Raw genomic sequence first — 57,671 nt, 5'->3', positions numbered from 1 at the left:
GATGAAGAAAAATACGTGATGGACCAATTCATGGTACAAGGCGGGAAATCGATATGGATGATCGATCAAGTGGCCATGGAAATGGACAGCATTTATACCGGTGGCGGAAGTGCTTTTGCCTTACCACGGGAACTGAATTTGAAAGATCTATTCTTCAAGTACGGGGTGAGGATCAATCCCGTTTTGGTGAACGACCTGTATTTTACCCAAATTGTTTTGGCTACCGGAGAAGGCAACGATTCCCAATACAACCCTCTGCCTTGGTATTATTATCCAATGGTATTTTCACGGAACAACCATCCCATCAATACCAATATTGAAGCGGTGCGACTCCAATTCACCAGCCCAATGGACATTTTGGAAAACGATTACCAAAAGACGATTCTGCTGCAAAGTTCACCATTGTCCAAAACGGACGGGGTTCCAAGACAGATCAGTTTGGATATGATCACATCCCAACCTGACCAAGCCACCTATAACAACGGAAATCTTCCGTTGGCAGTGTTGATCGAGGGAAATTTCACATCCATGTACAAGAATCGAGTCAGACCCCTAAAATTGGCCAATGCAGTGGAAGAAGGCCCTGCCAACAAAATGATTGTGATCGCAGATGGGGATATCATTAAAAATCAATTGCGGAACAACCGTCCTTTGGAATTGGGGTATGATAAATGGACGAGCAACTTTTATGGCAACAAGGAATTTTTGGTGAACAGCACCAATTACCTCCTTGAAAACAACGGGCTTATCAACATAAGGAATAAAAAAGTGGCCATTCCGTTGCTTGATGTGAAGAAAATTGCCGAGCAAAAATCGAAGTGGCAGATCATAAACATTGGGCTTCCAGTACTTTTGACCCTGGCCTTCGGCCTTTTCTTCGGTTTTTATCGAAAGCGGAAATTTAGCACCTAAGTGTTGATAATTTTGTTTCTTTGCTAATACCATTTAAGATATATTTGCTTTTATCGATTTTAACAGTCCCGTTCACGGTTGAATATACTTGGAACAGGCAAAAATGCTAAAGAATTTCTTTGATGAAGTTTATCGTATCCAGTACATATCTATTGAAACAATTGCAGGTTTTGGGAGGAGTTATCAACAACAGTAACACCCTTCCGATTTTGGACAATTTTTTGTTCGATCTTAAAAAGAATCAACTAACGGTTTCCGCATCCGATCTTGAAACCACCATGAGTTCTGTCTTGGAGGTGGATTCCGATTCTGAAGGTGCCATTGCCGTTCCTGCACGTTTGTTATTGGATACCTTGAAAACGTTTCCGGAACAACCCCTCACCTTTGTAGTTGAGGATAACAATACAGTGGAAATCAGCTCCAACCATGGCAAATATGCCTTGGCCTATGCCGATGGGGCCGAGTTCCCAAAAGCGGTGGAAGTTTCCAACCCAAGCTCTACCACCCTGTTGGGCGATATTTTGGCAACTGCCATCAACAAGACCATTTTTGCCGCCGGTAACGACGACCTTCGCCCGGTGATGAGCGGGGTGTTCTTCCAATTCTCACCGGAGAATTTGACCTTCGTGGCCACGGATGCGCACAAATTGGTAAAATATCAAAGACAGGACGTAAGTGCTTCACAGGTTGCAGAATTCATCATGCCCAAAAAACCCTTGAACTTATTGAAAGGTATTTTGGCTGGCTCTGAATCCGAAGTGACCATTGAGTACAATGATAGCAATGCCAAATTCATTTTTGACAATACCGAATTGATCTGTCGTTTGATCGATGGCAAATATCCCAACTACGAAGCCGTAATCCCAAAGGAAAACCCGAACAAACTGACCATTTCAAGGAACCAGTTCTTGAGTTCTGTTCGCAGGGTTTCCATATTCTCTAATAAGACTACCCACCAGATCCGATTGAAGATTGCCGGTGCCGAATTGAATATCTCCGCAGAAGATGTGGATTACAGCAACAAGGCCGAGGAAAGGCTTTCCTGTTCCTACCAAGGGGATGATATGCAAATCGGGTTCAACTCCAGGTTTTTAGTGGAAATGCTCAACAACCTTTCTTCTGACGATGTCTCTTTGGAAATGAGTTTGCCCAACAGAGCGGGAATCCTTACTCCTATCGATGGATTAGATGAGGGAGAGCACGTAACCATGCTTGTAATGCCCGTAATGTTAAACAATTAGGAGACTTCTTACAAGGTGTTCATTGCCATTTTCTTAGGTTTCTGCTATTAGGTAGTTTATCGATCTATCCTCTTCATTCATCGTGGATGAAGGTTTATGCGATTCTCTTTTGCATACTTTTAACAGATTAAAAATGTAAACCTTAAACCATTGAACATGAAAAAAATTACAATAGCTTTAATTGCCATATTCGCAATAGGCTTTACTTCTTGCGAGGTTGAACCGGTTGACAACTCCATAGATGGTGTTGCTGGTAAAGCCAAGGTTGAAAAAACAAAACCTGAAACTGAGGAAACTCCCGATTGTACAGTAAGCCTTTTGCCTACCCTTCCTTCCATGGTAAGTGCCTGTACAACATCTAAAGGCGAAGGAAGCTTGTTAGGAGCGTATTTTGACCTAACCATCAATGATACTGAACTTGCAGGAAATTACGCTGCTTGGTGTGTGGATGTGGACCTTTCCCTTGGTGCTGATGAATGTTATGATTACAACGTATATTCCAGCTACGCGGAGCTTCCTGCAGGAGCGTTTGAACAACCAGGAAACTTCGATTTGATCAACTGGATCGTAAACCAAAATTTCGTTGGGCAAGCTAGCCCAAGTGGAGGCGCTTATACCTTTGGAGATGTTCAATGGGCCATTTGGGAATTGATTGATGATAAAAATTGTGTGACCTGCGCTTACTTGGGCAGTGATTGGAGTAGAACCAAAGGACAGGAAATTGTGGATGCTGCCATTGCCAATGGCGAAGGATATGAACCAGGGGCAGGAGAAGTTATGGCCGTAGTTTTGATTCCAACAGGAAGAACCCAAAGTGTGATTGTTACCATTCCACTTGGTTGCGAACCTGAACCCTCCTGCGAAACAGCTTTCGCTCGTGGTACCGACGGTAACACTTGCTTTATCGGTGAGGGATTCAGCCGTTGGGGCTGGAGCATTGGCCCATTGGCAGAAGGAACCCAAGCTACTTACGATGTGTATGCCGGTGCAGGTCAGTGTGACATTTCTAAAGGAGAATTGGTTGGTACTGTAGACGTAAGCTATATTGATGGCAATGTTACTGTTACCTATAACATTGATGCAGCCTATAATGTTTCCGACACGCATACTTACGCTGGTAGCGCTATGTTCCCTACCAAAAATGGAGAGCCTACCGTAGCACCTGGTCAATACTATATCGAAGAAAACCTTTCCGGAGATATTTATGTGATTGCCCATGCCGATGTTTGCAAGGATTAATCCAAACAAGAAACCTTAAATAAAAAAGCTAGAGTTAACGCTCTAGCTTTTTTTATGCTCATTTACTATTTTCTTTCGTTTTCCTGATGCCAGTAAAGGAATCTCATCTACATATTCAAATGAAATATGGGCATTGGTTCCCAATCGGCTTTTACAGTAAGATGAGATTTTTTCCTCATTTACCTGTTGTTTCTTGGCATTGAGTTTTACCAGATATTCCTTCTCCCCTTTTTGAACAAATTGAAATTGCCTGATAGCGCCAAACTCCAAAATCAAATATAGAAAGTGGGAAGAAATTGGATTTCCTTGTATATCGAATATCTGGTCGATTCTTCGTCCTTCAATGGAGGTCAGATAAACTGTTCCCTCTTCATTAACCTCATATACGGCAAGATCGCCTGTGTCATATCTGATCATAGGCATGGCGTAATTGAAGAAATCGGTCACCACGACACGGCCCAATTCGCCATTTCTTGCGGGAAGATCATTATCCAACTGTAAAAACTCAAAGTGATAACTTCCCCAATTCAACACATACTGTTCGGGAGAAATAAAAGTTTGCTGGGCCAAAATGCCATTTTCCTGATTTGAATAGCGCTCAAAAACGGGAACACCAAAATAGTTGACCATTCGCGACTTTTCAGAATTCTTCAATTTTTCTGCAAACGATATAATGGAACTGACATTTTTAAAATTCGGCTTGGTTGTCTGTCCATCCAAAAATTGGCACAATTCTTCAAAGAAGGACGGGTACCCCAAAATATTCTTGGGTTGATTGTCTTTTTCAATAAGGGACACTAGCTTTTTCAAAGATCCTGAATCCGCATCCATAACACTATGGGCATGGATGTTCTGCATTTTGGACACCCATTTGTTCTTTCGATTCTTAAAATCCCATAATTTGAAGAAATAAAGCCTATTACCCAAGATTGTTCCAGCAGATTCTGAAAAGTAAAGTACATCTGCCGTATTTCTCAGCCGTTTATTCCCATTTTGATAGATTTTAAAAGGAATACCGGTAGATCCACTACTAGAAACTTTGGTCAATTTACTCTTTACAAAAACATCAGATTTGAACCTTTCATAGTTATCCAGAATGATATTCTTATTGATGACAGGGAAATCTTGAAGGGACTTTAAACCCTTATATTCTTTATAAAAATTGGTGGTACTAATCGCATGTTCAAGTAGCAGGGTCAAGTTCTGATTTCTTTTTTCCAGGGATTCTGAACTTTCCGGATTTCCAACAATACCGGCAATTTCATTGAGATGATTTTTAATAGGCGACCCCTTAATCATATCCAAAAACCAGAAGGCTTCACGCCGAAATACGTTCAATAAGCTCATCAAGGAAAATGTTGGTAATCCTGCTAAATCTATTATTAAAGTTTAAAACATACCAGCAAGGATCAAAGTATTTACAAATATTTGTCACCTTCATTCCTAGACCGAATAAAAACGGCCGGGATTCCATAATAAACTGCATGGTCCTTTACATCCTTGGTAACTAGAGAGCCTGCTCCAACAACGGTATGTTCGCCAATCTTTCTTCTGTTTAAAATGGTTGTGCTCATGGAAATTGCCGAGAAAGCTCCTATTTCCACATTACCCGCAAGTGTTGTATTTGGTGCAAGACTACTGAATTCCATAAGACAGGATTCATGCCCTACACTAGATCTGGTATTCACAATAGTGAAGTTACCAATACTACTATCAGTGTTAACAATGGAGCCTGCCATAATCATAATTCCAGTGCCAAGTTTTACCCCTTTCCCTATGATGGCATTTGGATGTATGGCATTCACAAAGCTAACATTGGAATTGATGTTTTTTAATTGTTGGATCACGTTATATCTAGCCCAGTTATCGCCAATCGCCACAAAAAACTTAAGGTCAGGCTTTTTCTGGAGCAATTCGGGAACTTGTTCCATACCTCCAAAGACAGGGTAGCCCAAAACTTGGGTGCCCTGCTGTTTATTTGCATCCAGAAAACCTATGATTTCATGGTTTCCCATACATTCCAGAATATCAATGGTGACCTTGCCATGGCCTGAGGCACCAAAAATCACAACTTCTTCCAACTTATTGGTTTAAGCAAATTTACAGGTGAAAATTACATATTTGTTTTGCTTAAATGAAATAAATTGATCTATCTGCAAAAAAGATCTATGACAAGAATTTAATGGTAAGAAAATACGACGGAGATTCCCCATTAGAAGCTCTTACAGCATTTACAATGGGCAAGACAAACCCAAGAATACCCGTTGCGATCAAACCCAATATTCCCAACCCTAATAATAAAATGGAGGGAATGCTGATAATGATATAAAGGAAAAGGCTCAACTGTAAATTGATGATGGCCTTTCCGTGCTCATCCATTCCTTCTACACTGTTTCTTGAGGACAACCATATGATCAGAGGAGTGATGAATCCCCCAAAACCAATGGCATAGGACAATAATTGCGTAAGATGGGTAATGGCCAACATAGTATTGTCCCTTCTAATAACTTTTTCATTGATGACTTCCATTTTTGATTGATTTTGATGATTATAACCAATTAGTATCCTTTTTTGTCTAAATGTTACAGCAGCCAGCTAATTTGTATTTTTGCCAACATGTTGTACACAGATAACATTATTGCCCTAGCCACCCCTTCGGGAACCGGTGCCATTGCAGTCATCCGGGTATCCGGACCAGATGCCGTCTCCTTGGTTGATAGCATTTTTCAATCGGTCAAAAGCAAGAAACTGACCGGACAAAAAAGTCACACCATCCATTTGGGACATATTGTGGATGATTCTAAAATCTTGGACGAGGTATTGGTATCGCTCTTTAAAGGACCACATTCCTACACTGGGGAAAATGTGGTGGAAATATCCTGCCATGGTTCTCCCTACATTCAACAACAGGTCATTCAACTTTTGTTGAGAAAAGGGTGCCGTACCGCTTCGGCCGGGGAATTCACGCTTCGGGCCTTTCTCAATGGCAAAATGGATTTAAGCCAAGCGGAGGCCGTTGCTGATCTTATAGCAAGCGATAGCGAAGCTGCACACGACATCGCCATGCAGCAGATGAGGGGAGGGTTCAGCAATGAAATCCAAAAGTTACGTGAAGAACTGCTCAATTTTGCCTCCTTGATAGAACTGGAACTGGACTTTTCACAGGAAGATGTAGAGTTCGCCGACCGTACACAATTCAATCAACTATTGGGAAAAATCAGTGACGTATTAAAAAAACTCATTGATTCCTTTGCCTTGGGCAACGTAATCAAACACGGCATTCCCGTGGCCATTGTGGGGCAACCCAATGTAGGAAAGTCTACCCTTCTCAATGTACTGTTGAACGAGGAGCGTGCTATAGTGAGCGACATTGCCGGGACAACAAGGGATACCGTGGAGGACCATATCAGCATCAAGGGCATCAATTTTAGGTTTATCGATACCGCTGGCATCCGTGAGACGCAGGATGTGGTTGAAAAAATTGGGATTGAACGTACCTTCGGTAAAATTGAACAGGCCAGACTTATTATCTATCTTTTTGAAGGAGAACATTTTGAATCTTCAGTGTTGGAACAACTCCAAAAAAAATACCCCAACAAACAAATCCTGCCCATCTGCAATAAAATGGATCTTTTGAGCGACGCCCAAATGGAAAACATCAAATTGGACGTACCCAATGTGCTGTTCCTATCGGCCAAGCACAAAATCGGTATTTCGGACCTGGAAAGTCAATTGCTTTCATTGGTAGATTCCGGTGCTTTGAGCGGCGATACGACCATCATCTCTAACAGCAGGCATTACGATGCCCTTTTAAAAGCTTTGGAGGAAATCCAAAAAGTGAAGGAAGGATTGGATATGGACCTATCCAGTGATTTGATGGCCATCGACATTCGTCAAGCCCTATTCCATCTGGGAGAAATCACGGGTAGCGTTACCACAGATGATCTTTTGGGCAACATTTTCTCTAATTTTTGCATAGGGAAGTAATTTGATTTTTCCAATATTTTCATTTATTTATATATAGTTGATTATCAATGTTTTGTTAATAACTTCTCTATCTAATTTTATCTTTTATTTGTTCACCTTGCTACTTTTATTACACCTTTTTTACACCTCGAAGTGTAAAAAAGGTGAAAAGGTGTAAAAAATTACACCTCGTAAAATTGAAATACTATGAAAATCAATTTGAAAAGTAAACGGTTAAGGAATGATAAATTGAGTCTGTATATTGAATATTATGACGGCTATATCATTGACAGGAATGGGACAAAAAAGCATCGAAGAAGATTCGAATATTTGAAATTATATCCTTTAGAAAAACCTAGCACATCCGAGGAGAAGAGAAAGAACAAAGAAATTTATGAGCTGGCAGACAATATTCTTGCTATACGAAAAGCAGAATATGTTCAAGGTAAATATAAAATTAGGGATGGTAAAAAGGGTGAAATTGCCTTTTTGGACTATTTTGATAAACTAAAAGAAGACCGCTTTGAAACGAAAGCAAATTATGGCAATTGGGATGCCGCCCAAAAACATATCGAAAAATACTGTCCGCCACACAAACAGCTAAAGGATATAGATACGGATTTCGTAAAAGGTTTTAAACGGTATTTAGATACCAAAGCCAAAACCAAGAGCAATACTCCCCTGTCCCAAAATTCTAAGTACACCTATTTCAATAAATTTAAGGCCGCTTTACGGGAAGCTTATACGGAGAATTATCTTGATGAAAATGTACTTAAATCTGTCAAAGGCTTTGAACAAGCCGAATCGAAACGCGAATACCTTACCTATTCCGAATTACAGGCACTGTCCAACACCAAGTGTAAGTATCCAGTTCTAAAGAATGCCTTTATTTTTAGTTGCCTAACAGGGTTACGGTGGAGCGATATCAATAAACTGATTTGGGCAGAAGTCCGTGATGAGGATAATGGTGCAAGAATCATCTTTAGACAAAAGAAAACGGATAGTCTAGAATACTTATATATTTCCGAGCAGGCCAGGGAATTTTTGGGCAAAAGGACGCATAATAATGAGCGAGCATTTAAAGGATTGAAATATGGAGCCATTTATAATACTGAAATATTGCGATGGTGCATGCGTGCGGGAATTACTAAACATATTACTTTTCACAGTGCCAGACACACCAACGCAGTTCTCTTGCTTGAGAACGGAGCGGATATTTACACTGTTTCAAAAAGATTAGGTCATCGTGAAATTCGCACTACCGAAATCTATACCAAAATCATTGATGAGAAAATGAAAGAAGCAGCTAATATGATTCCTGAATTAAATTTTAGGTAAATTTATTCCGTTCGCAAACTTTTTACAGGGTTAATAGTTGCCGCCCGGATTGCTTGATAGCTTACAGTAAAAAGGGCAACCAACAATACACCCAAAATGGTGGCCACAAAAACCCACCATGGAACCCCTATACGGTAGGTGTAATTTTCCAACCATTGCTGCATAAAATAATAGGATACAGGAATCGCAATTAGGCCCGAAACAATTATCAATAATGCAAAATCCTTGGAAAGCATTTTGAAAAGGCTCAGTATAGATGCCCCCAATACTTTTCGGACACCGATTTCCTTGGTGCGCTGTTCCGCCATAAAGGTAGCTAGACCAAAGAGTCCTAGACAGCTTATAAAAATGGCGAGTAAAGAGAAGATTCCAGATAATTTTCGCATACGCTCCTCTGCTTTGAATTTGTTTCCGAAGGCAGCATCAACAAATTGGTATTCGAATGGAACACCGGGGGCGAACTTCTGAAAGACCGTTTCAATTTGGGCGAGCGATTCTGCAAGGCTTTTCTCAGGTGCCAGTTTTAGGTTAATCCAATTTGTTTGATTGTAATTTATTGCATAAATAGCCTGTTTTATAGGCTCAAATGGTGATTCGGTCAATAGATTTTTAACCACCCCTATGACTTTATGTTCCCCATCGTACCATCGGATTGTTTTCCCGATCGGGTCTTGCAGCCCCATATATCTTACGGCAGCTTCGTTCAGGATATAGGCAGTGGAGTCTGAGGCAAAATCCCTTGAAAAATCCCGTCCTTGGGCCATATCCCAACCCACGGTCTTTCCATAATCATGCGATACGTAAAAGGTTACCATATTGGTCATAAAATCGGGATCCTTGCCTTCCCAATCATAGCCTGAGTTACTGTTCCATACCTCGGTCAACGGACTTGAAGATTCCGCCATTTCGACTACTGCCCCACTCTTTTTCAAGGCTTCACGAAAGGCATTGTACTTACCCTCATAATCCTCAGTGTATTTTTCAACCATGATAAGTCCGTTTTTATCATAACCTATAGGCCGGTCTTTGGAATGCTGGATTTGCCGATTGACCACCACCGTACCGACCACCAAAATGATGGAAACCGTAAATTGGACCACGACCAAAGCTTTACGGAAGGACATTGCCGTTTTACCGGTGCGGATGGTTCCTTTCAACACTTTTACCGGACGGAAGGAAGAGAGGTACAGTGCCGGATAACTTCCGGCCAAAAGGCTGGTGACCAATACCAACCCCAAGCCAATGGACCAAAAGATTGGGTTGACAAGGGGAAAAATAATCTGTTTGTCCGCCAAATTGTTGAACAATGGCAGAAGAATACCAACAAGTATACAGGCCAATACAAAGGCACAAAGGGTAACCAGCAATGATTCGAGCATAAACTGCCCTATCAATTGGTTTTTGTTCGATCCAACCGTTTTTCGAATGCCTACTTCCTTGGCACGTTTTAGGGCGCGGGCCGTGGCCAAATTCATAAAATTGATACATGCTAACAACAGTACAAAAAATCCAATGATACCGAACATGCGCACATACTGGATTGCCCCACCGATAGATACGCCATTCTTAAAATTGGACCTCAAATGCCAATCCTTCATGGGATGGAGAAAGATTTGGGGATTGCTCCGTTTGGTTGGATCTGGAACGTGGTCGCTAAGCGTATTCTTGATCTTATCACTCACGCCAAACATTGCAGGCCCATTGGCTATTTGTACATATAATTGGTAAGAATTATTGTCCCATAGTTTTTGGTCACGTGCCGCTTTTACCCAATCGTTCATGGATACGTAGAGGTCCCATGGGGCAATAAATTGGAGTTCTTTGGATTCCGAAAAGGCCGAGAGGGCTTCAAAGACGTTTGAATTCTGGGGCAAATCTTCAAAAACGCCTTCAACGGTAACATATCTGTCATTGTTAAGCTTCATGGTTTTACCCATGGGTTCTTCGGAGCCGAAAAACGCTTTGGCCATAGATTCTGAAATTACAATGGAACTGGGGTCATCGAGCGCATTTTGATTACCCTTCAACATGTGGAACGAGAACATACGAAGGACATCTTTTTCCATAAAAGCGCCATATCCATTCAGGCTTTTTTCTTTGACGGATAGTACATTGTCCCCTGGGAAGGAACTCATGACAACATATTTGAAATCGTCGGAATAGACGCTCCGCAGTTCATCGGCCAAAGGATAGGGATGGTTGTACCGGGTAAGGGTCTCACCATTGTCAGTTTTGTTCACAAGCACCTGTGCAATGCTCCCATAGTTTTTGAAATTGGTATTAAAGGTAAGTTCATCATGAATCCACAGTCCTATGAGCATTGTAACAACCAATCCCAGGGCCAATCCACCCACATTAATAAAGGTATATCCCTTGTTTTTGGAAAGGTTCCGCCAGGCGATTTTCAGATAGTTTTTAAACATGATTGTCCGTTTTTTGGTCTTTATTATTGATAGATAAATGGCAAACTTTACAAACGATTAGGCAATTCGCATTTGTAGTTAAGACATACTAATTTACTATACCTATTTTTATGCCACAATCATAGTGGGTTAATAATCAATCATATACAATATTTCCATTCAACTTAAGTTATCTTCTTGTGTAAAAAAAATTGACGGTATTTGTCAAAAGTATTTACATTGAAATTGGGATACAGTTCCAACTAAAGTAGAATATTCTTTGCTACAGAGAATAAAACACGACCATCTTAAACATCTGAAATCCGCTAAAATGTTAACTTGGGGAAATGCAAGTCAATTCTTATCAAATAGTTTTATGGTTATGCTTTGCTTACGTTTATATACGTCTGCTTATTCCCTATATCGTCTTCTTTGCTCGTTATATGTTTAATGAACCCGTAGGATGGGACAAATACGTAGAACGGCCACGATTGGTATTCTACGGGATAGGCCTATTATTGATGCACGGTAGTTATACATCACTATTGAAATATTCTGACAATCCGAAATCCTTCTTTTTTTACGCTAATGTCTTCATTTTCTTTGGTGGGATTCTACTATCCCAAATAACATGGTCTAAAAGATTTAAAAATGTATTTATTCCAAAAATCAAGGAAAAGCTAAAGAAGCAGGATAATTTCAATATTTCCATTACCAAAAATCAATTACAAAAGTTATACAATGGTTTTGTCCAATACGATATGATTCATTCGGAACAAACAAATCTGGATGATTTTATTGAAGTCTTTTTAAAAGATTGGCATACTCACAATTCTAAAATATTTTTTAAACTGGATGCCCCAAGCTGTCGGGAATTCTATGAACTTTTTAAATTGAAGTTCCCTACAAACTCATTGAGCCTTATTGACTTTTTCAAAAGATCGGATACTATACGGAGAAAAGATGGCAAACCCTATAAGTATTCTACCATCAAAGATGCTAAATCCAGAACCCCCGTTTCCAACCGAAGCGAAGACCTAAAGGCCATTTTTGAAAGTTTATAACATTCTTTGCTTGCCTTTCTTCCGAATATGTATGCATTGCTGATAAGGCGTACTTTTCTTTTCCCTTCCCATACTAGCTTAGCATCAGAATTCTAATAAAAAGAACAAAGGCCTTTGTCTATTGTCAAACTATAATTTTTATGATAATGGATAATATCGAACTAGAACAACGACTCGACAGAATCGAGCGATTACTAATTGCAAATAAAGAAGTACTGACCTTTGAAGAAGCCTGTGAATACATGGGAATCTCCAGAAGTTTTCTTTATAAACTGACTTCTACAAGAAAGATTCCACACTCCAAACCCAACGGTAAAATGATATTCTTTGAGAAGAAAAAGCTTAATGTCTGGTTGTTGCAGAATGGGAGAAAATCAAAAGAAGAAATAGAATCCGAAGCTCTTAAGTACAGTCTAAACAATAACACAAAATAGTAATGGGGAGGGAGAAAAAATTGATTCAGGTATGGAAAAGTTTTACCCGTTTGAGTGAGAATTCAAGATGTGTCATTGTCATGACAAATCTTGCTTTTGCTCCCGAAGGTCGCAAAAGGGAAAAAGATGTATGAAAAGAGAATTCGTACAATTCAGGTGCTCTGTCTATGAGAAAAAACTGTTGAAGGTTAAGGCCAAAAAATCGGGTTTGTCAATTAGCGAATATTGTCGCCGAGCCGCCTTTGATGACAGAATCATTGAACGTCTTACCGAAGATCAAATTGAAGCCTATAAGCTGTTGGTCAATTATCAAAACAATTTCAAACGGATCGGAAATATGTTCAGAAAGCGGAACCCTCGACTTTCTGAAGAAGTCACCCAATTAGCAAAAGAGATCAGGGAACACCTTTTAAAATTCAAAAGATGATTGGCATGGGGAAATCCATATCGCACACATCGGCATCAATGACCTATGGGCTTCGAGAAGAAAAGAAGCCTGAAATTATTCACAGCCAATATTTGGCCGGGGAAACTCCCAAAGAAATCACTGAGGAGTTCAAAATAATCCAACAGCAAAACGAACTGTGTAAAAAGAATACACTCAGCTTTGTGCTAAGCCCTACTATTAAGGATGGCAAGAAAATGGAAAACAAAGAATTGAGGGAAATAACTGAACGCTTTTTAAAACAGATGAAATTACAGGAGAACCAAGCTATTGCCTTTGTCCACAGAAACAGGCAACATGTACATATCCATCTCTATACAAACCGTATCAATTTTCAAGGTCAGGCCTACAAGGATAATTTCATTGGAAAACGAAGTCAATTGGCTGCCGAAAGAGTTGCAAAAGAAATGGGATTGACTACAGTACGTGATGTTCAACAACAGAAAATGGAACAGGCCAGGGATGCAAGGATCATTCTCAAAAGAATCCATGAAAAAGTGATTAGCGAGGTCAGGCCAAGGGACTTTGACCAGTACATAAAGGCTATGGAAGGTCATCCCGTAAAGGTCATCCCTTCTATCAACAAACAGAACCAATTGCAGGGTTTTCGGTTCGAATTCGCCGGGCAAAACCTAAAAGGTAGTGAGGTACACCGTTCCATGTCAATGAATAAAATAGCGGAACGAATCGGATTCAACCAAAATGCCATTGAAAAGGCTAGAACAGAAAAGGCAATGCATCTATTGGGGAAAACAGTGTCTGTCACCCCAAACCTTGCAACCAAAATAGCGGCAAAGGTTATCAAACAAACCATTAAAAGAACCATAGGTAAAGGAGTTGGAATAGAAATATAGAATTATGGCAAAACTGGACGAAATAGCAGAACTGTTGACCGAGGAAATAAGAAGTTTTGAAACCTCCGTTAACCGATTGGAAAAATTGCAACAAGAAATAAAAACTCTTAAAATTCAACCAGACTCTTCGGGAATCGACCATATCCTCAAAGGATACAACGATTCCCAAAAAAAGGTGATGGAAGAACAAAATAAGCTGTTGGCAAACGTAATCTATCATACTAAAAGGTCAATGGCCTTGCCTAAGTGGTCAGTAAAACTGTTTTGGGCATTATCGGTAATCATATTATTGATTTTAGTGTATGCCCTATTTCAGGTTTCGCGAATATCCGAAAAAGAGGAAGCTGCCTTTTCTGAAGGTGAAAGCAATGCTGTTCGGCACTATGAGCGATTTATGGAGGAAAACGCAGAGGCAGGTGTCCTTTATGAAGAATGGCGCAACGCCAAGGGCAAAAAGTAGTTTGCGCCCTATAGAATTTCTTCTTCTCGCTTATCTTCCCGAACACGGAAGAAATTCCACAGGATCCACGCGCAAAGTTTGGGGTAAGATTTGGGGTTAGATAATATTTAAGTTAAATTCAATACGATAAGTTATTTAGGATATGTTTTTATTGCCAAGTGAAGAAAACTCATTTCCTCCACTATACAGATACAAAAAAAATCTCGACTCATTGCTAGGCTCAGATTTTTCAGATAAATCATTTAAAGAGATTAACAATTTTTACTATGATAATGCCCTAATACTCCCTAGTGCAAAAGAAAAGTTACATCCTGAAGCATTTGAAAACTTTTATTTCTATAGAGTAAGAATGAATATTGATTTTAAATCCACTGATACAAATCTAGTAAACACTTATTCCTATCCTTCTCCAAGCCTATGTAGAAAAAATGGACGATCAAATGTTGCCGGAACTTCTGTTTTTTATTGTTCTGATAGTGCAAATTCTGCTATACACGAAATGAAACCAAAAATTGAAGATGTCGGTTTCTTAAGTGTTTGGAAAATTAAGGTAAATAGACCGATTAAGCTTGCATGCTTGCTTCCTGTTTCCTTGAAACGCCACAACCCATGGTGGGAATTCACTCAGAATGTCCATAACGACCAACTTAAACTATGGAATAAAAACTATCCAAAACTTAATGACCACTATATGGCTCTCACAAACTTCATTGGTAACGCATATAGATTAAAAGACCCTAGATATTCTCTTTCATCTTTTATTTCAAAGAAGCTAATGTTTGAAGATATTTACAATGACTTTATTCTGTATCCTAGTTTTTCAACAGAAGAGACCTATGCTAATATGGCTTTTCACCCAAACTTTGTAGACAATCATATGGTTCTGCATAAAGTATTTCAATTTAAAATTATGAAAATGATTGAGGGTACCGCGGCTTTTTCAATTGGATTAGTTGGAGAATTGGAAAATGGCAAAATGAGCTGGAGAAGAAAGAATGTTTATGACCGTGATGTTTTAGACAGCTTTCAAAGATTTACGGGAGATAGAAATTAAAAACTATTACAAATATTGAAATTTAATTACATTTAGTGTAATTTTAATGTATCTTTACATTCTAAATAAACATTATCTATCAATTGCACGTTATTTCATTTAAAAAGCTAAGGGAATATTTTTCAAAAGAAACCAATGCCAAAGTGGCTTTGCAAGATTGGTATAAAAAAGCAAATAAAGCAGAATGGGAAAGTTTTTCGGACTTGAAGAATACTTTCAATTCGGCTGATAGCGTTGGAAATGGGAGATTTGTTTTTAATGTTAAAGGTAACCACTATCGGATAGTGGCCATTGTACGGTTTAAATTCAAGAAAGTATTAATTCGATGGGTCGGGAATCATAAGGATTACAACAAAATAAAGAACATTGATAAATTATAGTGGTATGGGAAAATTAATAACACACGAAGAATACGTCAAAGCAAACCTTCGCTTAGAAGAGTTGATAGATGTAGTTGATGACAACACTCCAACCGATGACCCATTGGCCAAGGAATTTATGGAGGTTACTGATATTATAGAACAATACGAGGAGATTCATTTCCCTATCGGATTACCCACCCTACAAGAAATGATCGAGCTTCGTATGTTTGAAATGGGCCTGAAAAGAAAAGACCTGGCTGCACTTTTAAACACCAGTGCGTCGCGAATCAGTGATTACCTAAATGGAAAGCGTGAAATTACTTTGAACGTTGCCAAGGCTTTACACCAAAAGTTGAACATTGACAGTGACATTATTCTTCAATAGAAGTTGTTAACAAACAAAAGAACAATAAAGGCAACAAAAAGGGTACACCTTTTTTCCACCCCTAACCTCTCCACTCCCCTATTCATGGGCACTGTAAGATATTGCATAGGGAAGTAATCCTACTATTTTTTTATTATATTAAATTGATTATCAATATTTTGTTGATAACTCGTTCACGGTATTTCTCAGGTCATTTCATTACTTTTTATCTTACAACATCGTATGGATGCAGGATATCTGGAGAAATTCCCTAAATACTGAACGCTGAAGTTTTTATGTTATATTCAAGATTAAAAAATTTGAAATTGAAATAAACGGAATCAACAATTGGTGAATCAAAACAACCCCGATTTTTCAAAATTTATAACCTTCGTTTATCCAGCTCTATATGTTTAAAAAACTAATTGGTTTTGTGGTTCCTGCTCTTCTTTCCCTCCTCTACTTCGGATGTGTGGATCCTGTAGCTCCTGAGTATATCTTCATTGGGGATCAAATCATCATTGAAGGATTGGCTTCTTCCGTACCGGGCACTTCGTATGTAACTATAAATCAAACAAGTTCAGATTTTGGTATTTATCGGAACCTTTTTCAAAAAGGGGCCACGGTAACCTTTACCAATGTTGATACGGGCCAAATACTTCTCTTGGAAGAAAGGGAGGATGTGTATGTCCCTTCAGAAGATTTTGTGGTAGCCACAGGGGAAACTTGGGAACTGGATGTTGTTTTGGCCGATGGAAGAAATTACAAATCCCGACCTGAAACCGTTGTTGAGCCGGTGGAAGTTTCTAAAATTCGAGCCGAGTATAACAAAGAGGTCATTTTTAGGGAGGACTCAGGAAAATTTGTTCCCGGTCATTCCATTTTGGTAGATTTTGAAGATCCCCCGAACAAGAAAAATTACTATTTCTGGCGTTTCCGTTCATTTGAAAGACAGACGTATTGCGAGGTATGCTATGGAGGTAATTTTAGGGATGGCGAATGTAAGCCGAATAACTCAGGAGCATCAGGATATTATTTTGTATACTATTGCGAGCAGAACTGTTGGAGGATAAGGTTCAACGAGAGTATTGAAATTTATGACGACAAATTTAGTGATGGCACCTCTATCCGTAACCTGCCCGTTGGCAATGTCTTATTATACAACAAGGAAAATATTTTGGTCCAATTAGAACAGGTTTCGGTATCCTACGATGCCTATGAATACTACAAAAGACTTAAGGATATTGTCGACAACAACGGAAATTTTGATGCTCCCCCTCCCTCTGTGGTAGTTGGAAACATCTTTAACCCGGGCAATACTGATGAAATCATACTGGGTAGGTTCACTGCCGCTTCCACCTCACAGGCTTCTATTTTTATAGAGCGCAACCAAATATTGGAAGATATGATTGAAAGCATCCTGGACCCGATATCGGAAACAGACCCACCATATAGGCCAAATATTACCACAGCACCCTGTGACGAATCTCGGACAAGAACGTCTATTCGTCCAGAAGGCTGGATTGGTAACTAGTTTGGAATATTCGGTGATTACAAAATAGTGTTCAACACATGCGGCCATATTATCTCTTAGCAGCCCTGATCGCCATTTCTTTCGTAAAGGAAATACGTGCACAGGAATACCAGATGTCATTCAAGATCTTGAATATGAACACTGGCATTGGTGTGGAGAATGCAGAAATAGGGATTGAACCATGCAGATGTGGAGGTGTATCGGATGAACAGGGAAGATTCTCCATCACCCTTCCAGAAGCCAACTACCAAGTTACCGTTTCCTACATTGGTTTCGCTTCCGAGGTTAGGCATGTAGTATTGAACCAGAATATTTCTTTGAACATCATGCTTACTGAAAAAAATGAAGAACTTTCCGAGGTCATTGTAAGGGCAAAGAAGATGGATGAAAACCTCAATATACCACAAATGGGAGTGGTACGTTTAACACCAAAAGAACTGAAGATGATTCCCTCGGCTGTGGGAGAGTCCGATGTACTGCGCTCAATGGTCCTTTTGCCAGGTGTTAACAATGCAGGGGAAATCAGCAATGGCCTTTCGATCAGGGGAGGCTCTTTGGACCAGAACCTGATCCTTTACGACTATGCTCCCATCTTTAATCCAACCCACCTTTTTGGCCTTTTTTCGGTATTTACCCCGGATGCCATATCCTCTACGGAGCTTTACCGTGCCAACATTCCGTCCCGCTATGGTGGAAGGGCCACCTCCGTGCTCGATTTAAAAGTGAAGAATCCCTATGTGGACAAATTGAAACTGACCGGGGGAATCGGTCTAGTTTCCAGCAGGCTGAATGTGGAGACCCCTCTGGTAAAGGACAAACTGATGTTGTTCGCTGGGGTGCGGGCAGGATTTACGGATTTTTTGTTGCCGCTTTTTTCCGAGCGTCTTAAAGACACCAAGGCCCGATTTTACGATAGTACTTTAAAGCTTTTGTATCTGGCATCGGAAAAAGACCAAATTTCACTTACCGGATTTGTGTCAAAGGATTTTTATCAACTTGATCTTGTTACCCAAATCCAAAACGTTAACGCAGAAAACAATCAATATGATTTCAGTACGTTGAACGGCACCTTGAACTGGTCCCACAGTTTTTCCAACAATGCCAATCTCCGGACCGTGTTATTGGCCAGTGACTATACCCCAAAAATAATTTTCCCAGAACGGGACATCGATAATGATATTGTTTACAAATCGAAAATCAACTATCTCAGTTTTATATCTGAATATTCTAAAAATGTCAGTGCTGCAATAGATTATTATATCGGGGCGCAGGCCAATCGGTATACGATAAGTCCGGGAGCTTTGGACCCCGGTACTTCGGACGTATTGTCCGTTTCCTTGGAAAAAGAGACAAGCTATGAATTTAATGGTTATGCCAACATCGATTGGTCTGCTTTGGAAAAGCTTTCGCTCTCCGGAGGTCTCCGTTTCAGTCATTTTGTACTGGTAGGTCCCTATACCCAGAACTTCTATGATGAGGTTACTGGGGAACCATTGGGTTTTAAGGAATTCGAAAAAGGTGCTGGAGTCAAGACGTATAATGGTATTGAGCCGAGACTGGGCCTAAACTGGAAATTAGGGGAAACCACTTCCTTGAAAACCAGCTATGCAAGGCTGAACCAATACCTACAAAACATATACAATAGCACTACCCCTGTACCGACTTCTCGTTGGAAGACAGCCGATCCCTACGTGCAGCCGCAGAAAAGTGACAGTTATGGCCTGGGGCTATACAAAAATCTATGGAACAATGAACTGGAAGTTTCCTTGGAGGGCTACTACCGAAGGGCACAAAATGTATTGACCTATAGACCGGGAGCCGACTTTTTCCTCAGTGATGATATAAACCAAGATGTTATTCAAGGTGAAGGCAAAGCCTATGGAGCGGAACTCAGTTTTAAAAAATCAACGGGGGATATCAACGGTTGGGTCAATTATACTTGGTCCAGAAGCCTTTTACGATCTCAAGTTGATAACATTGGGGACAGGATCAACAACAATGACTGGTACCCTTCAGATTTCGATAGAACGCACGTTTTTAACGGAACCGTAAACTTTGAGACGGACAAGTTCAACACATGGAGCATCAATTTTACGGCCCAGACTGGTAGGCCCTATACGGCGGCCAATGGCATTATAACCATTGAAGGAATAGATACACCTTTGTTTTTGGAGAGAAACAATGCCCGTTTGCCCGTATATCATAGGCTGGATTTCTCATGGAACATTAGAGGGGTAAAAAGCAGGAGCAAGCGATGGTCGGGTGACTGGACCTTTACCATCTACAACCTATACGCAAGAAAAAACCCGTACAGCATTTATTATACACAACGCAACGGCACCGAAAATTCCGAGGTTTTCCTGAACAGTCCCCTGGGCGCCTACGAGCTTTCCATTATCAACAGCCCATTGATTTCACTGACCTATAATTTTGTTTTTCAATAATTTTTGAAAGCTTAACCTGACTAAAGGGGAAACGGCTAAGGTGTTTTTCAAGATTTGTCCTAAGTGACAAATGTCACAGTATGCCCCATTGGGCCAGCGTACCTTTGAATTGACCGTTATCGAATAATGGGTCAAAAATTTTAAAGATACATCGGGATGAAACATACTGTGAAAATCCTGGGGACCGGATGCCCCAAATGCCAAAACCTGACTAAAGTAGTAAAAGAGGTAATTAGTGAAAATAAATTGGATGCTTCTGTGGAAAAAGTGGAGGACATCCTGGAAATAATGCAATATAATGTGATGATCACCCCTGCATTGGTGGTAGATGAAAAAGTGGTCATGAAAGGTCGTATACCCTCCAAGGAAGAAGTATTGGCCTTATTAAATTAACCAATCCCTATTTTCAAGCACGATGTTCAATTGGTTGGAACGGATGGCCAAATGGCTTGTTTATGATGTTTTGCGGATGCCACCTGAAGATCACTTGGCCAAGGCGCTTGACTTTTTCATTTATGACAGCATCAAAATTTTATTGCTGCTCTTCACAGTAGTCGTTATAATGGGTGTTATCAACAGTTATTTCCCCATTGATAAGGTCAAAAACTACTTGTCCCGCAAAAAACTGTACGGTGCCGAATTTTTAATGGCCAGCCTTTTTGGGGTGGTCACCCCCTTTTGCTCCTGCTCCTCGGTTCCTTTGTTCATCGGTTTTGTTCGAGGTGGAATTCCTTTGGGTGTCACTTTTGCCTTCTTGGTGACTTCCCCTTTGGTGAACGAGGTGGCGATAGGATTGTTCGTGGGGCTATTTGGACTGAGGACAACACTACTTTATGTGGTCAGTGGAGTTTTGCTAGGAACGATTTCAGGACTGATCCTTCAAAAATTGAAACTGGAAAAACACCTGACCCCTTGGGTAAAAGAAGTTCTTGCCAACGCACAGATGGAACAAAATCGATTTGTAGCTGAAAAACAAACGCTCAAACAACGTTTGCCCATCATTTGGCAGGAAGCCTTAAAAATTTTGAAAGGTGTTCTACCGTACGTCATCATCGGTATTGCCATTGGTGGATTGATGCACGGATACATTCCATCTGGTTTTTTTGAAAAATACATGGCCAAAGACAATCTATTTGCCGTTCCCATTGCAACACTATTATCGGTACCCATGTATTCCAACGCCTCCGGTATCTTACCTGTGGTACAAGTTTTGGTAGACAAAGGCATTCCTTTAGGAACGGCCATCGCTTTTATGATGGGAGTAGTTGGTCTTTCCTTACCAGAAGCCATGCTACTGAAAAAGGTGATGACAATGAAATTAATTGGAATATTTTTTGGTGTTGTTATGCTCTGCATCATGGTTTCGGGTTATCTTTTCAACATGATATTGTAATAATACCGAAATGAAAAACTTGAATCTATTACCTATCCTTTTTTACATTTTTGTTGGTTGTCAACTCAATGCCCAAATGCCCAAGGTACATTCCATTGGATCCATGAAAGATATGGGCAGCACCTATGATCTCCATGTTTTATTGGATACCATTTCACCAAAATCCCATTTATATGGCATGGGTCCTTACGATAGAATGAAAGGTGAAATCACCGTTGTTGATGGTAAGCCCTATTTTGCCACTGCCTTTGAAGAAGGAAAATACCAAGTGTCTACCGAGTGGGACATTCAATCACCTTTTTTTGTATATGCCGATGTAAAGGAATGGAAGGTTTTTAAAATTACCAGTTCTTTCAATTGTGTGAAAGGTATTCAAGATGTTGTGGCATCCATAGCACAGGCTAACGGATATGATTTACAAAAACCTTTCCCCTTTATCATCAAAGGAGCTTTTGATGAACTCACGGCCCATATCGTCACCCCTAGGAATCCAGAAGTAGAAGGATATCGCGAAGGTGTCAAGTCCCAAAAATTTACGTTTGGTGATACCCAAGGTGAACTTGTTGGGTTTTATTCCGAAAACCATCAAGGAGTGTTTACCCATGCCAATAGCTTTGTACACATCCATTTTTTGAAGAAGGACAAAACATTCATGGGTCATTTGGACGAAATCAGCACAAAGTCGTCATCCTATAAATTGTACCTGCCCAAACGGAAGTAATCCGATCAATTCTTTTTGGTCTTGAACCAATAACTTACGCCTACGGACCAATAGAATACATTTTTCAAATCTTCTTTGTAAACCCCGTCATCCGTGGTGAGGGTAGCAGGGGTTTGTGGAAATGCCCACGTGGGTGAGAACGAGAAAATAAAATGCTTATGTTGGTAGTGTACGGGCAGACCCAACTCCAAATTGAGCACATTGAATTCCGAAGCTTCCGCTATTTCTACATTGATGACCTCTTCTGTTATGGATGAACCTCCCTGACCTTTGCCTTGGCCCTTTCTGTTCCCCAAGCGACTTGTAGTGTAATATTCCTGATAAAAATATTGTGATCCGGCAAAGATTGAAAACTTGGGGTCGATAAGCAGTTGTTTCTTCATTGCGTAAATTGGTTTATCTACCATAAAACCCAAGAAAAGATCCAGGGAACTATTCTTATTGAAATAAGTACTCGCATATACGGAAAGCTCCAACAATTTAAAATCATAACTGAGCAATCCCGTAATATCTGCCACCACTTCCGATTGCACATTGTAACTATCCTGATTGTAGAAATACGCGGTTCCCGAAAGACCACCGCTCCAATTCTTGGTATCGAACATGTATCCCCCAGTGACATAAAAAAGGTCCACACGCTGATTACCTGAGCTTGTCAGATAGGAAGCCGTTACATCAGCAAACAGACCCGACTTGTCATAATATCCAATGGAAGGCAGTAAGTAGGGAGCAGCAATGGAATCGCTCCTACCCATAAAGATGGCGTCGTTCATGTAACTCAAGTCTACAAGAACATAGGATTTTTCCTCTGCGGTGTTTTGCTTGCTTGTTTTTTGGGCAAATGCTCCCCATAGACCCAATAGCATAAACAAAACGATATAAACACTTTGTTTCATGGCTCCTGATTTTTAGATTGAGGGACCATGCCGCAATGCGGCATGGTCCCGAAACCAAATACAACTACATGACCTGTCCGGCTTTCTTCTTTTGAAGATTTGCCTTTTTGGATTTCATGTTCATCATATTTTTTTGGAGCATCATTTTGCGATGTTGGTACATATTATTGAACCTTACTCCATCAATGTTCAAACACTCACCATTTTGTAGTCTTAACCGTTGACGGTCTTGGTTCATGTAAGTGCCATCAGGGTTTATGGTCGTTCCGTTGGCCAATTCCAATTGCTGTTGTAACCTGTTTTGGGATTGGGTCCTGATTTGGTAAAGTTCACCATCAATGAGCATTAGTTGATATCTGTTTTGGTTCCTTGCTTGGATCTGGGCATTGGTTAACCCTTTGTCATCCTGCATCATTTTGTAACGATATTGGTACTCGTTTCGATACTTGATGCCATCGTTGTCCAAACATTCCCCATCACGCAATCTGAGGCGATCACGATCCGGAGTAACATAGGTTCCATTTAGGTTTACAACCGTTCCATCTGCTAAAGTAATGGGATCTTGTAAGCGTACTTGGTCACGGTCACGTATTTGTAGTACGTCACCATCTACCAACATTAAGCGGTCTCGATTTTGATCGGGGTCCTGGATCCTATCCCTGTCCCTATCCTGTGCCTGCAGTGTCGCTGTTCCCAGAACAACCAACACCATTAACCAAAATTTTTTCATGGTACTCGTTTTTAAAACTTATTGTACCAAAGGTATTTTCAAGGGATGGCTAGAACAATGACTTTAATCACTAAACCACTTATTATCAATTATTTAGAATGATTAAATAGTAACAAAGGTTACATAAGGAAATCCCTGCTACTTCTTTACATAGCGATATAGATCATCGGTTGCCTGTAATAGTTTGCCTTTCAACGAGTTGTTCAAATCCGGATGGGTTGCCAAATATTTTTCCGTCAGTTCATACGCCTCGGAAGACTGGTATTGACCAACTGTTGCACTGAGCCAACGTTTTGGAAAAAAGATGTCGCCTGTTTTCTGTATTTCTTCCAGCAGATCGAGGGCCAAGGGTAATTGTTCAATGGCTGTTGATTGATGTAGCGGATGATGGATATACCCACAGGCGGTCAAGACCCAAGCTTCCTTTTCCCGGTTCTTGGCATCCCGGAAAGATTCAAAAAAGGTGGCTCGCACCGATGCATCCGGCGAAAGTGCTGGGGCCAAAAAATCAAAACGCTTTAACTGATCCGGATTGTCCAATGCCTTTTTGGCCGTTACTAAAATTTCATCTGATTTGGGATGGGCATACAGGGCCAAGGTCATAGCCATACTTGTATAATCGTCCTTGTTGAGTTTAAGATCAGGAATTTTAAGGTCTTTATTCCAGATTTGGTATAATTTATGCCTGGCATCTTCGGAATAGGCCATCCCCTTCCACAAACCAAAAATGTTCTTTTTGATATTGGCAACATGGTTTCCGTTCGTTAGCTCTTTCCAAAGCACTGTTTCAAATCTAGGTTGTTGCCTAGCTCTTTCCTCAGGAGATAGATAACTCCAAAACACGCTGCTGATCTGTCCACAAAGCAAACCATGCACCAGCTCATTTTGCTCCGATCGCACCCCGCCCAAAAACAAATCTATGCCCGTCTTTGGTTCTAAATTACCTGTCAAAATATTTTCATACGAATTCAAATACGCATAGCCCCTAGCTACTTCATCCTGTAATTTGGGAATCCAATCCAAGTCGCTTTCCTTTATTGGAAATACCCCATAACCGAATGCATTGGAGTTGTAGATAATGGCTTCTGGTTTTCTTAGACCAATGGCTTCTTCAATTACGGCAGAACGTACATCCGTGCTAAAGGGAATTACAAAAGTGCTGTCAGGGTATACCAATGTGATTTCAAAGGTTTGGGGCCAAATTTCATCACTCCCGTTTTCAGCCCGTTGGCTAAGGGTGAAGGTTTTGATCTTGTCATTCTCATACGTAAGCCCTTCAGTAAAAATAGGTCGCCCTGACTGGTTTACCCACACCTCGCTCCATTGCTGAAGGTCTTTGGGTGTCCTACCATCCAAAATGCTTACCAAATCGTTCCAAGTGGCATTCCCGTAGGCGTATTTGGAAATATATTCCCGAATTCCTTCCCTGAATTCCTTTTCACCAATGGCGGCCTCCAGCTGACGCATCATGATGGGAGCCTTGTTGTAAATGATACCACCGTACAGACTGCCCGCATTTTTCAGATTGTCCAATTCTTGCCGAATCGGGTTGGTACCCTTTGTCCTATCTTCCCCATAAGCACCTTGATAATGGGAGTTCATGAACTGTAACCTATGGTTGATATCCGGAAAAGTGGGGTTCACGATCTTATCTGCCATAAAATTGGCAAATACCTCCTTCATCCATACATCATTGAACCAATTCATGGTTACCAGATCTCCGAACCACATGTGCGAGGTTTCGTGTGCAATGAGTTTGGCCCTACCCATTTTTTGCCGTTCCGTGGCACTTTCATCCAAAAACAATACGGGCTCTCGATACTGAATGGCCCCAACATGTTCCATACCACCATATTGGAAACCTGGTATGCCCGCAAAATCCAATTTTTGAAAAGGAAATTGGTATTGGGTATATCCTTGGAGAAAATCGATGGACTTTTGGTGTATTTCAAAAACTGGCCATGTACTCAATTTTATCTTGGTAGAATCCGTTTCCCTATAGAGAAAGGTCATATCGAAGATGCCCGGGTTCTCAGTAACCGATTCAAACTTTCCTGCCACAAAAGAAAAAAGGTAGGTACTCATGGGATCACTTTCCCCAAATTGATAGTGGGCTTTACCTTCTTGTTCCGAACTTGTCACCAAAGGCGCCCCACAAAGTACCTTCCACGATTTTGGAGCCGTAATATCCAGTTTATACCTTGCCTTTATGTTAGGTTGGTCAAAGCAAGGAAACAACGTACTGGCCCTATCTGGAACCAAGAGCGTGTATAAAAAATCATCATTTCGATTGAGGGACTGTTCTCCTGCGTGAAATTGAACCTGTATAGTGTTTTCACCCTTTTGGAGATTCTCTGTGATGATCAAATGCTCCTTTTGATGATCGATATGCTGTTTTTCACCATTTACCACTAGTTCCTTCAACAAATTGGCATCCGCATTAAAATCCAGATACAAGGGTTGGGAAAGATTGTGCAGCTCCAATTTCAATTCCAGTTTTGAAGGTATGGGAGACGACTTTCCTTCTGGAATATCAAAAGAAAGTGCATATACCACATTGGAGACCTGTGAACGGCGGTATTCTGCCATTTTTAGGGGAATCCCAACATCCAATAGATCCACTTTTGGAGCGGTTTGGCAAGCAGCAATAAGTACTATGAAGCAAAGTGAAATGGGTCGGTTCCTTTTCATTTTGAAGTGTTTGGTTTAGGTGCCAAAAGGTACCAATTTTTACCGAAGCCACATGAACGGAATCCACCACAAAAATGCGATCGGGTAACAGATTATTCCGTTACCACACAATTGATGGTATCTACCCCAGTGTTGCCGGTTTTGGGATCATAGGCATAGACCAAAATTTGATAGTGACCTGCACCATCTATTTTGAGATTGGTAGCGAATAGGTTTCGGGATGGGTTGTCCAAAGGAAATTCACCGAAAGTCTGACCATCCTTTTTAACTATGGCCTTTACTTCCATGGCCTCCGAATCCCAAACGCCTCCTTTTTCTATAGGGCAACCGCACATCATCACCATATTGGCCTTAAGGTCCAACCCTGTGGATTTTATGGATTCCAATGGGATGTATTGATGTGTATTGGGGGTAAGGATGTCAATCACAAATCCTGGGATTTCCACCACTATCCCATCCCCAAGAATATCCTTTCCCGGAATTAGCCAAAGTTCGGTGCTGGCATGTACTTGGGCATTTCTTTTATTGATGGGCGAAATCACTTCAATCCGAACAAAAGTAGGTTCCGCGATATCCAGAACGGCCAAAAAGCCTGCCGTTTCATCATTGGTTAGTTGGGAGTGCCTTTCAATTGGGGTTTTCATGATCAATCCGGTATTTCCAGTACTACCACTTGTAACACCTTCGGCAAGAATTTCACCATTGATGCTATTCCGTACAATGATATGGGCCCCTCCAATAGAACTTCCCACAAATTTGGCATCCTTGGCCTTGGCCCTGACCATCAATTTGGTCTCTGTAGCGAAAGCATGTAGACATAGTGAAAAAAGTACGACTAAAAGAACTGATCTTTTCATGATGATATATTGGTTTCTGTCCCTAAACTTAGTGTTTTTTCAGAAGTTTTAAGGAACAAATTGACCTGTAAAAATAAAAACGGAATTGTGATGGATCACCTATCGGAAATCAAATTGCTCAGCTCGGATTGCGCCGCCGACAAAAGAATCTTGAAATGATCTAAATCCTTTTTAGGGCAAGAATGGGCCAGTTGAAAGCGTAAACTTTCAATCAGGCGTTCGCAATAGGCAATCTTTTCCTTAATGGGCAACCTTGAAATGGTATGCTTATACAATTGGTCCAGTTGACATAATGGCGGACAATCTGGTTTATTTCTTAGAAAATTGAACATTTAAAAAAGTAGTTGTTCGATTGGTTTACACTATCATATCAAAAACCACGCCAACCAAGTACTTTTTATTTTTCTTCTACCCTAAGCATGAACCCACGTCGGTTCACATTTACAATACTGATCTTGGAATCTTTAGCCAAATGCTTGCGCAAATGTGACACAAATACATTCAGGCTCTTTTTGTTGAAGTAATCATTTTTATCCCAAATAGTGGTCAAAATTTCCTTGTGGGTCACCAATTGATTTTGGTTCATGGCCAATAAGGTCAATAGATCAAATTCCTTGCCCGTCAATTTAATGGGTTCCCCTTTAAAGCGAAGTTCAAAATTATCGGTGTTAAGATCATAATCCCCTATTTTATAGATGGATACCTGGGGTTCCTCTTCCGGATCTGTAACCAATCGGGTCAAAAGGGCATTGATTCGTACGACCAGTTCTTCCTCGTCTATCGGTTTTTTTAGGTAGTCTACCGCACCTAACGAAAATCCTTTTAGTACATCAATTTTGAGAGAACGAGCGGTAAGGAACAAAAATGGAAGCTCGGGGTTGATGGTTTTGATTTTTTGGGAAAGCTCGAAACCATCCATGTCGGGCAACATGACATCCAATATGGCCAGATCGAACACATTGGTCTCCGTTTTGACCAGGCCGTCCTGGGCATTCTTGGCCCAAGTGACCATGAAGCCTTTCATACCCAAGTATTCCGAGAGCAAATACCCCAAGGAGGTATCGTCTTCAACCAACAACAACTTATACTTTTTATCCATTTTTGATCAATTTAAAGGAAAGGATAAACTTGGTCCCCTTCCCCAATTCACTTTCCACCGCGATCTTTCCACGATGCATCCTCACAATTTTTTGCACATATGAAAGTCCAAGACCATAGCCTTTGATCTTATGCACATCCCCGTTCTTAATACGATAATATTTTCTGAAAATCTTTTTTTGGTCACTTTTTGGAATGCCTTGGCCGTTGTCCTCGATGGAAATGAACAACCTCCCTTTTAAGGTTTGAGCATTCACTTTGATGACGGGATCATCGGAATATTTCTTGGCATTCTCCAACAAGTTGGCAATCACATTTTCCAGATGGAATTTCTCTGCCTTGATCCAATACTTATCCCCAAGTAACTCATAATCAAATATCAGGTTCTCGCTATCCGCCAATATTTTGAAGTCTGCACAGATACGTTGCAATTCCGGTTTAAAATCCAACTCTTTGAATTGCATGAGTTTTTTGCCTGACTCCAAGCTTGCCAATTCCAATACCTTATCAATATGGCTCCGCAATCGATCGGTTTCTCGTCGGATAAGTTCAACAACGGGCTTTTTCTGCTCAGAGATACCTTCTTCCAAAATCTTGCTGGCCAATCCAATGGAAAATACCGGAGTCTTAAGCTCATGGGTCAAGTTATTGATGAAGTCATTGGTGGTCGTAATCAAACTGCTTTGCCAATAAAAGGAGCGCAACACCCAGATCACCACAACAATTATGGCCAGTAAAAACAGGACACTAGGAATAATCAAACCTCTTAACTGACCCATAAAATACCTGTTCAGGTCGTTGAACCCCAGTTCCAAGACCATTTCCTTTCCTAAAAGTTCAGGGAGATATCCGTTAAGTTTGATGGGATAGGTCAACGCCTCCTGACTTGTTACATGTGGCTTAACCGATGACAAATATTGAATGGAATCCCTTGAATACAAGATATAGGTGAAGGGAACATCTACCCCGGAAACACCCAACTGATAAGCAATATAATCGTTCAGATAATATTGCGAGGCCTTTTCCAAACTATCCAATCCTATTTTTACTTCTGAGGTATCTTTTTGGATCATGTTTCCCAAGGTATAGGTCAAAGAATTCACTTCAGAAAGTTCTTGTGCTATATTGGTCCTGGTCTTGTCCATTTTTTCGGAAAACTGCACCCGGGCCAATCCAAGGCCAACGCGGAGATATTGATATTGTACCACCATAAGGCCAATGACCGATACCACAAAAACTAGGACGTACAGGTTTCTTTTGGTCAGCATGGTGCTAAATAAGCAAAAAAAAGGGAGCTATTTACCTCTTGGTTAATCCTATTAATCTTTCATTAACCTTTTTGATCGATTGTTAATCCCTGTGCTTGTCATTAACCATTAAATTAGTTCCTGAGTTTAGTTAAGAAATATATAGTAGTGTAAACAAGGGGCCGATCCAAATGGATCGGCCCCTTGTTTTATATGATTTACAAGACAGGCTCAATAAGTTATTGTTTACCCCCACATATCCTTATCTTTGCAGTCCAAATTTTAAACATGTTCACTTTTTTCCAAAGAAAGGTTTACTTGGCCGATTATCTGCACGGGCTGGTGGATATACACAACCATATTCTTCCGGGGATTGATGACGGTGCGAAATCGGTGGAGGATTCCATTGCATTGATCGATGGCTTTTCCGAGTTGGGGGTAAAAAGCTTTATCTGCACGCCCCACATCATGCACAACCATTATGACAACACCCCTAATACCATAAGAAAAGTATTTGCCCTTCTCTTGAAAGATTTGGAAAAAAGAGGAATTACAGATACTTCACTGGATGTTGCCGCCGAACACATGATCGATGATAATTTCGAGAACATACTCCAGAAAAATGAAGTGATGCCACTTCATAAAGAGTATTTGTTAGTAGAGATGTCATTCTTGCAACCTTCGTTCAATTTTGAAACGGCCATTGAAGAAGTGGCCAGACAGCATTATTTCCCCATATTGGCCCATCCAGAGCGGTATATGTACTACCATCAGAAATATGGAAAATACGCATCAATGAAGTCGAACGGGATTCTTTTCCAATTGAACCTGCTATCGCTCGCGCCAGAATCCTATGGAAGCAACATCACCAAAATGGCCGAAAAAATGCTAGGGGATAACTTGATCGATTTTGTGGGTACCGATGTTCATCATGTTAGACAACTTGCATTACTCAAAGAAGTTAAATTGTCTGCCAAAGTATTGAACAAACTTCTGCCAATTATGGAAAGAACTATACATACCTTTTATTGATCAAGAAAAGCTCCACCATTTTTTAATGGACCTTCCATAACCATAGCCGTACTTTCCTCCGTAGCCCAAATTGGCTTGCTTTACGTTGTTCACTACAAAAGCCAATCCTTTGAGTTTACCCTCTTCTTTCAACTTTAAAGGGAATTCAAGCACCTTGGTTTCCGTTACCCCTGCTTTTACCACATATAGGATTTGGCTTGCAAATTCACTGATCAAAACGGTATCGGTTACGACCATCAATGGAGCGGTGTCCACAATCACATGATCATACAATTCCGCTACCCTTTTGAACAACTCCTCCACCCTATCACTCATCAGCAACTCAGTAGGGTTCGGTGGTATTTTTCCGGAAAAAATCACATCAATTGGATTATCGTTCACATGGGCCGATACGACGATATCCTGAATCTCCAGGCTGGAATTCACCAAAAACTCTGTAAGCCCATTCTTGGTGCTCCTGCGAGGCTTGTCCGTCTCTTTTTGAACGTGGCCTTCATCAGAAAAGAAATTATATAGTTTTGGGTTTCTTATATCCGCACCGATTAATAGAACCTTTTTTCCGGTACTGGCATAAATTGCCGCCAAATTGGAAGACACAAATGTTTTTCCTTCCCCCGGCACACTCGAGGTAACAAATATTAAATTATCCGCTTTTGACTTGTTTTTAGTCCTTTGTACATAATTTATATTGGTCCTAAGTATTCTCAAAGATTCAGCCAAAACAGATCGGTCATCCTTTTGAACAAGTTTGGCGTCCTTTTTACCCAATTTAGGAATCTCTACCAATACTGGTACACTTCCTACCAATCTTTCCAAGCCCATCTTATTATGAATCTTGTTATCCAATAATTGACCGACATAAACCACCGAAAATGGAAAAAGAAGGCCCAAAATCAATGCTGCCATGTAAACAAGCTTTGTATTTGGCGATACTGGTTTATACGATCCATATGCGGAATCCACAATTTTGGATTTAGGGGAAGCAGATGCAAACGTAATTTGAGATTCTTCCCTTTTTTGCAGCAAATAAAGGTACAATGACTCGGTTGTCTGCTGCTTTCTGGTAATGTCCCTTAAAGCTCTTTCATTACTTGGGGCAGCGTAAATCCTGGAATTAATTTGCGATAATTGTTTGCTCAAACTGTTTACCTGAAGGTTTAGGTTATTGGTCACATTGTTCAAACTGGATTGCATACCTCTTTTCAGTGCTTCCAGTTGTTGGTCTAACTTTACTATCACGGGATTCTTTTCATTGGAACTCTCCAACAATCTTTTCCTTTGTGATACCAATTCGTTGTATTGAGAAGCTGCATTGTTGATTCCTGGGTCAGAAATACCTACATTGGTAGGAATCATGTCATAACCATCTTGATTGGCAATCAAATCTTTCATGGAGCCAGCAATGTTCAACTGAATACTTGCCTGTTGCAATTGTTGTTCGCCTGCGGTACTTTGCTCAAAAGTTACATTGGCCTGGGAGCCAAGGTCTGTTATGCCCCTGCTTGATTTAAAGTTTTCGGCTGTCTCATCCGCGGTTGACAAACTATTGTATATTTCGCTGATTCGGTCATTAATGAATTTTGTGGTATTGTCGGCAACATCCTTTTTATCCTTTACTGCATTGGTGTTGTTGATTTCAATCAAGGCATCAATAATATCTATTGCTCTTTTTTGTACCTGATCGGTCAATGTAATGTCTATAATATTGGAAAATTTACTATCGGCGGCTTTTACAACCATTCTGTTCCTATAAGAGTCTGCAATGGTTGGGATAGGACTTACAACCACATGTAACCTCTCGTTCCTGTAGTTTTTAAGAGCATCCGTTGGTATCAAAATAATATTGCCAATCTCAGTTTTAATAGTAGATCCAAAGGTATATTTGGTTACTGTACCATCCTCCTCTTCTGCATATCCGAAATTGTTATCCGAGATAATATCAACATAAAAGTTGTGCCTAGCTTTGTTTATGACAGAATCTGCTGCCAAAAAACTGATGGTAAAAGGGTATTGCCCCTCACCATAGAGTTCTTTGCTCTTAATGTTACCTGTAACAAAATAACGAATGTTCAATTTGAGCTTTTTTACCAAGCTAATGTAATTGCTCCTAGAATTAAGGATATCTATTTCATCATCGATCTTGGTTTTGCCTCCAGAAAAAATATCAAGATCTTGCAAAACACTCAATTCGGATGAAGCCCCGTTATCTTCCAAAATCTGTATTTTGGCAGCGGCGCTGTATTGTGGAACTGCGTAACGTAAATAAAGATGGGCCAAAGCCAAAGCAATGATTGCGCCAAGTGCGAACCATTTCCATTTTTTTACATAAACGGAAATCAACTCCTTTAAGTCCATTTCATTGCTTGAACGGTTAAGTCCTGTACTACTCATTTACCAAATTTTGGGGTAATTTAACTTATCTCAACAAAACAACTGTAGAAGTAATCACCAAGGAAACTATGGAAACAATGATGCTTGCCCTTTGGTCCAAGTTAGACTGCGTCTTTCCTGACTTGTTAGGTTCCACATAAACCACATCATTCTGGGTAAGATAGTATACTGGTGATTTTAAGGCATCCTTCTTGTTAAGATTGATTCTATTGTAGACTTTGGTACCATCAAAATCCCGAATCACCATTACATTATCCCTTCTACCTTTAATATTTATGTCACCAGCATACCCTAATGCTTCCATAATGGTTATCTGTTCACCATTGATAGGATAAGTGCCGGGTCTGTTGACTGCTCCAAGAATGGTAACTGTGAAATTTCTTATCCTGATATTGATGATGGGGTCCTTTAAATAATCTTTTAGTTTTTCCCTTAACAAATCCCGGGTCTCACTTGGTGACAACCCTTCAATCTTGACTTTCCCGATTACAGGAAAATCTATTTCTCCACTTTTATCAACCAAATAATTTACCTGTTCAGGTCTTACACCACCTCCTTCATCTGAGGCCCTATATAAATTAAACGGGGCACTTGCCTCTGGATCCAGGGTTGAAATATGGATACTAACCAAATCATCTACCTTAAATTTAGTGGTAAATGTATTATCATCCACCAAGGTCTCAAACTGGGTGGCATCTTGAAAATACACCACATCCTTTGAGGAAGAACAGGAAAGAAAAGAACTAGCGACCACAAGTAGTGCTAATGCCAATTTGAATTTTTGGAACATTGAATTTTGTTTTAGTTATTGAGTTGTGGCAATCCAGCTTCGGTGGCTTCCTTAACCTCTGCTTGGTGATTGTTTTTGTCCAATTTACAAAAATCAGAATTGTTGGAAATGTATTCGGGAACAATACTTTTCATTATTTGAACAACATTATCCTTGAAAAACAGATTGGATATGCATAGCTCATCTATCATGTTCCTGGTCCTCGCATAATCAATTTCCCTTATTTTGCTGATCATGATCTTGTCATGATAGGTGGGCAAGGTATTTTCACCATTCGCCAGTAGCTCTTCATACAATTTTTCACCTGGTCTTAAACCGGTTATCTTAATATCTATTTCGTCAGGGTAATGGAAACCGGATAGTCTTATCATGTTCTTGGCGAGGTCCATGATCTTGACGGATTCACCCATATCGAAAATGAATATCTCACCGCCCTTACCCATAGCCCCGGCTTCCAAAACCAATTGGGAAGCTTCGGGAATGGTCATGAAATACCGCGTAATATCTTTATGGGTAACTGTTAATGGGCCTCCCTTTTCAATTTGTTTCCTGAAAAGCGGAATAACGGAACCATTAGATCCCAACACGTTTCCGAAACGAGTGGTGATAAACTTGGTTTTCCCTTCTTGCTGTCTGCAACTAATGTACATTTCGGCAATTCGTTTGGTAGCCCCCATCACGTTGGTAGGGTTTACCGCTTTGTCCGTAGAAACAAAAACAAATTTTTCCACGTCATACTCCAAGGATAAATCTACTATTGTTTTGGTGCCGGCCACATTGATCTTAACCGCTTCGTAAGGGTTCTGTTCCATTAAAGGAACGTGCTTGTATGCTGCGGCATGGAATATTCTGTCAGGTCTGTACTCTTCGAACAAAGTTCTCATTTTGTTTTTGTCCCGAATGTCACCTACAATGGGTACAAAATTGAAGAACCCAGCTTGTTTCAGTTCTTGTTGAAGATCGTAAAGCGCAGATTCCGCCTGGTCCACAACAATAAGCGTTCTATAATTGTATTTGCAGATTTGTCTGACAAGTTCACTACCTATGGATCCGGCCCCACCGGTTACCATGATGACCTTGTCCTCAAAATCCTTCAACACCTTACTGTTCTTGATTTCAATTGGGGGTCTGTCCAGCAAATCCTCGATCTGAACCCGTTTTATCTGGGAAACCTTCAATTCTCCATTAATCCAATCCTCTACAGGAGGAACAATCTTGACTTTTACAGGTAAATCCACAATCTCATTGACCAAGGTCCTCAATTGTTTTGGCCTGATATTTTGAATAGAAAAAATAACCTCCGAAATATTGTTGTATTTAACAAACTGCTCGGTTAGAATAGACTTCCCATACACCTTTACCCCATTGATCTGTTTACCCACCTTTTTTTGACTATTGTCCACAAAACCAATAACCTTAACCTTCATTTTAGAATGGTTGGTAAGTGTGTTGTAAGTAATGATACCAGACTCCCCAGCTCCATAAATAATCAGGTTCTTAACGGGGGATTTACTTTGGTTCATCAAACTTTCATAGGCAATTTTAAATACAAACCTGGAAGCGGACAAAGCCAAAAACGAAATCAAACTATTGATAATGATAATGGACAACGGAATGGTAAAACCATCCACCCAATCAAAATACCGGTTGACCATCACTACACCAATTGCTCCGATACTGGCCAAACAAACCGCATTGAAAATGGCATAAACGTCTTTTATACCGGTATGTCTTACCACACCTTTGTAACTTCCCGCGGACAGAAATGCCAAAAGGAACAAAGCCACCATGATCGGAAGTTGTGCCCAAAGTTTTTGAACATCAAAATTAAAGCTCAAATTGAACCGGATAAAATAGGCAAGGATAAAGGCCACCGAAACAATGCTAAGATCAATCAGTAAAACTGTCCATTTGGAGGCGTAGCGCTTACCTCTTTTGTAGAAATACTCCCTTATCATTTCAGTTCGTTTTTAACAATTGCGCAAATTCTTTCCAAATCGTCTTCTTCAAGACTGGACCCGCTTGGCAAACATAGTCCCTTTTCAAAAAGATCCTCACTTATCCCATTTACATATGAAATGGCATTTTGGTAAACAGGCTGCAAATGCATGGGTTTCCAAAGCGGCCTTGACTCAATGTTCTCGTTTTCAAGAGCCACCCTCAATCTTTCCCTTATCTCAAATGAAGGGGTTAAAACGCAAGTTAACCATCTATTGGAAAAACTGCCCTCCATTTCCTCAGGAAATAGTATTCCTGGAGTATTTGATAAGTTTTTTCTGTAATATTCAAAATTGGCCCTTCTAGCCGCAACCCTATCTTCCAACACTTGCATCTGTCCGCGGCCAATGCCCGCCAGTACATTACTCATCCTATAATTGTAACCAATATGTGAGTGTTGGTAATGTGGTGCATTGTCCCTGGCCTGGGTAGCCAAGAAAACTGCCTTTTCCTTCATTTTTTTATCTTTGCACAAAAGGGCACCACCACCAGATGTAGTGATAATCTTATTACCATTAAAAGAAAGTATCCCTATTTCACCAAAACTCCCACAATTGAATCCTTTATAAGAACTTCCAAGTGCCTCGGCACTATCTTCCACTACTGGAATCCCGTATTCTTGTGCTATGGCATGAACTGCGTCCACTTGATAAGGTGTGCCATACAGGTGTACGGCCACAATGGCTTTGGGTTTCTTTCCCCTTGCCATTCTGTCCATGATGGCTGTTTCAAGAAGTTCGGGAGAAATATTCCATGTTTGGGGTTCACTGTCAACAAACACGGGGGTTGCCCCCAAATAGGCAATTGGATTGGCCGAAGCGGAAAATGTGAAGCTCTGGCATAGAACCTCATCACCAACACCTACTCCTAATAATTGCAGGCCCAAATGAATAGCTGCTGTACCCGAACTTAAACAAGCGGCATGCACATCGTTTCCAACGAATTCTTCAATGGCTTTTTCAAAATTATGGACGTTGGGTCCCAAAGGGGCGATCCAATTGGTATGAAAGGCCTCTTCCACATAAACCTTCTCTTTTTCACCAATGTGAGGGGGAGAAAGCCAGATTTTCTTAAGTAGGATATTTTCCATGTTTGGGTGTTATTCAGTATAAAAGTAGTACCTAGCTTTCTTCTGCAAAACAAATATCGCAACTTATCGTCCTATGTGCCAAAAACTCGTTAAAATTCAATCTTACCGATGATTTGTGACATTTACCATAATTTAAACTCTCCTTTAACGTTTGTTTTTGATATTTGCACTCCTTTTAGAAATTAAAAAATCTCACAATGAAAAAAATCTCAAACATCTGTTGTATCGGTGCAGGTTATGTAGGAGGACCAACCATGTCCGTAATTGCGCATAAATGCCCTGATGTTAAAGTTACAGTTGTAGACATAAATCAAAAAAGAATTGATCTTTGGAATCATGAAAACCCAGATAAATTACCGGTTTATGAACCAGGGTTGTCTGAAATCGTGTTCAATTCAAGGGGTAAAAACCTTTTCTTTTCCACCGATGTGGATAAGGCCATAGATGAGGCCGACATGATTTTCATTTCTGTAAACACCCCTACCAAAACTTATGGAAAGGGAAAAGGACAAGCTGCAGATTTAAAATTTATCGAGCTCTGTGCCAGAAATATAGCCAGGGTAGCGACCAATGATAAGATAGTTGTGGAAAAATCCACGCTACCTGTAAGAACTGCAGAGGCCATTAAAAGTATTCTTCACAATACCGGGAACAATGTGAGATTCGAGATTTTATCCAATCCTGAGTTTCTTGCCGAAGGTACGGCCATTGAAGATCTTTTACATGCTGACCGTGTACTTATCGGTGGTGATGATACTCCATCTGGACAGGAAGCCAAGAATTTATTAAGTGCTGTTTACGAAAACTGGCTCCCAAAAGAAAGGATTTTGCAAACCAATGTATGGTCTTCAGAACTTTCCAAATTGGTAGCCAATGCATTTTTGGCTCAACGGGTATCCTCCATTAATTCCATTTCTGCGCTCTGTGAAAGAACAGAAGCCAATATAGCAGAGGTTTCAAGGGCCATTGGGCATGACAGTCGAATAGGTGCCAAATTCTTGAATGCATCAGTGGGATTCGGGGGATCATGTTTTCAAAAGGATATTCTGAATTTGGTCTATATCGCCAAAAGTTTTGGCTTGAATGAAGTGGCGGATTATTGGGAGCAGGTAATTATCATGAATGATTACCAAAAAACCAGGTTTGCTGACAACATTATCTCCACCATGTTTAATACTGTTTCAGGTAAAAAAATTGTATTTTATGGGTGGGCTTTTAAAAAGGACACCAACGACACGAGAGAGTCAGCGGCTATATATGTGGCCAATCTTTTGTTAGAAGAACAGGCCAACATAGTTGTCTATGACCCTCAAGTTGGTGAAGAACAAATCTATAGCGACCTGGACTACCTAGGAACAAGATCTGAAGAGGAAAACCGCAAACTTCTTAAGGTGACAACGGATTACATGGAAGCGACCAAAGATGCCCATGCCATTGCCATTTTAACCGAATGGGATGAATTTAAAACCTATGATTGGAATCAAATCCATGATAACATGTTAAAGCCTGCTTTCGTTTTTGACGGTAGAAGAATGCTGGATAAAGCAAAGATGCAGGAAATGGGATTTGATTATTATAAAATTGGAGAATCTTAATATATTACGTTTATCGTAACATTGAAAAGCCCGTGCCTTAAAGACATGGGCTTTTTTAATACAGGATTCTTAATACCTTTGTACAATAAAATTTATTTCTTTTGAAAATATTGGTAACAGGAGCTGCCGGCTTTATCGGCTTTCATGTCTCCAAAAAATTGATTGAACTGGGACACGAGGTTGTTGGTCTGGACAACATCAATGGATACTACAATGTAAAACTAAAATTTGCAAGGCTCGCCGAACTTGGAATCAATCAAATAGATGCCACTGCTTTCAATATACTCTGTGCCAGTGAAAAATATGGGACGAGGTTCAAATTTATTAGAATGGACCTGGAGAACCGGGAGAAACTCCCAAAATTATTCAGAAAGGAAAGATTTGATGCAGTTTGTTCCCTTGCGGCCCAAGCAGGTGTCCGGTTCAGTATTGACAATCCGGAACCTTATATAGACAGCAACGTGGTCGGATTCTTGAATGTTCTTGAATGTTGCCGAAATTTCAACATCAATCATTTGGTATATGCCAGTAGTTCCAGCGTTTATGGCCTGAATGATGAAATACCGTTCCATACAGATCAAGATGTTGACCAACCTGTAAGCCTTTATGCCGCAACCAAAAAAAGCAATGAGTTGATGGCCCATGCCTATAGCCATCTTTTTGGCATCAAAACTACCGGGCTTCGATTTTTTACGGTTTACGGACCTTGGGGGAGACCTGATATGGCCATTTATCTGTTTACCGAGGCCATTGAAAAAGGACTTCCTATAAAAGCCTTTAACCTGGGTAAAATGGAACGGGATTTTACATATATTGATGATATTGTTGACGGCGTGATCCGTGTACTTCAAGATTCATACAACGAAAAAACCGAACGGCCCCTGTACAAAATTTATAATATTGGCGCCGGTAACCCAGTAAAATTGATGGATTTTATTACCGAAATAGGTGAATCCCTTGGTAAAACACCCGAAATTGAATTTTTGCCCATGCAACCTGGTGATATGGAAAAAACATGGTCAGATGTCAGCGAGCTTCATCAGGATTACGGGTATTCCCCAAAAACCAACATTGCTGATGGGGTCCATCAATTTGTGAATTGGTATAGAAGCTACAAAGCATAGTGAAAATCGTTGACCACCAAATCCAGCGGTCCTAATTAGCTCCTCAATCCTTTAGTTCCTTGCCAAATATCTCGATAAGTTTTTGGGTATAAAGATTGGCACCTTCTTCATCCAAATGATCAAAATCGCCCCAAAGAGCATGTTCTTTTAAAAACCCATGATCATCAAGGGACAGGATTCCAACGGAATCAGATGGGACTGCTTTGTAATCACTTCGTTCATAACCGGAATAATGGTTCACATCCACCAGTTTAGGGATGTAGATCTTTTGGATATCGATCCCATTATTCAGTCCAATTTGAATCATTTCGTCAGCAAACCTCTCCTGTGACCAAATGTTGGAAATGTAATTGTTGCCAACCCAATAATCAATGACAAGTCTTCGTTTTAAAACCCGGAAATTGGTCATGAAATTATCCTTACCAACTTCCTTTTGGTAACGAAAATCGTTCTTATAAAGATTATAATACTCATCACTGTCTTTGATTTTTTTTTCTTGAACAACCTCATCATAATATCCTCTGGAAATAGTATCCTTAACAAACACGACTCCATATTGGTTTTTCAAAAATTTATCATATTCAAGGTTGGAAGTATTATCACCAAAGAGATTAAAGAAAAGGTACTCCAAGGTCAATTTGGACTTTTTGAAAACAAATTCTATATAGTCTTTGTTGATGCTCTGACCATTGGCTATCAATTTAGAAGAGTTGAATAGCAATGGAGTAAGCTTATGTAATCCTTGAAACGGTGTTTTTCCTTTTAGGAAAATGACTTTTTTAGGATTTTTATCTTTCAATCTATCCAAAAAATAGAGCCAAAGTTCATTACCATTATGCGGCACTCCCATGTTAATAGCGTTAATGCCATTGGCCTGCATAAGGGAATCGTTGATTGCCCCTTGAACCAATGAGGAGCCCAGAAAAATAACACTGTTATTTATACGCTCCGGTTCTTCATTTATCAAATGAAGGTTCCATCCTATTTTTTTATAAGCAGTATCTTTTGTCTTGTAACTAATGAAATCATCAGAAAAAGTAACCTGTGACAATCCAAAACAGATGATTAGGATTAGGATTGAAATTACGCCGAACTGAACCAAAAACCTTTTCATATCCTAAAATTGAAAATAAATAAAGTCTTGCTGATTGTCCATGGAACCGATGATACAAAGACAGATAATCAAATAAAAGGCCCATCGTAAAGGAAGTTTCCAGTTGGATCCAATTTTCTCTATGGCAAATTGCTCCCTTCTACCCATCCATTCCATAATAAGAAGTAAAGTCAAGAAAATGAACAATGACCAAGGTGTAAAGGCCAAAGGCTCCCCAATTTTGGTAAATATCGCACCCAAATAGGCAAAAGCGTGGGAAAGGTTCTCCGCCCTAAAAAACACCCATGCCAATATAGTGAGCAAAAAGGTGACGGCTATCTGAAAAAATTCCCTGACGGTTGGCAAAGTTGAGTTTTGGGCCACAACATCCAAGTTTCTTCTATTGGTTTTGGATAGCAGAAGTGGTAAAAAATACAAGGCATTTAATCCACCCCAAACAATGAAGGTCCAATTGGCACCGTGCCAGAACCCGCTGACCAAAAAAATGATAAAGGTATTCCTAATCTTCATCCAAAGTCCACCCCTACTACCTCCCAGGGGAATATAGAGGTAATCCCTGAACCAGGTAGACAAGGAAATATGCCACCTACGCCAAAACTCGGCAATATCCCTTGAGAAATAGGGATACGCAAAATTTTGCATGAGATTGAATCCGAACAATTTTGAGGTACCTATGGCAATATCGGAGTAACCCGAAAAATCACCATAAATTTGAAAAGCGAATAAAAAGGCTCCCAGTAACAAAGTTACTCCTCCATAATCTGTACTGTGATCAAAAATTAGGTTCACATATTCCGCACATTGATCGGCAATCACTACTTTCTTAAACAATCCCCAAAGAATTTGCCTAGTACCAATAACCGCATTGTGGTAATCGAACCTTCTTTTGGTGTAAAATTGCGGCAATAGATTGGTTGCCCGCTCAATAGGACCGGCTACCAATTGTGGAAAGAAACTCACAAAGGCCAAAAATGCCAACAGATCTTTGGTAGGTTCCAATTGTTTTCGGTAGACATCTATGGTATAACTCAATGTCTGAAAAGTATAGAAACTAATTCCTACCGGAAGAATGATATTAAGAGTATAACCATCGAACGGATGGCCAAAAAAGCTGAATGTGGCCTTAAAATTGTCAAGAAAGAAATTATAGTATTTGAAGAATGCCAAAAATCCTAAATTGATCACGATACTAGTGGTCAAAAGTAATTTCCTTTTGGCGGTGTTCTCAGTATTACCCAATAACCTTCCAATGGTATAGTCCACCAAGGAACTAAAAACAATTAGTGATAAGAAACGATAGTCCCACCAACCATAGAAAACATAGCTTGCAACTACGATCAAAAAATTCTGCTGGCGAAGATTTTTTTGGGTCACGAACCAATACAGTACAAAGACTATTGGCAAGAATACCGCAAAATCAAAGGAGTTAAATAACATAGTTCAGTTTAAGGCCTGGGTTAATCACGAACGTTTAATTAGGTCCAATATTTTTGACCATGCAATATTAACATTGTAAACAATACCGTCATAAAAAATAAGGATGTCCGTTAGTAAGTCATCGGTAAACGGTCCAAATTTATACAACATAATTCCTTAATCGGGTAATAGTGTATTTTCAAAGAACTATTTTTGCCCTGTTAAGACGATTACGGATATTCGTCCGTTATTCTTAAAAACCTTTACGTACAACACAAACCATAGCATGAAAAAAGCATTGATTACCGGTGCAACCGGTCAAGATGGAGCCTACTTAAGTGAATTTTTGTTGAAAAAAGGATATGAGGTACACGGTCTTAAGAGACGTTCTTCCCTATTTAACACTGATCGTATCGACCATCTGTATGAAGACCCACATGTAGAAAACAGGAAATTCATTCTGCATTATGGAGATATGACGGACAGCACCAACTTAATTAGGCTAATTCAAGAAATACAACCAGATGAAATCTACAACTTAGCGGCCATGAGCCACGTTCAGGTATCCTTTGAAACGCCTGAATATACTGCAAACGCCGATGGTATAGGTACCTTAAGGGTACTGGAAGCCGTAAGATTGTTAGGTTTGGAGAAAAAAACCAGGATCTATCAAGCATCAACATCCGAGTTGTACGGAAAAGTTCAGGAAATTCCTCAATCGGAAACAACCCCTTTTTATCCAAGGAGCCCATATGCCGTTGCAAAAATGTACGCTTATTGGATTACAGTTAATTATCGTGAGGCCTATGGAATGTATGCGTGCAATGGAATCCTGTTCAACCATGAATCACCTATCAGGGGGGAAACTTTCGTTACCAGAAAAATTACAAGGGCAACCGCCAGAATCGCTCTTGGACTTCAAGACAAACTTTATTTAGGGAACCTGGATGCCCAAAGGGATTGGGGACACGCTAAAGATTACATAAGGATGATGTGGATGATCCTTCAAGCCGATGAACCAGAGGATTGGGTAATTGCTACAGGAAAAACTACACCGGTGCGAGATTTTGTACGAATGAGTTTTGCCGAAGTGGGTATTGAACTGGAGTTCAAGGGTGAAGGTGTAAATGAAAAAGCGTATGTAAAAGCCTGCAATAATCCTGATTACCAAATTGAAATTGGCAAGGAAGTATTGGCCGTAGACCCAAAATATTTTAGACCTACTGAGGTTGACCTTTTAATTGGAGATCCATCAAAGGCGAAGAACAAATTGGGATGGGTACCGGAATATGACCTTCAAGATTTGGTTAAGGATATGATGCAGAGTGATGTAAAATTGATGCAAAAAGATCAGTTTTTGAAACAAGGAGGTTATAGAATCCTTAACTACTTCGAATAAATGGAGAAAGACGCCAAGATTTTTGTGGCCGGCCATAGAGGTTTGGTGGGTAGTGCCATAGTGAAAAGCTTGACAGCCAAAGGATATTCCAATCTTGTACTGAGAACCAGTAAAGAACTGGATCTTAAGGATTCCTCTGCCGTGGCGAACTTTTTTGCCAATGAAGAACCTGCGTATGTGGTTTTGGCCGCAGCCAAAGTCGGCGGAATCGTGGCAAACAATACGTATAGGGCAGACTTTATCCATGAAAACCTGATGATCCAGAACAACGTGATCCATCAAAGTTATGTTCACGGGGTAAAAAAGCTACTTTTTTTGGGGAGTACCTGTATTTATCCCAAAAATTGCCCTCAACCCATGAAAGAGGATTATTTGCTTACTGATGTTTTGGAATACACCAATGAACCCTATGCAATTGCCAAAATTGCGGGCATCAAAATGTGTGAAAGTTATAACATTCAGTATGGTACCAATTTCATTTCGGTGATGCCCACAAACCTTTATGGACCCAATGATAATTTCGATTTGGAAAAATCCCATGTATTGCCTGCATTGATTCGAAAGGTACATTTGGGTAAAGCCTTAGAAGAAAATAATTGGGACCAAATTAGACAGGACTTGGACAAACTTCCTATTGAAGGAATGACCGGTAGTTCCTCAGAAAGTGAAATTTTGGGGATTCTAAAGAAATATGGAGTATCCAAGAGCACTGATAATCAAGTTAGTGTGGAAATATGGGGAAGCGGTAGACCAATGCGCGAATTTCTTTGGTCTGAAGACATGGCAAATGCCTGCGTGTTCTTAATGGAAAACCGTGACTTTAAGGATACGTATGCCAAGGACACCAAAGAGATTAGGAATACCCATATAAACATTGGTACAGGTGTGGATATCAGTATTAAGGATTTGGCCTATTTGATCAAAAACACCATTGACTTTAAAGGAATCTTTGTCTTCAATAGTGATAAACCGGACGGCACTATGAAAAAACTGACCGATGTATCCAAATTGCACCAATTGGGCTGGAAACACACCATCGATCTGGAACAAGGTGTTCAGAAAATGTATCAGTGGTATTTAAACAAATAAGGAACCTAATCATTAACATAGCCAATCCTTTAAATAGACCGTTGTAACTTATGGGTCTTGGAAATAAAATCTTATCAGGGGCCTTTTGGAGCCTTGTTGAAAGAATATCAACCCAGTTAGTTCAATCTATTTTGGGAATTATTCTGGCCCGCCTATTGTCCCCCACAGATTATGGATTAATTGGGCTATTGACGGTATTCATTGTGATTTCACAAGTATTTATTGACAGTGGATTCACCAAAGCCTTGATCCAGAAACAAAACCGTAATGAAAACGATATTTCTACCGTGTTCATTTTCAACGTGTTAATTAGTGTGGTTTGTTATGGATTGCTTTGGATTGGAGCTCCGTTTATTGCCTCATTCTATGAAATTCCTCAACTTGATATTCTTTTAAAGGTACTTTCATTATCGTTGGTGCTTAATGCATTGTTTACCATACCTGTTACGCTTGTTACCATCGAATTGGATTTTAAGCTTTTGGCCAAAATAAATTTAATTACCGTCATCTTATCTGGGGTGATAGCCGTTTATTTGGCCTATACCGATTATGGTGTGTGGGCCTTGGTTTACCAGACTATTCTAAAATCTTTTTTCACTGTAATTTTGATGTGGTTCTGGGTAAAATGGAGGCCTAGTCTGAAGTTTTCAAAAGAGTCCTTCAAAGAACTCTTCTCATACGGGTCTAAACTTTTGATAGGATCACTTCTGAATACTGGTGCCAACAACGTATCATCTCTATTAATCGGTAAGGTTATCAGTGCCAAACAGCTTGGTTTCTATACCCAAGGAACGCAATTTACCGATATCGTGTTCAAGACGATCAGCTCCATTGTAAATAAGGTACTATTGCCTACATTATCAAAAATTCAGGATCAACGGGAAGTATTGGTTAAATACTCCAAAAATATTATCAAAACAGCTTCATTACTTACCACTCCTGTGTTTTTTCTTCTAATAGTGGTGGCAGAACCCTTCATTAAAGTTTTATTGACAGAAAAATGGTTACCGGCGGTACCCATTCTGCAACTTTTTGCGTTGGCAAGGCTAATAACCATTATTTGTGGTATCAATGTAAATCTGTTATATGTTTTAGGGAGGACGGACATTGCCTTAAAACAACAATACTATAAAATTCCTATTAGGTTGGTCTTTATTTTGGCAGCACTTAAATTCGGTATTGTTTATGTGGCACTTGGCGAATTGATAGCAACATGTATCCATTATTTTTTTGATGCCTATTTTCCCGGAAGAATCATGAATTATGGTGCAAAAAACCAGCTTAAGGATTTGGCACCGGTTTTTTTTATTAATATGTTCATTAGTATCATCCTTTATATGTTGATGTTCATTTTAAAGAATGATCTTTTACAATTAATCTTAATACCCGTTTTATACGGCATAATGTACTTGATTTCAATGCATTATTTAAAGATTCCAGAATATGTGGCCCTACTTAACAAGGCAAAAGAATTGGTACAAAGCAGAAAAAAAATATAGCAAAATTTGGGTGAGGAACCATTTTCGAATCCAAAAAACATACTAAAATGAAGTTGACCATTTTTTCAAATTTCTTTAATCATCACCAAAAACCATTGGCAGATGAATTTTATAGACTTTTGGGGGATGATTTTACCTTCGTTGCCACCTCTCCTATGCCCGAAACTTTTATTAAGGCCGGATATGGCCAGTTTCAAGTTTCCTACCTACTCTGTGCATACGAGAGTTCAGAAAAAAAAGAGAAGGCACTGGAACTAGGTCTTGATTCCGATGTGGTGATTTTGGGAGCGGCACCTAGTGCCTATGTAGCGGAAAGGATTGAGCAAAACAAAATTACTTTTAGATATGCCGAGCGTATGTTTAAAAAAAGTAAGTGGCAAAAGTTTAATCCCAGGGCGATCTGGCATCAATACAAAAAACATACAGTCCTTAAAAATAAGAATTGCCATATGTTATGCTCTAGTGCCTTCACGGCCAATGACTTGACATGGATTAAGGCCTACCCTAACAAAATGTACAAATGGGGATATTTTACAAAGGTTGAGAATCACTCCATTGAGCAAATTCTTGAAGGTAAGAGGAATAACAAATTTACCATTCTATATGTAGCCCGGCTAATTGATTGGAAGCATCCAGAAATTGCGGTCAAATTGGGCAAAACCTTAAAGGAAAAGGGATATGATTTTATGATCAATATAGTTGGTAGTGGTGAAATGCAAGACGAACTAAGGACACAAATCAATACACTTGGCTTGACCGATGAGGTAATCCTTAAAGGAAACATCCCCAATGATGAGGTATTGGAACTCATGAAAACCTCACATGCTTATTTTTTTAGCAGTGATAGGAATGAAGGTTGGGGGGCAGTTGCCAATGAGGCCATGGCCAATGGATGTACTTTGGTGGCAAGCCATATGATCGGTTCGGTCCCATTTCTTGTACGCCCGAATATAAATGGATTGGTTTTTGAATCTGGGAATAATGAAGATGCATTCCTAAAAATGTCGCAACTCTTAGATAATCGTGATTTTTGCGAACAACTTGCGACAAATGCCTACTCCACTATTTCCGAAGTTTGGTCTCCCAATCAGGCGGCCCATAATTTTTTACAGCTTCATAAAAAATTAAGTTCAAAACTTACCGTTGATATGGGAGATGGCCCTTGTAGCAGGGCCATCCCCACACCGTCAGATTGGCATAAAACAGCATAATATGAAAGTACTTTGGGTTACGAATACCATGTTTCCCGATCTCGCAAAAGATTTAGGTTTAAAACCACCAGTTGTTGGTGGCTGGATGTACGGTCTTGCTCGAGATTTGGCAAATTCTGGTAAAGTAAAATTATATGTAGCCACTGCAAGAGATGCAAAATTAGATGAATCGAGGGAAATTAATGGTATCACTTATTTTTTGTTAAAGGGAAATTCTCCCATTAACAAATATGATAAGACTCTTGAACCGAAATGGAAAAAAATAATTGACCTTGTAAATCCAGATGTTGTACATATTCATGGCTCCGAGTATGCCCATGGGCTTTCCTTGATAAACGCTTGTCCACCGCTAAAATATGTAATATCCATCCAAGGTTTGGTCAGCATATGTGCTCGCTATTATTTAGCCGGATTGGGTGTTAAGGATATTATCTGGAACACCACGTTAAAGGATTTTCTAAAAAGATCCACCTTGTGGCATGAAACAAAGGAATTTTATGAACGAGGCAAAAAGATTGAGGTCAATTATCTTAAAAAGGTCAATCATATCATAGGTAGAACCCAGTGGGATCATGACCATGCAAAAATTGTAAACCCTGATTGCACTTATCACTTTTGTAATGAATCCTTGCGTGATAGTTTTTATGATTCGGAAGTTTGGGAGCCTAAACCAGTAAGTCAGCCACCTACAATTTTCCTGTCCCAGGCGTCAAGACCTTTAAAAGGGTTGCATAAGGTATTGGAGGCCGTTCATTTACTAAAAGACTTACACCCGAATATTCAGTTACGCATTGCCGGCGGAAATATTTTTGATGCGAAAGGTTTGAAGCAACGATTAAAAATGTCAAGCTATGGCAATTATATTAGGAAGAAGGTGAAAAAATATGACCTGTGGAATAGGATTACCTTTACTGGGCCCTTGAACGAAAAGGAAATGGTGACTGAATATTTAAACTGCCATATGTTCATATGCCCATCAAGCATCGAGAACAGCCCAAATTCTCTTGGTGAGGCACAAATATTGGGGGTTCCTGTTATTTCTTCATTTGTAGGTGGTGTTGCCGATATGGTCACCCACAATCAAACTGGACTTTTATATCGTTTTGAAGAAGTGGAGATGTTGGCAAGGGAAATCCATCAAATTTTAACGGACCCTGATTTGGTCTTAAGATTGTCTAAGCAAGGGAAAGAAGCAGCAATGATAAGACATGATAGAAAAACCAATCTAAATCAGTTAATTTCCATATATTCAAATTGTACCACAAAATAATCTATCAATGGGTGTCATAATTAACCTATACAGGATATTGATTCAATTTTTCAATAACATGATGAACAATATCCAGCTAAAAATGAAAAAGGTAAAGTATGCAACAAAACCATTGATAAGAGGAAAAATTAAGATTTGGGGAAATGGCAAAATCATTCTTGGATCTCATGTGAGTTTCAATTCGGGAAAATCTTATAATCCAATTGGTGGAGATACCCAAATGATTCTTAAAACTACTGCGGGTTCAACTATTGAAATTGGAGATTTTACCGGGATTTCAAATGCCGCTATTGTATGTTTTGATTCCATTACAATTGGAAAACATGTAAAGATTGGTGGCAGTGTTAAAATTTATGACACGGACTTCCATCATTTGAACTTTCTAAATAGAAGGGCAAGGGAAACCGACGTTCCAATAACCAAACCAGTTGTCTTGAAGGATGACTGTTTTATTGGGGCACATAGCATTATTCTAAAAGGCGTTACCGTTGGTGAAAGATCCATTGTTGGCGCAGGATCTGTTGTTACCAAAAGCATACCCGATGGTGAGATTTGGGCGGGGAACCCGGCAAAGTTCATCAAAAAAATAGAAGAGATTTAAGCAAATTATGAAAGCACTTATCCACTATTTTAAACATATTGGGTTTATTTATCTTATACTCTTGGTCATTTACCTGGTCAATCCATACAATAAAGGTTTTATGGCCGGATATCTCATATTGGGTCTCATATATACCAATAGGAAATTTGTGCTTGGGAATCTTGACAAAACTTACTTTATCCTCGTCGTATTCTCCTTTGTCTACGCAGCATTTTATTATTTCAATTTAGAACAGGGAATGCAATGGCTGATCATCTACGCCACCTTTCCCCCGGTTTTCTATTTACTGGGAAAAAAGATGGTCCCAGAAATGGAGGACACCAAAAGTATGGGGCAACTGCTGATTTTTTTAGGTATTGCATATTCCCTGACGGGCATATTATCTGTAGGTACCAATTTATTGGAGGGAGGTTTTGTGCAATTGGGAAGATCTATAGCTGATTTCTGGTCTGGCCAAGAGCGATTGGCAACAGCAATGGGCTCCTATTTTGTTTTCAACATGTCAATTCCGGGCTTGTTGATCGTTGCTAAACGAAGACTTTCCTTAATTGCCAAGTTAGCCTTAATCGGTGTTTTTATTCTTTCATTACTATGTGTTTTTAGATTGGGAAGCCGTACACAAATGGCATTGGCCCTTATTGGTATCTTAATTGGGATTGCCTATAGGATCAAGAGCCAAAACCTCATTTCCAATTTTAAATTTGTTCTTGTTCTGGTAGTACTAGTCATATTGGGAATCAATTACATCTCCATTGACCTAGATGCCGATTATCTTTCATCTCTTGGACAACGTTTACAGGAAAGCGACAATGCAGGCAGCGCTGGTGGTAGAACGGAGCGCTGGTCGAAATCCTTGATCAATCTTTTTGAAAAGCCTCTCGGTTGGCCGGTGGAAGAATTTGGTTATTCGCACAACATGTGGTTTGATGCGGCAAGAAACGGAACGGTAATTTCCTTTGTCCTATTGACCATTTTCACGGTCGTTTCCATCAAAAATATCATTAGAGCGTTAAAAGTGAATAAAAAGGCAACATTTTTAAATTCTATAATTCTAATTTTCAATATTGTTATCTTCCTTCAGTTTTTTGTGGAACCCGCTTTGGAGTCGCTTTATATCCTTTTTGCCTTTTATTGTTTAATACAAGGGTTCATCAACAAGTATACTGAAAACATCTTGGAAATGGATAATAACAACGTTTCGGTCTCAATACCCAATCAGGTATCTTGATCGTCTGCCAAATACCTTCTTAACGGCCAAACAAAACAATACATTCACGGCTATCAACAGGAATACATACAATACCGATGCGGGTATTTGAAGAAATCCAGGCACAAAATCATCAACTGCATAATATAATCGCTTTAAATGCCTGTCAAAAATAGCATGGGTAAAATATAGAGCGAAACTGCAATCCGCAATAATTCCAATTACTGGCCACCTGTCGCTTTTAACTTCCCTCATCAAATGCAATATGATAAAGGTTAAACTCATCTTCTGAATATAAACCAAAGATTCCCTAGGGTTGAAAAGGGATAAATATGTCTTCTCATGGTCAACAAAAAGTAGTATCACAGAAGTTACCGCAGCAATGGAGACCAAAGGCCAAAACCATTTACGGGCCCTGTCCATGACAACATCAAAATGAATGCTAGTATACATGCCAAACAAGTATACTGGTAAAAAATATACAAATTGCCAAAAAGTGATATAAACCTGTGTCCTTGTACCCAATATAGGTAGTACAAACAACAATGGAACATACTTGATAAAGTTTTCCTTCCTTATTTTTAAAAATAAGGGACTAAGGAGAAATACTATAATAATAAATGGTATATACCAAAATTGAAACGATGCAGTTCCCCTGATCAGTTTATCTGGGATAATATGAAGATAATCTTTGAGATTTATGTTTGCCCGAACACCGGTAAAATCTTCGGCAAAAATGAGAAAGACACTTATAAAAATATAAGGTAGTACAACATTTTTGAATTTAGATAGATAGTAATTCCTGATCTCAAACCTGTGGCTAAGGTAGTGGAATAAAAACCCTGAAATGAATAGGAAGTATATAGTACTTCCGTGAAATAGCATGTCTCTCCCCGCGTTTACCAAAGTACCCGACAACTTGTAGTTGGTATCCGGTGATAATCTCCACGTATGGATAAATATGATATTAAGAATTGCGAACGCCCTAAAATAATGAAAGGACCAAAGGAATTTCCTTTTATCTTGACTCAAAATTATCGCATTAAATTATTGCTAGTTAAAATACTGGTTCCTACATCTACTACTACTTGTAATACCCATTTAAATAGGCATCACACACAACGCCCTTTTACCAGTATGTACAGAATCAAAACATACCATATCTCCTTTCCTGTTCATCCTAGGGTGAAGATCACAGCACCAATGTCTGTATGCTTTGGATTGGAACTTTTTCAAGGAGTTTACGGAAGCCAATAAGGTAGCCTTATCACTTTCGATATCCACTTTGTATAATTTGGCCATTCTATACTTGTCAGGATAGGTATCGGTAACAAAGGAAGAGCTTGAAATAAAACTCTGATGCCCATCCGAATTCAATTGGGGGTAGGCAACACGTTTATATTTTTGCAAGGTAGGTTCTTCAAAAAGCACATGGCTATCCTGTTCCTCTACCCTACTGTATGCAATGATTTGGTTCTTATCGTTCCACACATAGTGCGAAACCATTTCGTTGGTTGGGGAAAAATGCAATTGCTTGGTTTCCCGGTCATAAACACCCATTTGCGTCCATCGCTTTAAAATATCCTCTACTACCGTAGCCCTGTACAAAAAGGAAACATATCTGCCATCTGGACTAAATAAGGAATGCGTCACATATTGGTGTGCATTTTCAATAGGATATTGGGTCAACCCACCCTGATCATTTAAGGTTTGCAAATCGGCCACCAATTCCCTGGTACCATCTTCCAAATTACCAATGAAAAGTCCGGTTTCCTTTGGAATCTTCACATCCTTTAACGCCCCATCATCATAACTATATCCATATCCCGGCATGGTCATCTCCAATCTACCATAGCTGAATGAAGTGGCAAATTTGCCACATAACGAAGCAGTGTCAATAGGATAAGGAATCTTCTTGGTGGTCTTGTCATGGATGTTGTACAATCTGGAAACCAATTGTTCCCCATCGGCATCATTATAAATGATATGGTCGGGACCCGCCCACTGTAACCTGCATCCTTTATGATAATTCCATGCTCTGGACTCGCCTACTTTGACATAATCACCCACTTGACCATTTTCTATTTCGAAATAACCTACCTCCAATACATCCTTTTTCTCTGGCATACGCAGGGGAATGGTCAATTTATTGGCCAAAACCTTGGTGTCATCAAAGGAGAAGGGAGAAACATCGTGAAAACCAAAAAAATGGCCCTCTTTTGCTTGAATGGGATTTACGGAATAATCCTTTTTATTCGGAAGTGCATCATAAAAGGATTGATACATATTCCTGATCTTGATCTTTACCTTTGGGTTATGCTTTACGGCATCGTAAACCAACTTTTCAAGTTTATTCATGGTCGGTGTTGTATAATTTTAAATATTCCACTACTATTTTGTTCCAGTCAAAGCGATCAATGACCTGGTTCAGATTCTTAAACTGGGTGTTGGCTACTTTATCAATGCCATCTGCTATGGATTCCTGGTTATCGGGATCTACGGCCAGGCCCACAGGAAATTCTTCAAAAAATCCATCGATACCTTCCCCTTTTGAATAAATGATGGGCAATCCTTGGGATAGTGCCTCAATATAGACCAATCCAAACAATTCCTGCTTGGAAGGCATGGTAAAAATATCGCAAGACCTATACTCCTCGATCAATTTTGAAGTATCCTTTATCTTTCCCTTATAGTGCAACCATTCGTGTTCTTCCACCTTTTGAAGAAACTCTTGGTAATACTCTGGTTCATAGGGATTATCACCCCCGATAACCGTTAGGGAATACGTTTTGCCTTCCCTTTTGTTCAATAAGTCAACAGCATCTAGAAGAGCTTTAATGTTCTTTCGGTTCATAATTTGGCCAACGTAAAGCAATTTGATTTGGGAGCTATTTGAAAAATCCCGCTCCACAAACCTATTTTTCAGCCAATTGTCATGGATTCCATTTGGAATAATGACGGATTTTGCAGCTAATGTATCGGCCAAACTTTTTGGCATCATGGCAAAAAGTTTATCCCTATAAATGGGGGAAATAAAAATGATCTTTTCCGCATTTAGCAGCACCCTATTGATTCCCGGCCTACGGTGGTACATGTATTTGTACTGCAGGTTGATATCGGTAGTCCTCACCGCTACGACATAAGGTAGCTTGTGGGATTTGTGCAATTTATTGGCAAGGGCACCATCTGTAAACAGGTTGTGTGCGTGAACATAATCCACTCCCTTCGGTAAACCTTTGGCAACCAATTCTTTATACAGATGATTAATTTTCCCAAAGTAATTGAACTTGTGTGCAGGCTTGATGATCTTATCAAAAACCAATTCCGTTTGATGATAGTCAATTACGTTCTCAGGATTTCTGTTCAGTTTGATCGGGATGTAAACCTTTTGTTTTACCGAAGCATCCAATTTGGAATAGAGCTGGGAATACAAATGGTTATCTATGTAATATGAATTGAGGTGGAGAATGGTTTTGTTGTTCATTGGGGCCGTGAATTTTTTCTAAAGATACGGTCGCCAATATTATTGAACTTGGGTGTAAGAGAAAAAAAAAACCGTTAAAATAACGGTTTTTTTAGAAAATCTTCATGTTTGTTAATTGGGCGAGGTGTTAGTCACATTAGTAACGATATAATTATCCTTGGAAGGTACCTCGCTATTCCAAAAATTACTATCAATAAATTGGGTGTTTGGATTAAGAATGCTGCCTCCTGTATTTTTATAAGTAATCTCCTGTAAATTAGTTATATTAGATATCTTACAATTCTCAATGACAAATCCACTATTGGGTCTCGAGACTATAAAAAGATAAGGAGCGTTGGAAAATGTACAGTCGGTAAAGACATTTCCTAAAACAAGTTCGGTTAGCTCATTCCACCATCCAAGCTCAATGATACCATGTGAAACATTTTCAACCTTGGAATTCATAACCATGTTGTATTGACCTGGATGTTCCTCATACGAATTTTTACCGCTATCTTGAAACGAAAATCCATTCTCCCCATTAGCTAAATAGGCTCCATCAACAATATTGTATTCTGCATTGTCCATGAAACTAATCCCTCCTCCTTTGTAAAGGCCGAAATTTTGATTCCCTATAACAGAAACATCTTTAACCAGACAATAGCTTGCACCATCCAAATGTATACTGGTTCCTTCTACTTCCGAATCTAAAACGGTATTGTTTTTTGAGAGTTGGTTAAAGCAAACGCCATGACCACTATGATTACTACTTACAAGTCTCTTAGCTTTTAAATTCCTAAATAAGTTATTCTTTCCGGTGGTATGAAAATAGTAATCTTGAGGATTACCGTTGTCAATATCGCTGACTGATTCGGAAAATTCAATTAAGGAATTTTCTGAATTGCCAATAGAAAAGCCTCTAAAAGTCATGTTATATGTGGCGCTGTTCCTTATAACATTATACTTACCAGAAGAACCTGAACTTGTTGAATAAAGCAGAAATGCTGTTCCCTGAAGATCCGTGTTACTACCCCCCTGTCCTTCAATGTTAGTAAACCATCCATGGTTTGCCTGAACTACATTATCAAACACCATGTAGGAAGGCAATTTAAAATTGAATCCTCTCCTGAAATATTGAATTTGCATATTCCTGAAAACGAAGCCTTGTTCCCCTCCATCTGTGTAAAACAAGCTTTCATTATCAATATACTTACCTGTACTTGAATTCCCACTAAAGGTTGGCATGATATCCGAATCCAAATCATGGGTGCCATCACTATTCCTAGGACGTGCTTTATAATCATCCCAGCTAACAGTCGCATATTGGGAGGAATTAATATCTCCAGGGGTATCCTTATAGCCTATCCAATAACATGGTTTATCTGGAGTACATGGCAAATTGGATAAATCATAGTGAGCGGTCCCGCTTGGAGTCCCATAAGTATATTTTCCAGCTTTTATGTAAAAAACATCCCCAGCTTGTATAAAATCCTTATTAAATGCGGTATTGATGTCCTTGGGTGAAGATTGGGACAATCCACTGTTACTGGCACTTCCATTAACGGCTACATAAATAATTCTATTAGGATTTGCCGGGGTCATTGGAATGTTGTTTCCTACATTCCCCTGAAAACCAATTTCTTGATCATATAATTGAGAAAGATCTGGAATTTCTGGAATTTCTACAGTCGGATTCTCTCCATTGGAGTTATTTCCATCTGTTGGGCTTTGAGGGGTCTCCTCCGCTGGTTTTTCAGAACCGTTTTGGGCGATATCCTCCCCAATGGCATCCAAGAACAAATCGTTGTCCTTACCACATGAGGAAAGAGTCAATAAAACAAAAAACAAAACGAACATTAAATTTTTGCTTGTGGGGTTTAGGCTGTTCATAGCAAAATAATAAATTTGAAAATGGGGTTAACAAATAAATGAGTAGGTGTCATTGCTCGTTCGAATGCTAAAATATAACCTCCTTTGTTAAATTAGGTGAAAAGCATCTTTTTTTCGATGAAATACACCAACTTGATTACAATTTGTCTTGTACAGACCCTAAAAAGCTGCTTTTCAACATAGTTATCAACAATTTGAACGAAAATAATGACAACAATGAGGGCATATACGCCACTTTTTTGTATTCGGATTTCGACCACCATGACTTTAACAAAAGTTTTTGACTGACCCCAAGACCTTTTTGAAAATCTTTTTTACATGATTAAACTTGTTTATTGACCCTTTATCGAGTTTTTATAAACCCACACACGATCTGATATAATTTTGCATTCGAATGAAGTTAAACCATGTTCAATAGCCCCAAACCAATGAACCGATTAGCTGTATTGCTCACTTGCCATAACAGGAAAGACAAAACCCTAAAATCCTTGGAATCCCTAGCCCTGACCACTAATGCCTATGCAAAACCCCTTGAGATATCCATTTTCCTTACCGATGATGGGTCAACGGATGGCACCTCAGAAGCCGTTAAGGAAAAATTTCCTGATACCAAAATCCTAAAGGGCAACGGAAACCTGTTCTGGGCCAATGGCATGATCAATTCATGGAAAGAAGCCCTGAAAGGCGATTTCGACTTTTATCTCCTTTTGAATGATGATACCAACTTGTTCGACACCATGTTTGATACCATTTTTGAAACACATCAAAAATGCTTGGACACCTATGGGCAGGCAGGAGTCTATATCGGTTCCACCAAAGATCCTGTTTCCAATGAAATCAGTTATGGTGGGGCCGTGATCAAAAGCAAGTTTAAATATACTTTTTCCAAGATACTACCTGATGGCCAAATACATGAATGTGACTTGGGCAATGCCAATATTATGATGGTCAGTAAAAACGCTGTGGAAAAAGCAGGGATATTATCCGAAGGGTACGCACACGGCGTTGCCGATTTTGATTATACTTTGACCTGTAAAAAGAAAGGACTTCCCGTTTTGGTAGCATCCGATTATTGCGGTTACTGTACCTATGACCATAAGGGCATGTATCATAATTTTGATAAGAAAACCCTGAAAGAACGAATTAAATACCTTTATAGCCCAACAGGAATTGCATTCAAGTCCAGATTGCTTTTTATGAGAAAGTTTTTCCCAATTAGATATCCTTTTTTCTTTATCATTGGATGGTTCAAGGTGCTTTTCCCAAAAGCATATATGGCAACCATGACAAATCGATAATCCTAGCAACACAATACTACCCTAATCAATGAAAATCCTTTATATACACCAATATTTCAGAACCCCATATGAACCAGGAGGGACCAGGTCATATTGGATAAGTCAAGAACTTATCAAAAACGGTCATGAAGTGGTGATGTTGACCACCAATTCCGACGCTAATCAAAAGAAATGGGTAGAAAGGAAGACCATTGACGGTATCAATGTCATTTATGTGAAAGTGGCCTATGAAAATGAAATGGGCATTTTAAAAAGGTTGGTCGCATTCCTATCCTTTATGCTGTATTCTTCCTATTTAGGCCTAAAAGTCCCCAAAGTGGATCTGATGATCGCCACATCTACCCCGTTGACCGTGGGGTTCCCGGCCATGGTCATTAAAAAGTTAAAAGGTACTCCATATCTTTTTGAGGTTAGGGACCTTTGGCCAGAAGTTCCTATTCAAATGGGG

At 39.6% G+C, this 57,671-nt stretch carries 51 protein-coding genes (2 of these 51 cut by a window edge); 30 read left to right on the top strand and 21 right to left on the bottom strand.

Annotated elements, in window-relative coordinates; all coding sequences use genetic code 11:
• From gldG to GTK07_RS05040, 3 genes are all read left to right on the top strand, one after another.
• A protein-coding gene (gldG, locus tag GTK07_RS05050) for a gliding motility-associated ABC transporter substrate-binding protein GldG (RefSeq protein ID WP_163633684.1) crosses the window boundary here: on the top strand, positions 1–912 show its 3' portion. 753 nt of this gene lie to the left of the window's left edge; only the last 912 of its 1,665 coding nucleotides appear in the window; its start codon lies beyond the left edge, outside the window; it ends in the stop codon at positions 910–912.
• Positions 913–1,034: 122 nt separating this feature from the next.
• Positions 1,035–2,153 (top strand): DNA polymerase III subunit beta, encoded by a 1,119-nt coding sequence (gene dnaN / locus GTK07_RS05045; RefSeq protein ID WP_163633682.1) that lies wholly within the window; start codon positions 1,035–1,037, stop codon positions 2,151–2,153.
• Positions 2,154–2,309: 156 nt separating this feature from the next.
• Positions 2,310–3,392 carry a hypothetical protein gene (locus tag GTK07_RS05040; RefSeq protein WP_163633680.1) on the top strand — a complete coding sequence of 361 codons (1,083 nt, stop codon included), beginning with the start codon at positions 2,310–2,312 and terminating at the stop codon, positions 3,390–3,392.
• Between the two features lie 42 nt (positions 3,393–3,434).
• On the opposite strand, the gene GTK07_RS05035 is transcribed toward GTK07_RS05040, so the two are convergent.
• From GTK07_RS05035 to GTK07_RS05025, 3 genes are all read right to left on the bottom strand, one after another.
• Entirely contained in the window at positions 3,435–4,739 is a 1,305-nt protein-coding gene (locus GTK07_RS05035; RefSeq protein WP_163633678.1) for a phenylacetate--CoA ligase family protein, read from the bottom strand.
• Between the two features lie 71 nt (positions 4,740–4,810).
• Positions 4,811–5,473, bottom strand: a complete 663-nt coding sequence (locus tag GTK07_RS05030; RefSeq protein ID WP_163633676.1) for an acetyltransferase — start codon at positions 5,471–5,473, stop codon at positions 4,811–4,813.
• A gap of 85 nt (positions 5,474–5,558) precedes the next feature.
• Positions 5,559–5,921, bottom strand: coding sequence for a DUF4870 domain-containing protein (locus GTK07_RS05025; RefSeq protein ID WP_163633674.1), 363 nt, complete (start codon positions 5,919–5,921; stop codon positions 5,559–5,561).
• An 87-nt stretch (positions 5,922–6,008) separates the two neighbouring features.
• On the opposite strand from GTK07_RS05025, the gene mnmE reads away from it, so the two are divergent.
• Positions 6,009–7,379 carry a tRNA uridine-5-carboxymethylaminomethyl(34) synthesis GTPase MnmE gene (mnmE, locus tag GTK07_RS05020; protein WP_163633672.1) on the top strand — a complete coding sequence of 457 codons (1,371 nt, stop codon included), beginning with the start codon at positions 6,009–6,011 and terminating at the stop codon, positions 7,377–7,379.
• 186 nt (positions 7,380–7,565) lie between these two features.
• On the top strand, positions 7,566–8,696 hold the full coding sequence (locus GTK07_RS05015) for a tyrosine-type recombinase/integrase (RefSeq protein ID WP_119646488.1): 1,131 nt from the start codon (positions 7,566–7,568) through the stop codon (positions 8,694–8,696).
• Between the two features lie 2 nt (positions 8,697–8,698).
• Here the strand turns inward: GTK07_RS05015 and GTK07_RS05010 are convergent, their stop codons facing one another.
• On the bottom strand, positions 8,699–11,119 hold the full coding sequence (locus GTK07_RS05010; protein WP_163633670.1) for an FtsX-like permease family protein: 2,421 nt from the start codon (positions 11,117–11,119) through the stop codon (positions 8,699–8,701).
• Positions 11,120–11,991: 872 nt separating this feature from the next.
• Here GTK07_RS05010 and GTK07_RS19165 point away from each other — a divergent pair.
• The 13 genes from GTK07_RS19165 to GTK07_RS04945 all read left to right on the top strand — a co-directional run bounded on the left by GTK07_RS19165 (position 11,992) and on the right by GTK07_RS04945 (position 22,227).
• Complete coding sequence (locus GTK07_RS19165) at positions 11,992–12,162, top strand: hypothetical protein (RefSeq protein ID WP_183114787.1); 171 nt, start codon at positions 11,992–11,994, stop codon at positions 12,160–12,162.
• 146 nt (positions 12,163–12,308) lie between these two features.
• The gene (locus GTK07_RS05000) at positions 12,309–12,596 is read left to right on the top strand and encodes a helix-turn-helix domain-containing protein (protein ID WP_119646671.1); all 288 of its coding nucleotides are present in this window, start codon (positions 12,309–12,311) and stop codon (positions 12,594–12,596) included.
• A gap of 130 nt (positions 12,597–12,726) precedes the next feature.
• Entirely contained in the window at positions 12,727–13,023 is a 297-nt protein-coding gene (gene mbpA / locus GTK07_RS04995) for a mobilization protein MbpA (protein WP_116218978.1), read from the top strand.
• Between the two features lie 5 nt (positions 13,024–13,028).
• Complete coding sequence (locus GTK07_RS04990; RefSeq protein ID WP_235855397.1) at positions 13,029–13,895, top strand: relaxase/mobilization nuclease domain-containing protein; 867 nt, start codon at positions 13,029–13,031, stop codon at positions 13,893–13,895.
• Between the two features lie 4 nt (positions 13,896–13,899).
• The gene (locus GTK07_RS04985; RefSeq protein WP_119646492.1) at positions 13,900–14,355 is read left to right on the top strand and encodes a DUF6730 family protein; all 456 of its coding nucleotides are present in this window, start codon (positions 13,900–13,902) and stop codon (positions 14,353–14,355) included.
• A 142-nt stretch (positions 14,356–14,497) separates the two neighbouring features.
• Positions 14,498–15,409: an RES domain-containing protein gene (locus GTK07_RS04980; RefSeq protein ID WP_119646493.1), complete on the top strand. Its 912-nt coding sequence runs from the start codon at positions 14,498–14,500 to the stop codon at positions 15,407–15,409.
• A 143-nt stretch (positions 15,410–15,552) separates the two neighbouring features.
• Complete coding sequence (locus GTK07_RS04975) at positions 15,553–15,789, top strand: type II toxin-antitoxin system HigB family toxin (protein WP_235855398.1); 237 nt, start codon at positions 15,553–15,555, stop codon at positions 15,787–15,789.
• 4 nt (positions 15,790–15,793) lie between these two features.
• Positions 15,794–16,156: a helix-turn-helix domain-containing protein gene (locus GTK07_RS04970; RefSeq protein ID WP_119646495.1), complete on the top strand. Its 363-nt coding sequence runs from the start codon at positions 15,794–15,796 to the stop codon at positions 16,154–16,156.
• A 388-nt stretch (positions 16,157–16,544) separates the two neighbouring features.
• Complete coding sequence (locus GTK07_RS04965; protein ID WP_163633666.1) at positions 16,545–17,669, top strand: DUF4249 domain-containing protein; 1,125 nt, start codon at positions 16,545–16,547, stop codon at positions 17,667–17,669.
• A gap of 38 nt (positions 17,670–17,707) precedes the next feature.
• Positions 17,708–20,113, top strand: coding sequence for a TonB-dependent receptor (locus tag GTK07_RS04960; protein ID WP_163633664.1), 2,406 nt, complete (start codon positions 17,708–17,710; stop codon positions 20,111–20,113).
• 156 nt (positions 20,114–20,269) lie between these two features.
• Positions 20,270–20,506, top strand: a complete 237-nt coding sequence (locus tag GTK07_RS04955) for a thioredoxin family protein (RefSeq protein ID WP_163633662.1) — start codon at positions 20,270–20,272, stop codon at positions 20,504–20,506.
• Positions 20,507–20,528: 22 nt separating this feature from the next.
• Complete coding sequence (locus GTK07_RS04950) at positions 20,529–21,506, top strand: permease (RefSeq protein WP_163633660.1); 978 nt, start codon at positions 20,529–20,531, stop codon at positions 21,504–21,506.
• Positions 21,507–21,516: 10 nt separating this feature from the next.
• Positions 21,517–22,227 (top strand): acetolactate decarboxylase, encoded by a 711-nt coding sequence (locus tag GTK07_RS04945; RefSeq protein WP_163633658.1) that lies wholly within the window; start codon positions 21,517–21,519, stop codon positions 22,225–22,227.
• Positions 22,228–22,232: 5 nt separating this feature from the next.
• Here GTK07_RS04945 and GTK07_RS04940 read toward each other — a convergent pair whose 3' ends face one another.
• From GTK07_RS04940 to GTK07_RS04910, 7 genes are all read right to left on the bottom strand, one after another.
• On the bottom strand, positions 22,233–23,123 hold the full coding sequence (locus GTK07_RS04940; RefSeq protein ID WP_163633656.1) for a hypothetical protein: 891 nt from the start codon (positions 23,121–23,123) through the stop codon (positions 22,233–22,235).
• Between the two features lie 64 nt (positions 23,124–23,187).
• A complete protein-coding gene (locus GTK07_RS04935) occupies positions 23,188–23,853 on the bottom strand; it encodes a DUF6799 domain-containing protein (RefSeq protein ID WP_163633654.1) in 666 nt (221 codons plus the stop codon).
• Between the two features lie 138 nt (positions 23,854–23,991).
• Positions 23,992–26,544, bottom strand: coding sequence for a M1 family metallopeptidase (locus tag GTK07_RS04930; RefSeq protein ID WP_163633652.1), 2,553 nt, complete (start codon positions 26,542–26,544; stop codon positions 23,992–23,994).
• A 92-nt stretch (positions 26,545–26,636) separates the two neighbouring features.
• The gene (locus GTK07_RS04925; RefSeq protein ID WP_163633650.1) at positions 26,637–27,401 is read right to left on the bottom strand and encodes a hypothetical protein; all 765 of its coding nucleotides are present in this window, start codon (positions 27,399–27,401) and stop codon (positions 26,637–26,639) included.
• 95 nt (positions 27,402–27,496) lie between these two features.
• Complete coding sequence (locus tag GTK07_RS04920; RefSeq protein WP_163633648.1) at positions 27,497–27,676, bottom strand: hypothetical protein; 180 nt, start codon at positions 27,674–27,676, stop codon at positions 27,497–27,499.
• A gap of 122 nt (positions 27,677–27,798) precedes the next feature.
• Complete coding sequence (locus GTK07_RS04915) at positions 27,799–28,500, bottom strand: response regulator transcription factor (RefSeq protein ID WP_163633646.1); 702 nt, start codon at positions 28,498–28,500, stop codon at positions 27,799–27,801.
• The gene (locus tag GTK07_RS04910; RefSeq protein WP_163633644.1) at positions 28,493–29,767 is read right to left on the bottom strand and encodes a sensor histidine kinase; all 1,275 of its coding nucleotides are present in this window, start codon (positions 29,765–29,767) and stop codon (positions 28,493–28,495) included. The genes GTK07_RS04915 and GTK07_RS04910 overlap by 8 nt, the downstream gene beginning before the upstream one ends.
• A 267-nt stretch (positions 29,768–30,034) precedes the next feature.
• Here GTK07_RS04910 and GTK07_RS04905 point away from each other — a divergent pair, with 267 nt between their 5' ends.
• The gene (locus GTK07_RS04905) at positions 30,035–30,778 is read left to right on the top strand and encodes a tyrosine-protein phosphatase (protein ID WP_163633643.1); all 744 of its coding nucleotides are present in this window, start codon (positions 30,035–30,037) and stop codon (positions 30,776–30,778) included.
• On the opposite strand, the gene GTK07_RS04900 is transcribed toward GTK07_RS04905, so the two are convergent.
• Genes GTK07_RS04900 through GTK07_RS04885 form a run of 4 tightly spaced genes read right to left on the bottom strand, consistent with a single transcriptional unit; the run spans position 30,779 to position 37,047 of the window.
• Positions 30,779–33,169, bottom strand: a complete 2,391-nt coding sequence (locus tag GTK07_RS04900) for a GumC family protein (RefSeq protein WP_163633641.1) — start codon at positions 33,167–33,169, stop codon at positions 30,779–30,781. It lies immediately after the preceding gene.
• A gap of 25 nt (positions 33,170–33,194) precedes the next feature.
• Positions 33,195–33,959, bottom strand: coding sequence for a polysaccharide biosynthesis/export family protein (locus GTK07_RS04895; protein WP_163633639.1), 765 nt, complete (start codon positions 33,957–33,959; stop codon positions 33,195–33,197).
• An 11-nt stretch (positions 33,960–33,970) separates the two neighbouring features.
• Complete coding sequence (locus tag GTK07_RS04890; RefSeq protein ID WP_163633637.1) at positions 33,971–35,917, bottom strand: polysaccharide biosynthesis protein; 1,947 nt, start codon at positions 35,915–35,917, stop codon at positions 33,971–33,973.
• Positions 35,914–37,047 (bottom strand): DegT/DnrJ/EryC1/StrS family aminotransferase, encoded by a 1,134-nt coding sequence (locus GTK07_RS04885; RefSeq protein WP_163633635.1) that lies wholly within the window; start codon positions 37,045–37,047, stop codon positions 35,914–35,916. Before GTK07_RS04885 ends, GTK07_RS04890 begins: the two co-directional genes overlap by 4 nt.
• 197 nt (positions 37,048–37,244) lie before the next feature.
• On the opposite strand from GTK07_RS04885, the gene GTK07_RS04880 reads away from it, so the two are divergent.
• Entirely contained in the window at positions 37,245–38,642 is a 1,398-nt protein-coding gene (locus GTK07_RS04880; RefSeq protein WP_163633633.1) for a UDP-glucose 6-dehydrogenase, read from the top strand.
• A gap of 101 nt (positions 38,643–38,743) precedes the next feature.
• A complete protein-coding gene (locus GTK07_RS04875; RefSeq protein ID WP_163633631.1) occupies positions 38,744–39,766 on the top strand; it encodes an NAD-dependent epimerase/dehydratase family protein in 1,023 nt (340 codons plus the stop codon).
• Positions 39,767–39,809: 43 nt separating this feature from the next.
• On the opposite strand, the gene GTK07_RS04870 is transcribed toward GTK07_RS04875, so the two are convergent.
• Positions 39,810–40,880, bottom strand: a complete 1,071-nt coding sequence (locus tag GTK07_RS04870; protein ID WP_163633629.1) for a hypothetical protein — start codon at positions 40,878–40,880, stop codon at positions 39,810–39,812.
• A 3-nt stretch (positions 40,881–40,883) separates the two neighbouring features.
• On the bottom strand, positions 40,884–42,317 hold the full coding sequence (locus GTK07_RS04865) for an MBOAT family O-acyltransferase (RefSeq protein ID WP_163633627.1): 1,434 nt from the start codon (positions 42,315–42,317) through the stop codon (positions 40,884–40,886).
• Positions 42,318–42,582: 265 nt separating this feature from the next.
• On the opposite strand from GTK07_RS04865, the gene gmd reads away from it, so the two are divergent.
• From gmd to GTK07_RS04830, 7 genes are read left to right on the top strand one after another with little or no spacing between them, the layout of a single operon-like run.
• The gene (gene gmd / locus GTK07_RS04860; protein WP_163633625.1) at positions 42,583–43,695 is read left to right on the top strand and encodes a GDP-mannose 4,6-dehydratase; all 1,113 of its coding nucleotides are present in this window, start codon (positions 42,583–42,585) and stop codon (positions 43,693–43,695) included.
• Entirely contained in the window at positions 43,696–44,784 is a 1,089-nt protein-coding gene (locus tag GTK07_RS04855; RefSeq protein ID WP_163633623.1) for a GDP-L-fucose synthase family protein, read from the top strand.
• A 50-nt stretch (positions 44,785–44,834) separates the two neighbouring features.
• On the top strand, positions 44,835–46,283 hold the full coding sequence (locus GTK07_RS04850) for a lipopolysaccharide biosynthesis protein (RefSeq protein WP_262887565.1): 1,449 nt from the start codon (positions 44,835–44,837) through the stop codon (positions 46,281–46,283).
• 47 nt (positions 46,284–46,330) lie between these two features.
• On the top strand, positions 46,331–47,494 hold the full coding sequence (locus GTK07_RS04845) for a glycosyltransferase (protein ID WP_163633619.1): 1,164 nt from the start codon (positions 46,331–46,333) through the stop codon (positions 47,492–47,494).
• Between the two features lies 1 nt (position 47,495).
• Complete coding sequence (locus GTK07_RS04840; RefSeq protein WP_163633617.1) at positions 47,496–48,764, top strand: glycosyltransferase family 4 protein; 1,269 nt, start codon at positions 47,496–47,498, stop codon at positions 48,762–48,764.
• A 7-nt stretch (positions 48,765–48,771) separates the two neighbouring features.
• Positions 48,772–49,365 (top strand): acyltransferase, encoded by a 594-nt coding sequence (locus GTK07_RS04835; protein WP_203583734.1) that lies wholly within the window; start codon positions 48,772–48,774, stop codon positions 49,363–49,365.
• Between the two features lie 7 nt (positions 49,366–49,372).
• A complete protein-coding gene (locus GTK07_RS04830; protein ID WP_163633615.1) occupies positions 49,373–50,593 on the top strand; it encodes an O-antigen ligase family protein in 1,221 nt (406 codons plus the stop codon).
• Here the strand turns inward: GTK07_RS04830 and GTK07_RS04825 are convergent.
• The 4 genes from GTK07_RS04825 to GTK07_RS04810 all read right to left on the bottom strand — a co-directional run bounded on the left by GTK07_RS04825 (position 50,570) and on the right by GTK07_RS04810 (position 55,925).
• The gene (locus tag GTK07_RS04825; protein ID WP_163633613.1) at positions 50,570–51,604 is read right to left on the bottom strand and encodes an acyltransferase family protein; all 1,035 of its coding nucleotides are present in this window, start codon (positions 51,602–51,604) and stop codon (positions 50,570–50,572) included. The genes GTK07_RS04830 and GTK07_RS04825 overlap by 24 nt on opposite strands.
• Before the next feature lie 69 nt (positions 51,605–51,673).
• Positions 51,674–52,930 (bottom strand): hypothetical protein, encoded by a 1,257-nt coding sequence (locus GTK07_RS04820; RefSeq protein WP_163633611.1) that lies wholly within the window; start codon positions 52,928–52,930, stop codon positions 51,674–51,676.
• Positions 52,923–54,056 (bottom strand): glycosyltransferase family 4 protein, encoded by a 1,134-nt coding sequence (locus GTK07_RS04815; RefSeq protein WP_163633609.1) that lies wholly within the window; start codon positions 54,054–54,056, stop codon positions 52,923–52,925. The genes GTK07_RS04820 and GTK07_RS04815 overlap by 8 nt, the downstream gene beginning before the upstream one ends.
• Positions 54,057–54,167: 111 nt before the next feature.
• On the bottom strand, positions 54,168–55,925 hold the full coding sequence (locus tag GTK07_RS04810) for a right-handed parallel beta-helix repeat-containing protein (protein ID WP_163633607.1): 1,758 nt from the start codon (positions 55,923–55,925) through the stop codon (positions 54,168–54,170).
• Between the two features lie 428 nt (positions 55,926–56,353).
• Between GTK07_RS04810 and GTK07_RS04805 the strand changes: the two genes are divergently transcribed.
• Entirely contained in the window at positions 56,354–57,223 is an 870-nt protein-coding gene (locus tag GTK07_RS04805) for a glycosyltransferase family 2 protein (RefSeq protein WP_163633605.1), read from the top strand.
• Between the two features lie 28 nt (positions 57,224–57,251).
• Positions 57,252–57,671, top strand: the 5' portion of a protein-coding gene (locus tag GTK07_RS04800) for a glycosyltransferase family 4 protein (protein WP_163633602.1). Its footprint extends 786 nt past the window's final position; only the first 420 of its 1,206 coding nucleotides appear in the window; it begins with the start codon at positions 57,252–57,254; the stop codon falls past the right edge of the window.

The sequence above is a fragment of the Flagellimonas sediminis genome (assembly GCF_010500845.1).
GTDB lineage: Bacteria > Bacteroidota > Bacteroidia > Flavobacteriales > Flavobacteriaceae > Flagellimonas > Flagellimonas sediminis.
Note: the sequence above shows the minus strand (reverse complement) of the source record. Positions and strands in the feature narration are given on the sequence as shown.

Excerpts from the sequence above, each read along its gene's own strand:
- GTK07_RS04965 (WP_163633666.1), top strand. The coding sequence starts at position 16,545 with ATGTTTAAAAAACTAATTGGTTTTGTGGTTCCTGCTCTTCTTTCCCTC.
- GTK07_RS05010 (WP_163633670.1), bottom strand. The coding sequence starts at position 11,119 with ATGTTTAAAAACTATCTGAAAATCGCCTGGCGGAACCTTTCCAAAAAC.
- GTK07_RS04970 (WP_119646495.1), top strand. The coding sequence starts at position 15,794 with ATGGGAAAATTAATAACACACGAAGAATACGTCAAAGCAAACCTTCGC.
- GTK07_RS04855 (WP_163633623.1), top strand. The coding sequence starts at position 43,696 with ATGGAGAAAGACGCCAAGATTTTTGTGGCCGGCCATAGAGGTTTGGTG.
- GTK07_RS04925 (WP_163633650.1), bottom strand. The coding sequence starts at position 27,401 with ATGAAAAGATCAGTTCTTTTAGTCGTACTTTTTTCACTATGTCTACAT.
- GTK07_RS05025 (WP_163633674.1), bottom strand. The coding sequence starts at position 5,921 with ATGGAAGTCATCAATGAAAAAGTTATTAGAAGGGACAATACTATGTTG.
- GTK07_RS05035 (WP_163633678.1), bottom strand. The coding sequence starts at position 4,739 with ATGAGCTTATTGAACGTATTTCGGCGTGAAGCCTTCTGGTTTTTGGAT.
- GTK07_RS04955 (WP_163633662.1), top strand. The coding sequence starts at position 20,270 with ATGAAACATACTGTGAAAATCCTGGGGACCGGATGCCCCAAATGCCAA.
- dnaN (WP_163633682.1), top strand. The coding sequence starts at position 1,035 with ATGAAGTTTATCGTATCCAGTACATATCTATTGAAACAATTGCAGGTT.
- gmd (WP_163633625.1), top strand. The coding sequence starts at position 42,583 with ATGAAAAAAGCATTGATTACCGGTGCAACCGGTCAAGATGGAGCCTAC.
- GTK07_RS04985 (WP_119646492.1), top strand. The coding sequence starts at position 13,900 with ATGGCAAAACTGGACGAAATAGCAGAACTGTTGACCGAGGAAATAAGA.
- GTK07_RS04915 (WP_163633646.1), bottom strand. The coding sequence starts at position 28,500 with ATGGATAAAAAGTATAAGTTGTTGTTGGTTGAAGACGATACCTCCTTG.
- GTK07_RS04910 (WP_163633644.1), bottom strand. The coding sequence starts at position 29,767 with ATGCTGACCAAAAGAAACCTGTACGTCCTAGTTTTTGTGGTATCGGTC.
- GTK07_RS04890 (WP_163633637.1), bottom strand. The coding sequence starts at position 35,917 with ATGATAAGGGAGTATTTCTACAAAAGAGGTAAGCGCTACGCCTCCAAA.
- GTK07_RS04850 (WP_262887565.1), top strand. The coding sequence starts at position 44,835 with ATGGGTCTTGGAAATAAAATCTTATCAGGGGCCTTTTGGAGCCTTGTT.
- GTK07_RS04805 (WP_163633605.1), top strand. The coding sequence starts at position 56,354 with ATGAACCGATTAGCTGTATTGCTCACTTGCCATAACAGGAAAGACAAA.
- GTK07_RS04940 (WP_163633656.1), bottom strand. The coding sequence starts at position 23,123 with ATGAAACAAAGTGTTTATATCGTTTTGTTTATGCTATTGGGTCTATGG.
- GTK07_RS04830 (WP_163633615.1), top strand. The coding sequence starts at position 49,373 with ATGAAAGCACTTATCCACTATTTTAAACATATTGGGTTTATTTATCTT.
- GTK07_RS05000 (WP_119646671.1), top strand. The coding sequence starts at position 12,309 with ATGGATAATATCGAACTAGAACAACGACTCGACAGAATCGAGCGATTA.
- GTK07_RS05015 (WP_119646488.1), top strand. The coding sequence starts at position 7,566 with ATGAAAATCAATTTGAAAAGTAAACGGTTAAGGAATGATAAATTGAGT.
- GTK07_RS04990 (WP_235855397.1), top strand. The coding sequence starts at position 13,029 with ATGGGGAAATCCATATCGCACACATCGGCATCAATGACCTATGGGCTT.
- GTK07_RS04950 (WP_163633660.1), top strand. The coding sequence starts at position 20,529 with ATGTTCAATTGGTTGGAACGGATGGCCAAATGGCTTGTTTATGATGTT.
- GTK07_RS04865 (WP_163633627.1), bottom strand. The coding sequence starts at position 42,317 with ATGTTATTTAACTCCTTTGATTTTGCGGTATTCTTGCCAATAGTCTTT.
- GTK07_RS04820 (WP_163633611.1), bottom strand. The coding sequence starts at position 52,930 with ATGAATAAACTTGAAAAGTTGGTTTACGATGCCGTAAAGCATAACCCA.
- GTK07_RS04885 (WP_163633635.1), bottom strand. The coding sequence starts at position 37,047 with ATGGAAAATATCCTACTTAAGAAAATCTGGCTTTCTCCCCCTCACATT.
- GTK07_RS04880 (WP_163633633.1), top strand. The coding sequence starts at position 37,245 with ATGAAAAAAATCTCAAACATCTGTTGTATCGGTGCAGGTTATGTAGGA.
- GTK07_RS04900 (WP_163633641.1), bottom strand. The coding sequence starts at position 33,169 with ATGAGTAGTACAGGACTTAACCGTTCAAGCAATGAAATGGACTTAAAG.
- GTK07_RS04835 (WP_203583734.1), top strand. The coding sequence starts at position 48,772 with ATGGGTGTCATAATTAACCTATACAGGATATTGATTCAATTTTTCAAT.
- GTK07_RS04945 (WP_163633658.1), top strand. The coding sequence starts at position 21,517 with ATGAAAAACTTGAATCTATTACCTATCCTTTTTTACATTTTTGTTGGT.
- GTK07_RS04930 (WP_163633652.1), bottom strand. The coding sequence starts at position 26,544 with ATGAAAAGGAACCGACCCATTTCACTTTGCTTCATAGTACTTATTGCT.
- GTK07_RS04870 (WP_163633629.1), bottom strand. The coding sequence starts at position 40,880 with ATGAAAAGGTTTTTGGTTCAGTTCGGCGTAATTTCAATCCTAATCCTA.
- mnmE (WP_163633672.1), top strand. The coding sequence starts at position 6,009 with ATGTTGTACACAGATAACATTATTGCCCTAGCCACCCCTTCGGGAACC.
- GTK07_RS05040 (WP_163633680.1), top strand. The coding sequence starts at position 2,310 with ATGAAAAAAATTACAATAGCTTTAATTGCCATATTCGCAATAGGCTTT.
- GTK07_RS04845 (WP_163633619.1), top strand. The coding sequence starts at position 46,331 with ATGAAGTTGACCATTTTTTCAAATTTCTTTAATCATCACCAAAAACCA.
- GTK07_RS04895 (WP_163633639.1), bottom strand. The coding sequence starts at position 33,959 with ATGTTCCAAAAATTCAAATTGGCATTAGCACTACTTGTGGTCGCTAGT.
- GTK07_RS04840 (WP_163633617.1), top strand. The coding sequence starts at position 47,496 with ATGAAAGTACTTTGGGTTACGAATACCATGTTTCCCGATCTCGCAAAA.
- GTK07_RS04810 (WP_163633607.1), bottom strand. The coding sequence starts at position 55,925 with ATGAACAGCCTAAACCCCACAAGCAAAAATTTAATGTTCGTTTTGTTT.
- GTK07_RS04960 (WP_163633664.1), top strand. The coding sequence starts at position 17,708 with ATGCGGCCATATTATCTCTTAGCAGCCCTGATCGCCATTTCTTTCGTA.
- GTK07_RS04815 (WP_163633609.1), bottom strand. The coding sequence starts at position 54,056 with ATGAACAACAAAACCATTCTCCACCTCAATTCATATTACATAGATAAC.
- GTK07_RS04935 (WP_163633654.1), bottom strand. The coding sequence starts at position 23,853 with ATGAAAAAATTTTGGTTAATGGTGTTGGTTGTTCTGGGAACAGCGACA.
- GTK07_RS04980 (WP_119646493.1), top strand. The coding sequence starts at position 14,498 with ATGTTTTTATTGCCAAGTGAAGAAAACTCATTTCCTCCACTATACAGA.
- mbpA (WP_116218978.1), top strand. The coding sequence starts at position 12,727 with ATGAAAAGAGAATTCGTACAATTCAGGTGCTCTGTCTATGAGAAAAAA.
- GTK07_RS04905 (WP_163633643.1), top strand. The coding sequence starts at position 30,035 with ATGTTCACTTTTTTCCAAAGAAAGGTTTACTTGGCCGATTATCTGCAC.